The following is a 57,671-nucleotide window of genomic DNA, read 5'->3' as shown; positions in this document are numbered from 1 at the left end:
AGTACGCCGCCTACTCCGACCCGTACATCGGCACCCAGACCTACGGCGGCGGCTACGACGCCTACGGGCAGTACGGCCAGCAGGGCTACGGCCAGGACCAGTACGCCACCGGCAGCTACGACGGCCAGACCCCCTCCGGCGGGGTGTGGGTCCCGCAGCAGCGCACCGACGAGGCCTACGGCGGCGAGCTCCCGCAGGAGCAGCCCTACCCCTACCAGGACAACGGCCAGGGGCAGGGGCAGGGGCAAGGACAGGCTCAGGGCAACGGATACGACGAGCAGTACCGTTTCTGACCGCGCAGTACCGTTTCTGAGGGTCCACTACCGCTTCTGAAGGCCCGGCCCCCTCCGGCCGGGGCGGTCACTGAGAGCCCCGGAACTCCGGCCCCTCCACGATCAGACCGGCCACCAGCGCCCCCGACATGCCGGCGTGCGGCAGCCCCCCGCCGGGGTGCGACCAGCCTCCGGCGGTGAACAGGCCCGGTATCGCCGTGCTGTTGGACGGGTGCAGGGCGCCCTTCGCGGACGCCAGTGACGGCGGCGGTACGGCGCCGCCCTCGGCCCCCGTCTCCCGCTCGGTGTGCACGGGTGTGCGGACCTCGCGCCACAGCGTCCGCTCGCGCAGCCCCGGTACCGCACGCTCGGCGGCGGCGACCATCCGGTCCGCGAAGGCGTCGGCGGCCCCCGGCGCGGACCAGTCGTACCCCGTCCCGGACGGCACCGTCGCCGTCAGCACCACCGCCTCGTGCTCCTCCGTGGGGCGCAGGGCCGGGTCGTCCGGGCGGTCGATCCGCACGGTGGGCCGCTCGGGCGTTGTCCCGGGCCCGAACAAGGACAGCTCGTCCGCCGCATCCGGTGCGTGCACGACCGTGCGGTGCACGGCATCCGGCTCCCGCGCGCCGCGCAGCGCGAGGCATACCACCACCCGGCCCGGGTGCGGGCCTTCGGCGCGGGGCACGACGTCCTCAGCCCCGTAGAGCCTCCGGCCCGGTACGAGGGCGGCCAGCCGCCAGGGGCCACCACCGACGACCGTGTCCGCGTCCGCCACCGTGCCGTCGGACAGGTCCACGCCCGCCGCGCGACCGTCCTTCTCCAGGACCCCGGTGACCTCCGCGCCGAAGACGAACTCGACCTTCCGCGCCAGGCACCGCTCGTACACCGCCCGCGCCAACTCCCGTATGCCGCCCCGCACATACCAAGTACCGAAGGCATGCTCCATGTACGGCAACACGGCCGCGGCGGCCGGAGCGGTGCCGGGGGCGACGCCGTGTGCGAGGGCGTAGCCGTCCAGCAGCGCCGCGAGGCGCGGGTCGCGCAGTTCCCAGGCGCCGACCTCGGCGAGAGTGGTGGCGCGGCGGGTGCGCAGCAGCCGCTTGTGCGGGACCGCCGGGTAGGGATCGCGGTCGGCCAGCACCGGCCAGTTGGGCCACAGGGGCTCCTCCAGCAGCGGTCGGCGGGTTCGGTCCCAGGCCTCGCGGGCCCGCACCAGGAAGTCGCCCCAGCGGCCGCCCGCGCCCGCCCCGAGCGCCTCGTCCAGAGCGGCGACCACCCCCGCGCGCGAGGCGTTCGGCAGCGCGACCGTGGTGCCGTCCGCGAAGACGTGCCGCGAGGACGGGTCGACCTGGACCAGTTCGACGCACTCCTCCAGCGGCTCCTTGCCGGTCTTGATGAACAGATCGCGCCAGACCGCAGGCAGGGTCAGCAGCCCGGGGCCGGTGTCGAAGCCGAACCCGTCCCGCTCGAAGCGGCGCACCGCTCCGCCGTACGTCTCCGCACGCTCGTACACCGTCACCCGGTGGCCCGCGACGGCCAGCCGGGCGGCAGCCGCCATCGCGCCCATCCCGGCGCCGATCACCGCAATCCGTCCCATGCCTGCGACTTTATCGACCGCCACTGACAGTCACGGCACGGGCGGCCCGCCGGGCGAAGCCGCAGACCGGCGGCCGCAGGGGAGTACGGATGCGGAGGCGCAGGTAACCAGTCGGCAACGGGGCGCTCTGCGCATGAGTGCGCAGGTCTGAGTATCCGTACCTAGTCAGTGAGATGAGTACGCGCGCGGATGGGGGCCGACCTGCGCGAACGAGAGAGTGGAGACACGGAAAGGGGCACGGCTCCGGCACCGGCGACACGGGGCGCCGGAACGGAGCCGCCCCGGATCCGCTCCTTCCGCCGGCCGAGGTCGGCGGGAGCGAGACACGGGGGAGCCCGGGGGAACGACCGGAACGGGGGCCCAACGGGGAAAACCCGGGGGAGCACAACGGGGGAGCACGAGAGAGCGCCGGTTCGAGGTGGCCCGCGGGGGACGCGGCCACAGCGGACCGGCGCTTTCGTGTGCGACCAGCTACCTGCGGCCGCTGACGCGCCCCTGGAGCAGCCGGGACAGCGCCGCGTGGACGTCGTCCAGGGAGCGCTCCGGCTGGAACGACTGCCAGTCCAGCGCGGCCACCAGGACCATGCCGACCAGCGCCGACGCGGTCAGCGGCACATCGATCTCGTCGCTGAACTCGCCGCCCGCCACGCCCGCGCGCAGGACGTCCTCGACGACCGTGACCGCCTGCTGCCTGACCACCATCAGGGTCGACTGCCAGGCCCGGTTGGTGCGCCACAGTTCAGCCACGTACAGCTGGGTGAAGGCCGGATAGCGCTCGATGAAGACGAGACCGGCGCGGATCATCGCGTCCAGGGCGTCCACCTTGGTGCCGCCGTCCCTGGCCGTACGCTCGGCCGCCTCCCGGAGGGACGCGGCGAGAAGGCCGACCCCGTGCCGCAGCAGCTCCTCGAAGAGGACCGACTTGCTCGCGAAGTTGTAGTAGACCGTGCCCTTCGCGACCCCGGCCCGCTCGGCGATCTCGTCCACCGTGGTGGCGGAGAAACCCTGCTCGGCGATGAGCGTGACGGCGGCCTCGTAGAGCTTCTGCCGGGTGGCCTCGCGGCGGCTGCTGCCGCCCGGCGTGGCGGTGCTGCTTTCCATGGGCCTGATTGTCACAGGAGCCGCGCCCCGGGATGTCACGTCCGCGCTCACAGGCTCAGCTCCGGGTGCAGCCGGTCCAGGGTCCACACCTGCCGGCGGCGGGCCGACACCGCGGTCAGCGCCAGGGCGCCGGCGGTGAAGGCGACGAGCACCACGCACGCGTGCCACACCGGTCCCAGACCGCCGCCCGTGATGAGCCTCCTGAGGGACTCCACGATGTAGCTCATCGGCAGGAAGGGGTGGATCGCGTTGAAGAAGCCGGGGCTGGTCTGCACCGGATACGTGCCGCCCGCGGAGGTCAGCTGGAGCATCAGCAGGGCGAGGACGAGGATCCGGCCCGCCGCTCCGAAGCGGGCGTTCAGCCACTGCACGATCGCCCCGAAGCACGCCGTCACCAGGAACAGGAAGCCGATCGTGCCGGCCGCCCGGGTCATCTGCAGGCCGATCGCCCAGTGCAGGACCGCCATCAGGGACACCGTCTGCAGGACGCCGATCGCCACCACCGGAAGCCAGCCGGCCAGCGCGATGCGCCACGCGGGGGCGCCCGTGGCGAGCGCGCGCCGGTTCATCGGCGGGATCAGCATGTACGCCACCATCGCGCCCACCCACAGGGACAGCGGGATGAAGTACGGGGCGAACCCGGTGCCGTAGTTGGGCGCCTTGTGCAGGTCCCTGGAGACCAGCTTGACCGGGTCGGACATCACCTCGGTGCGCTGGTCGCGATCCTTCTTGTCGTAGTCGGGGATCTTCCCGGCGCCGTCGTGCAGTCCGCCCGCCAGCTTTCCGGAGCCGTCGACCAGCTTGAACATGCCGCCGTTGAGGGTCTCGGCGCCGGTCTTCAGCTGCCCGACACCCTCGTCGAGGTCTCCCGCGCCGCTTTTCGCCGTGCCGAGCCCCTGGTGCAGCTTCTGCGCGCCGGCGGCGACCTTCCCGGCCCCCGCGTTCAGCTTGTTGATCTTGGCGACGGCGTCGGAGAGGTCCTCGGACAGGTGCGGTGCCCGGTCGGCGAGGGCCTGGGCCTGCGTCTGGAGCGTGGCCAGGTTGCCGTCGAGCTTCTTCAGGTCGCCGTGCTGGTCACCGATCAGTGTGTTCAGGTCGTCGGCGATCTTCGCCACGTCGGCGGCCGCGTCCTTCGCCTTCTTCAGGTCGGAGCAGGCCGGATCCGGCAGTACGGCGTCCTCGCAGCGTGCCCGGTAGACGTCGTTCAGCGCGTCGGAGGCCGTGTGGGCGCCCCTGGCGGCGGCGGGGGCCGTCTTCACCAGGGTGTCGAGGTTGTCGCGGATCGCCTTCGAGGAGTCGGCGACGAGCCGAGCCGTGTCCCCGATGGTCTTCTCGTTGCCCTTGAGGAACGGGCCCACCTTCTTGTCGATCCCGTTGACCTTGTCGGCGAGCGTCTGCGTGCCCGCCGCGACCTGCTTCGAACCGTCCGCCAGGTCGCCCGCGCCCGTGTGGAGCTTCGTCAGGCCCTGGGACAGGCGGCCGCTGCCGTCCTTGGCGTCCTTCAGGCCACCGGCGAGTTCCTTGGAGCCCTTCTCCGCCTTCCCGATGCCGCCGTTGAGCTGGTCGGCGCCGTTCGCGGCCTTCACCGTCGCGCCGTGGATGTCGGAGAACGAGATGAAGATCTTGTCCAGGAAGGACCGCGAGGCCTTCATGGACGCGGCCTGGCGCACCTCGCTGAACACCGTCCGGGAGATCTGCCCGACGATGTAGTTGTTCGCGTCGTTCGTACGCACCTGGAGCGCGCCCGTCTCCGGGGAGGCGCCCGCACTCGACGCGATCCGCTTGCTGAAGTCGGCCGGCATGGTCAGCGACAGGTAGTACGTGCCGTCCTCCACGCCCGCGCGTGCGTCGGCGGCACTCACCTCGTGCCAGTCGAAGGTGTCGCTGTCGCGCAGCCCCTCGGTGATGGCGTCGCCCGCGGCGATCTTCTTCCCGTCGGCCGTGGCCCCCTTGTCGTCGTTGACGAGCGCCACGGGGATGCGGTCCAGACGGCCGTACGGGTCCCAGAACGACCACAGGTACAGGGCGCCGTACAGCAGCGGCAGCACCAGCAGCGCCACCAGGGCGGCACGCGGCAGCCTGCCCCGGCGGAAGCGCCTGAGCTCAAGAGCGGCCAGTTTCGGCGAGCGCATCGGCCTTCTCCTTCTCCGTGGTGGCCTTCTGAGTGGTCGCTACGACGACGGTGTCCTGGGGGGCTTCGCTGCACACCGCCACGACGGTCGTCCCGGCCGCGGCGATCGACCTCAACAGCGCCCAGACCTCGGCCCGTTCGGCGTGCGAGAGCTTCAGGTCGGTGTCGTCGACGCCGAGCAGCCGCGGGCGTCCGAGCAGCGCGAGCGCGATGGACAGCCGCAGCGCCTCCAGCCGCTCCAGATCGCGTACGGCCGTCCGGGAGCCCTTGGGCAGGGCCTCCCGGTCCAGGCCGGCGGCGGCCAGCGCGACGTCGATCCGCTGCCTGGCCTCGGCCGTGCGCTCCTTGCGCGGCCGCAGCAGCCCGCGCAGCGAGTCGCCGAAACGCCGTTGCAGCAGCGCCCGTTCGAGCAGATGCTCGCCCACGGTCAGGGCCGGCTCGAGGTCGGTGACCCCGGCGACATGCGCGAGCCCGCTGACCCGGCGCACCGCCGCCATCTGCTTGGGCAGCTTCCACTCGCCCACCTCGGCCGCTCCCGCGGTGGGCTTCATCCGTCCCGCGAGCGCGAGCAGCAGGCAGGTGCGGCCGGACCCGGACGGTCCCTCGATCGCGATCAGCGAGCCGGGCTCCGCGTCGAACGTGACGTCGCGGAACGCCCAGCCGCGAGGGCCCCTGACTCCGAGGCCGCGGGCCGTGACACCGATTCCGGGCACGGTTCCCCCCATCCCCTGAAATTTGAACTGACTGGTCAGTGCAAAAACTACTCCGAACTCTCGATCGAAGCAAAAGCGCAGGTCAGAACGGATTGTCAGTGGCATACCGCACGATGGGCACATACGGCATCCCGTATCAGGGCATGCCGTCACGCAGACGACAGGAGGTTCGTCATGGCCAGCTATCACGCAGCAGCCGCCCGCCGGCGCCGCGCCACCGGCCCTGCCCCCTCACTGACCGGACCGGCGAGCGACGTCCACCCGGTGCTCCGCCGGACCACGGCCCCGCCCGCCGCCCTCGACCTGCTCGCCCAGGCCCGCGCCGGACTGGACGAGGCAGCCGTCCTCGAAACGCCCAACGAGCGCTATGCCACCGCGCACCTCGCCGCCCTGCGCACGGCCGCCGCCGTGCTCGCCGCGCGTGGCCGACCCGAGCCCACCTCCCGACGCCGCGCCCGCATCAGGAGCGCCTGGGAAGTGCTCCCCGAGATCGCGCCCGAACTGACCGAGTGGAGCGCGCTGTTCGCCTCCGGGGCCCGGCGCCGCGCCCGGGCCGAGGCGGGCATCCAGGGCGCGGCCAGCCGCCGGGACGCCGACGACCTGATACGCGACGTGGCGATGTTCCTGCGCCTCGTCGAGCGGATGCTCGTCCTCCAGCCGGTCCTGCCGCAGCCCCGGCAGGACGCCGACCATCCGCAGGCGGACGCGGACGGCGACCGGGACTTCCCGGACACGGGCTGAGCGAGTCCGCCGTACGAGACGATCGGCGGGCAGGCCCGCACGGTGACCAGGTGGGGCGGTGGAGGCAATAGGGTGGAAGGCGCCTGAAGCCTTCCCTCCGCGCCCGGCCGGGGAGGCAGCCCGTTCGCTCCGCCGTGCCATGGGCGGTGCCGCGCCGAGGAGTCAACTGCCGTGTCGGACCCGAGCCGCCCCCGCGCCTCCCTCCGTACCGCCGTGGTCTGGGAGGTCCTCCAGGACGCCCTCGAACGCCGGGTGAAGGCCACCGGGCGGGAGTCCCTCGACGTCCTCGACACCGGGGGCGGCAGCGGCAAGTTCGCGGTGCCCGTCGCCCGCCTCGGCCACCGGGTCACCGTGGTCGACCCCAGCCCCAACGCGCTGTTCGCGCTGGAGCGCCGCACCGCCGAGGCCGGCGTCGCCGACCGTGTGCAGGGCGTCCAGGGCGACGCCCACGGCCTCTTCGACGTCGTCGAGCGCGGCGGCTACGACGTGGTGCTGTGCCACGGCGTCCTGGAGTACGTCGACGATCCGGCCGAGGGCGTGCGCAACGCCGTGGCCGCCCTGCGCTCCGAGGGCGTACTCAGCCTGCTCGCCGCCGGCCTCGGCGGCGCCGTGCTCGCTCGCGCCCTCGCCGGCCACTTCAAGGAGGCGAGGCAGGCCCTCGCGGATCCCAACGGCCGCTGGGGCGCGGGCGACCCCGTGCCGCGCCGCTTCACCGCCGAGCAGCTCACCGAGCTGGTCGAGGGCGCGGGCCTCAGGGTCGGTGCCGTGCACGGCGTACGGGTCTTCGCCGACCTCGTCCCCGGCGTCCTCGTGGACACCGAGCCCGGCGCCCTGGAGGCGCTGTTCAAGCTGGAGGAGGCGGCGGCCGAACTCCCCGCCTTCCACTCCGTGGCGACCCAGCTCCATGTGCTCGGCGAGACGCGGGGGGCCACCGAGTCCTGAGCGCCTCCTGCGGTGCGGCGCTGATCAGGGACTTGGCCGCACATGGAGTACGCCACAGGCCCCCCGATCGGGCGTTCAGCGCCGTATGATCGAGGGAGACCGCCCGGCATGACGGGTCGGCCGCTGGGGAATGCAAGATTCAGCGAGCCGGTACGTCCATGGCGGATTCCGGTTGGCCAATTGGCGCAGAGGGGCGGGTTTCACGGGGGCGATTCCCTGCCTATCCTGAAGGGACCCCCCGGGTCGCCCCGGCGACTGCACGATGAGGAGGACTCCGTGCCGCTCTCGGAGCACGAGCAGCGCATGCTCGAGCAGATGGAGCGAGCGCTGTACGCCGAAGATCCCAAGTTCGCGTCGGCGCTCGAGGGAAGCGGGCTGCGTACGTACACCCGGCGGCGGGTCTACCAGGCGGTCGCGGGCTTCCTCGTGGGTATCGCGCTCCTCATGGCTGGAATGGTGGCCAAGCAGGTCTGGCTCAGCGTGGTGGGCTTCCTGGTCATGCTGGGGTGTGCCGTGCTCGCCGTGACCGGCTGGCGCAAGGCCCCCAAGCCGGGCGAACAGCCCGCGGCCGGTGCCCCGCACGCGCGCCGTCAGGGACGGCAGAAGCGCTCCGTGATGGACCGTATCGAGCAGCGCTGGCAGCGCCGCCGCGACGAGCAGGGCCACTAGCTCCTCTTGCGCCGTCCCTCCCGGACGGTTCTCGCAGACACAGGTGAGGGGGTGACCACCCCGGCGGGTGGTCACCCCCTCACGTATGCCCGGAAGAGCGGGTGCGGTGCGGCCCGGCCGCACCGCACCTGCGTCGTCAGCCGCTCTGCTGCTCGGAGGGCCGCCGCACCAGCGTCGACCAGCGCTCGGCACAGCGAGCCTTGAACGCCGTCCAGCGGTCCGTGAGGTCCCACAGCGCACGGACGGCCGACCGGGGCGCCATGACCGCCCGCACCCGGGTGGTCCAGCTCGCCCGGGACCGCAGCGCCGCCCGCAGTGTGCGGACATGGTCCGCCAGCCCCGGCACGTCCCGCGGCTGAGGTGCGAACAGCACCTGCTCCACCGCACTCGCCACCCGGTGCACCGACTCGGCGGTCGCCGCGTCCAGCTGCCCGAGGCGCACGATGCGTGCAACCGCCTTGCGCGGGGTCAGCGCGTCGTCCGGCAGGATGCCGTAGTCCCAGGCCGTGTCGGTGAGTTCGCGCCAGACGGCCAGGACATGGCCCGCGGCCACCTCCGCGGCGAACCGCGCGTCCGCCTCCACCGGCAGGGCCGTCACATCGACATCGTCCCGGCCCCCCGCGTCCGCGCCCCGCGCCTTGCGGCCCTCCCGGGCCGGCGCCGGGGCGGAGACGGAGTGCTGGGCCGAGGCCAGCCGCACCGAGCGCCGCCGCAGCCGCCACAGCATGGGCAGCAGCGGCACGGCGACCGCCAGGAGCCCCAGCAGGGACCATCCGGCGATCTTGTACCAGGGCAGACCGTCACCGCCCGGCTTGGCCGTCTCCAGCGGGAGAGCGGCGGAGCAGTCCTCCAGCCTCTGCTGCCGCGCCGAGCAGCTGGTGCTCGCAGAGGGCGCCGCCGAGGCGGACGAACCCGCCGACTGCGAGGGCCGCGATGCCGGCGGGAGATTGTTCTCCGGCGTGTCCGACTGCGTGTACGAGGGGGTCACGCCCCGGCTCGGGGTCGGCTCGAAACGGGTCCAGCCCACCCCCTCGAAGTACAGCTCGGGCCAGGCGTGCGCGTCCTTCAGCCCCACCGACACCGAGCCGTCCGCCTGGGGCGTGCCCGGGGCGAAGCCCACCGCGACCCGGGCGGGTATGCCCAGGCTGCGGGCCATCGCCGCCATCGCGAAGGAGAAGTGGACGCAGAAGCCCTGCTTGTCCTTGAGGAACTTGGCGATCGCGTCGGGACCGCTGCCCACCTGCACCTGGGTGCTGTACTCGAAGCCGCCGCTGAACGAGAAGTAGTCCTGGAGCTTGACCGCCTGCTCGTAGTGGCTGGTCGCGCCGTCGGTGACCTTGCGGGCGGTCCTGGCCACCACCGCGGGCAGGGAGTCCGGCAGTCTGGTGTAGTCGCGCTTCAGGGACGCCGGCGGCTCCGGAGCGTCGGCGAGCTGCTCCGCCGTCGGCTGCACATCGAGACTCTTGACCAGGTAGGTCTTCCCGCGGGTGGTCTCGCCGTGGTCGCCGACCAGCGTCATGCCCACCGGTTCGTAACGCCATTTGCCGTTGACGTCCACGCCGCTGGGCGGGTACGGCATCGGCAGCCAGTCCTGGGCGTACCAGTCGGCGGCCGAGATCCGGGTCTGTATCTCCGCCCGCTTCACGTCCCCGCCGAGGCCGGCCGGGATCGGGAAGCTGCCCGGTACGCCGGTGACGTGCCGCTTGGACGGTTTCCAGGTGCTGCCGTCGAAGTCGTCCAGGGACACGATCCGCAGGTACAGGTCCGAGATGTCGTTGCTGTTCGTCTTCAGGGACATGACCTCGCGGTCCTGGTCCACGTTCAGACTGTCGCGCAGGGACACCAGCGGGTTCACCGCGGAGATCGTGCCGCCGCTGCCGTTGCCGCCGCCCACGCCCGTCCCGGCCGCGTCCAGCAGGCCGCCGTTCATCGCGGGCAGGGCGATCGGCACCATCAGGGCGACACCCAGCGCGACCACTCCGATACGGCGCCCGGTGCGCACCGGCGCCAACGCGCCGGGCTCCCCGCCCGGGCCGTGCGCCGCCCCGCCGAAGACCCGGCCCCACTGCGAGAGCCGCTCGCGCCCCTCGGCCAGCAGCAGCATCAGATAGCCGCCCGCCGCGACCAGGAACCACAGCCAGTCGGCGCCGCCGTGGGACAGCCCTCCGGCGACGGAATACAGCGCCAGCAGCGGCAGACCGGCCGGGGCTGCGCTGCGGAAGGTCACCGCGAGGGTGTCCACCGCGAGGCCGATCACCAGCACCCCGCCGAGGACCATCAGCCTGATGCCGTCGGACTCCAGGGGCGCCGGGATCGCATACCGCGCGATGTCGTCGCTGCCCTGCTGCAGCAGGTCCGCGAAGTGACGGAACGCCGCGGGTCCGGGGACGATGCCTATGAGGGCCTGCTGCCGGGCGAAGGCCAGGGTCAGCATCATCAGCGTGACCAACGCCTGCGCCGCCACCGTCAGCGGCCGTGCCAGCGGCACCCGCCGGGTCGCCGCGCCCACCCCCGTCTGCACCGCGAGCATGACCGCCACCTGGAGGATCCAGGAGGCCGGCGAGACCAGTGGCAGCAGGGCGCAGGACGCCATCAGCGTGGCCGCCCAGGCGCACAGCGCCAGTCGTGCCCGCCCGCTCATGAGCCCGTCCCCCCGCTGCTCGTCCCGCTCGTCGCGGCGAGACCCGTGCGCTCGCGGTCCGCCAGACGCCACAACTCCGCGAGCGAAGCGGCCCGCGGCACCTTCAGGGCCGTCCAGCCCGCCTCCCGCAGCATCCGCAGCCGTTCCCCGCTCCTGTCCAACGGGCCGGGCACATCGCTCGGTTCCCGCACCCACGCGTCACTGTCCAGCAGGAAGGCGACCGCGCCCCCGCTGCGCTGGCGCATCTTGGCGACGACCGCGGCCTGCTCCTCGTCGAGGTCGCCGAAGAAGGCCACCAGCAGCCCCTCGTTCCCGCCGCGCAGCACGTCGTACGCCCGCGACAGGCCCGCCCCGTCGGAGTGGTCGACCACCGCGAGGGTGTCCATCATCAGCCCGGCCGCGTCCGCCGTCTCCTGGCTGGCGCCCGCGAACCCGTCGGCGCCCTCGCCGGGCACCGAGTTGCCGGTGTCGGTCAGCAGCCGGACGGAAAAGCCCCGTTCGAGCATGTGCACCAGGACGGACGCCGCGCCCGAGACCGCCCACTCGAAGGCCGAGTCGGGGCCCGCGCCCTGGAAGGCGAGGCCCCGGGTGTCGAGCAGCACCGTGCAGCGGGCGCGCTGGGGCTGCTCCTCGCGGCGCACCATCAGCTCGCCGTAGCGGGCGGTGGAGCGCCAGTGGACGCGGCGCAGATCGTCGCCGTAGCGGTAGCCGCGCGGGATCACGTCGTCCTCGCCGGCCAGCGCGAGCGAGCGCTGCCGCCCGTCGCCGTACCCCTTCGACTCGCCGCTCAGGCGCACCGGTGGCAGCGCCTCCACACGCGGGATCACCGTCAGGGTGTCGTACGAGGAGAAGGACCGGGTCAGCTCGCACATCCCGAACGGGTCGGTCAGGCGCAGTTGCAGCGGGCCCAGCGGATAGCGGCCGCGCAGGTCGGAGCGGACCCGGTAGGACACCTCGCGGCGGCCGCCCGGCTCCACCCGGTCCAGGACGAAGCGGGGGCGCGGGCCGAGCACGTAGGGCACCCGGTCCTGGAGCATCAGCAGGCCCGTGGGCAGCCGCGAGACGTTGTCCATCCGCAGATGGACCCGGGCCTCACTGCCGGCGGGCACGCGCGCGGGGGCCAGACGGCGGCTGCCGGCGACCCGGTAGCGCGTGCGGTAGAGGAACAGCGCGCAGATCAGGGGCAGTGCGGCGAGCAGCAGACCGACCCGCAGCAGATCGCTCTGCCCCAGCACGTAGGCGCAGATGGCGGCCGCGATCCCGGCGGCCAGGAAGGAGCGTCCGCGGGTGGTCAGGCCCGCCAGGGCGGTTCGGACGCCGCCCTTCTCGCTCTGGCCGCTGTCCGGGTGGCCCGTCCCCCCGGCGGTCATCACAGCCTCCGCGGCGGCTGCTGGGGGTACGCGGGCGCACCGCGGCCGAGGCCGCCGAAGCCGGGCTGCTGCTGGGGCGCGGCAGGCACCGCGGTGCGCTGCAGGATCTCCTGCACGACCTGCTCGGAGGTACGGCGGTTGAGCTGGGCCTGGGCGGTGGGCAGCAGCCGGTGGGCCAGGACGGCGACGGCGAGCGCCTGCACGTCGTCCGGCAGCGCGTACTCCCGGCCGCTCAGGGCTGCGGAGGCCTTCGCCGCGCGCAGCAGGTGCAGCGTCGCGCGCGGGGAGGCGCCGAGTCTGAGGTCGGGGTGGGTGCGGGTGGCGGCGACCAGCTCCACCGCGTACCGCCGGACCGTTTCGGCGACGTGCACGCCGCGCACGGCCTCGATCAGCTTCACGATGTCGTGCGCGTGCGCCACCGGCTGCAGGTCCTCCAGGGGGGACACACCGCCGTGCACGTCGAGCATCTGCAGCTCGGCCTCCACGCTGGGGTAGCCCACGGAGACCCGGGCCATGAAGCGGTCGCGCTGGGCCTCGGGCAGCGGATAGGTGCCCTCCATCTCGACCGGGTTCTGGGTGGCCACCACCATGAAGGGGCTGGGCAGCTCATAGGTCTGCCCGTCGATGGTGACCTGGCGCTCCTCCATCGACTCCAGGAGCGCGGACTGCGTCTTGGGCGAGGCGCGGTTGATCTCGTCGCCGATCACGATCTGCGCGAAGATCGCGCCCGGCTTGAACTCGAAGTCCCGGCGCTGCTGGTCCCAGATGGACACACCCGTGATGTCCGAGGGCAGCAGGTCGGGGGTGAACTGGATGCGCCGCACCGAACAGTCGATGGACTTGGCCAGCGCCTTGGCCAGCATGGTCTTGCCCACGCCGGGGACATCCTCGATCAGAAGATGTCCCTCGGCGAGCAGTACGGTCAGCGAAAGCCGTACGACCTCGGGCTTGCCCTCGATCACTCCTTCCACCGAACTGCGGACCCGCTCCACAGTGGCAGTCAGATCTGTAAGGCTCGCTCGATCGTCATAGGTCGTCACCCGGCCCTCCTCGGCCCGTTCTTTCTCCGGGCCGACGCTTGCTGTGCGGACCGGCCCACCCCGAAACACGGACACCACGCGTGAATAGTTCCGCGTGACGCCACACCCCGCATTCTTGCTGCCGTTACCGTTTCGTGTCACTCGACTGTGGACAACTGGCTGCGGTATGTCGGGTTTTACGACGCTTGGGCTCCAGCATGCGCGGGATTTGCGAAAAACGAGAAGGGCCGAGCGCCGTCACGCGGGGTCGATCTCGCGCAGCAGACCCGTCTTCACGTCGAAGACGAAGCCGCGTACGTCGTCGGTGTGCTGCAGGAACGGCGAGGTGCGCACCCGCTGCATGGACTGCCGTACGTCCTGGTCGACGTCCCGGAAGGACTCCACCGCCCAGGCCGGGCGCTGGCCGACCTCCATCTCCAGCTCGGTGCGGAAGTCCTCCGTGATGGCCTCCAGGCCGCAGCCCGTGTGGTGGATGAGGACGATGCTGCGGGTGCCCAGCTTGCGCTGGCTGATGGTGAGCGAGCGGATCACGTCGTCGGTGACGACGCCGCCCGCGTTGCGGATGGTGTGGCAGTCGCCGAGCTCCAGGCCGAGCGCGGCGTGCAGGTCGATACGGGCGTCCATGCAGGCCACGACCGCCACGTGCAGAACCGGGCGGGCGTCCATCCCGGGGTCGGTGAATGCCTCGGCGTACCGTCCGTTGGCCTCGACCAGGCGGTCGGTGACGGTGCCGCCGCGTATGGCGCCTTCGGACTCGGTGGGAACAGATGCAGAAGTCGTCATAGCTATGACGGTACTGGTCACAAGCGATTCAGTCGCGGTGTGAGAGCGGGAGAAGAGCGTCATCACAGCCTTCTTGTGAGGTAACCCACACGAGTGGCGGAGGTGAAGCCGTACGGGTGATTTTCGCGGATTTGCGGCTTCACAATCACGCCGGGGCGCGACGCGCAGGCCAGTTGATTGACCGCGAGACACCGTGGACTAAAGTGACGCGAAGCGGGAGGCGAGGCTCTCCCTGCTGGACTGAAATCCCCGGAGGCCCCGGCTCACGCACGGACGGTCTCCCCACGTGCGCGGCGCGTACGTACGGCTCGGCCTCCTCCCGCTCCCGGTCGGCTGACGCTCCTGGCGCCGGCGGACCTCCCCTTCACGAGCGGGCGGGGACCCGGCGGTGCGTATGGCCCGCGGCCGGATCTGAGAGGGCCCAGGATCAAATGGGGCGCGAAGCGCATTCGAACAAGGGCGGTGGTGGGCGACGGGAGGGACAGAGTCGACATGTCCCGGTGATGCTCCAGCGGTGCCTGGACCTGTTGGCCCCCGCCCTGCAGCGGCCGGGAGCGGTGGTCGTCGACTGCACCCTCGGCCTCGGCGGCCACAGCGAGGCCCTGCTGACACAGTTCCCCGAGGCCCGGCTGGTCGCCCTGGACCGCGACAAGGAGGCGCTGCGCCTGTCCGGCGAGAGGCTCAAGCCCTTCGGCGAGCGGGCCACCCTGGTGCACGCCGTCTACGACGAGCTGCCGGACGTACTGGAAAGACTCGGCATCGCGCGCGTGCAGGGCGTCCTGTTCGACCTCGGCGTCTCCTCCATGCAGCTCGACGAGGCCGACCGCGGCTTCGCCTACGCCCAGGACGCCCCCCTCGACATGCGCATGGACCAGACGACCGGCATGAGCGCCGCCGAGGTCCTCAACACCTACCCCGCCGGCGAACTCGTCCGGATCCTGCGGGCGTACGGCGAGGAGAAGCAGGCCAAGCGGATCGTGGCCGCCATCGTGCGCGAGCGCGCGAAGGAGCCGTTCAGCAACAGCGCGCGGCTCGTCGAGCTGATCCGGGACGCGCTGCCGCAGGCCGCCAAGCGCACCGGCGGCAACCCGGCCAAGCGCACCTTCCAGGCCCTGCGTATCGAGGTCAACGGCGAGCTCTCCGTCCTGGAGCGGGCGATCCCGGCCGCCGTGCAGGCACTCGACGTGGGCGGACGGATCGCCGTCCTGTCGTACCACTCGCTCGAGGACCGCCTGGTCAAACAGGTGTTCGCGGCCGGAGCGGCCACCACCGCGCCCCCCGGACTGCCGGTCGTGCCCGAGCAGTACCAGCCCCGGCTCAAGCTGCTCACCCGCGGTGCCGAACTTCCCACCGAGGAAGAGGTCGCCGAGAACCGGCGGGCGGCGCCGGCGCGACTGCGCGGAGCCCAGCGCATCAGGGAGTCCATCGAATGAGGGGCGTGAACGAGTTGGCGAGCGAGTCGGCCCGGCAACCGGACTCACTGGAGGCCGTGTGAGCAGGAAACCCGAACTGCGGGGGCGGGCCGCTCGTCTCGCACGCCTCTTCCCCGGACCGGGAAGCCGTGCACAGGCGGCCCGTACCCCCTTCGTCCTTCTCGTCGTGCTCCTCCTGGGCGGCGGGCTGATCGCGCTCCTGGTGCTGAACTCCGCGCTCAGCGAAGGCTCGTTCAAGCTCGACGACCTCCAGAAGGACACCAAGAGCCTCACCGACGAGGAACAGGGGCTCCAGCGGGACATCGACTCCTACTCCGCCCCGGAGGCCCTCCAGCAGCGGGCCCGCGAACTGGGCATGATCCCCGGCGGAGATCCCGCGTTCCTGAGTCCCGACGGCACCGTCAGGGGCGTCCCCTCGGTCGCCGGCCAGCAGGCCGTCAGCCGGACCGTCGAGCAGTCCGCGGTGCAGATGCCGCTCGTCCTGCTCCCGCCTCAGCCCGCCGCGGCCCCGCCGGCCGCCGGTGCGCCCCCCACCCCACAGGCCGATCCCGCCCAGACGACCACGACCCCCGGCAGGTGACGGAAGTGCCAGACACTTCTGGAGAAAGGCAACCGCCGCGCCGACGCGTGCCCGGCCCCGCGCGGCCCGACCGCCCCGCCGCCGGCGCCCGGCGCCCGGGCCCCGGCGCCCGCCCCGCCCGCCGCCCGGCACCGGGCCGCCCCGCGGCCTCGGGCGCCCTGCGGCTGGGCAGCCCCCGCCCCCGGCTGCGCATGGTCAGCCTGGCGCTCACCCTGGTGCTGGCCGCCTTCGTCGTACGGCTGCTGCAGGTGCAGGCCGTCGACGCGAGCGCGTACGCCGCCAAGGCCGACCAGAACCGCTACGTGGGCCATGTCCTGACCGCCGAGCGCGGCGGCATCCTCGACCGCAACGGCGTGGCCCTCGCGACCAGCGTGGATGCCTACGACCTCACGGCCGACCCCACGATGTTCACCCGCGAACAGCTGAAGGTCGGCAACGGCCCGGAGCAGGCGGCCGCGCTCCTCGCGCCGATCCTCGGCATGGAGCAGGACACGCTCGTCCACAAGCTCCGCCCCAAGAACAAGAAGCTGCGCTACGTCCTGCTCGCCCGCCGCCAGACCCCGCAGGTCTGGAAGCAGATCAAGGACCTGAAGACCGCCCTCACCGCGAAGGGGGAGAAGGACAAGTCCACGGTCAACGTCCTCGCCGGTGTCTTCGCCGACCCCAGCAGCAAGCGGATCTATCCCAACGGGGACCTGGCCGCCGGGATACTGGGCTGGGTCAACGACCAGGGCAAGGGCGGCGGAGGCATCGAGCAGGAGCTCAACAAGGAGCTGGCCGGCAAGGACGGCAAGATCCGCTACGCCCAGTCCGGCGGCCGCCTGGTGCCCACCGCGGGCTCCACCGAGACGCCCGCCGTGCCCGGCAGCGACGTCGAGCTCACCCTCGACCGCGACATCCAGTGGGCCGCGCAGAACGCGATCAGCCAGCAGGTGAGGAAGTCCGGCGCCGACCGCGGGTACGTGATAGTGCAGGACACCCGCACCGGCGAGATCCTGGCGATGGCCAACGCGCCCGGCTTCGACCCCAACGACCTCTCCAAGGCGAACCCGAACGCGCTGCACAACTGGGCCGTCGAGGACGCCTACGAGCCCGGCTCCACCGCCAAGATCATGTCGATGGCCGCCGTGCTCCAGGAGAACGTCGCCACCCCGCTGACACATGTCGTCGTGCCGAACCGGCTGCACCGCGGCGACCGGCTCTTCAAGGACGACGTCGACCACGACACCTGGAACCTCACGCTCAACGGCGTGCTCGCCAAGTCCAGCAACATCGGCACCATCCTGGCCACCGGCCAGCTGGGCAGGACACAGGCGCAGGCCAACAAGGTCCTCTACTCGTACCTGCGCAAGTTCGGCATCGGCGGCTACACCGGACTGGGCCTGCCCGGCGAGACCAAGGGCATCCTCGCGCCGCCGGAGAAGTGGTCGACGTCGCAGCAGTACACGATTCCTTTCGGCCAGGGTGTGTCCGTCAGCGCGCTGCAGGCGGCGTCCGTGTACTCGACCATCGCCAACGGCGGCGTCCGCATCCAGCCCACGCTGGTGCGCGGCACCAAGGGACCCGACGGGCGCTTCACCGCGGCCGCGAAGCCCGAGAGGACAAGGGTCGTCAGCGCGAAGACGGCGAGGGCCCTCGCCCAGATGCTGGAGTCGGTCGTCGACGACCGGGAGGGAACCGGCAACAAGGCGCGCATCCCCGGCTACCGGGTCGCGGGCAAGACGGGTACGGCCAACCGCGTGGATCCGGCCACCGGCCAGTACCGCGGCTACACCTCCTCGTTCGCCGGATTCGCACCTGCGGACAACCCCCGCATCACCGTGTACTGCGCCATCCAGAACGCCACCAGCGGGAGTTACTTCGGCGGCCAGATCTGCGGACCCATCTACAAGGAGGTGATGGAGTTCGCACTGAAGACCCTTCAGGTCCCGCCCACGGGTGCGCGGGCCGCGAACCTGCCCGTCACCTTCTGATCAGCGCAACCAGCCAGGAACGCTCCGTGACCATGATCACTCCCGACTCCGGCAACCCGGGCGCCCCCGCCCCCTCGCCCGCCCGTCTTCCACCGCCACCCTTGCCGGACCGCGCTGCGCGCGGGCCCCTCTTTGGCTCGCAGGCGGGTGCGCCCGGTACGCTCACCGCCGTGCCACACGCTGATCAGTCCCAAACCACCCAGAAGGGCGCATCCGTGACATACCCGGGGCCGCCCAGGCCGGTGCAGGTCTCCGCCACACCCCTCGCGGAACTCGCCGATCAGCTGGGTGCCACCGCGTCGGAGAGCGCCGCCGAGGTCACGGGCATCACCCATGACTCGCGCGCCGTCCGCCCCGGCGACCTGTACGCCGCCCTGCCGGGCGCCCGTCTGCACGGTGCCGACTTCGTCACCCAGGCCGCCGGCCTCGGCGCGGTCGCCGTGCTGACCGACCCGACCGGCGCCGAGCGCGCCGCCGCGACCGGTCTGCCGGTCCTGGTGGTGGAGGACCCGCGCGGGCGGATGGGCGAGCTGGCGGCCACGATCTATGGCCACCCGGGCCGCGATCTGCTCCAGATCGGCATCACCGGCACCTCCGGCAAGACCACCACCGCCTACCTCGTCGAGGGCGGCCTGAAGACCAAGAGCAACACCGGTCTGATCGGCACGGTCGAGATGCGCATCGGCGACGAGCGCATCAAGTCCGAGCGCACCACCCCCGAAGCCACCGACCTGCAGGCCCTGTTCGCGGTCATGCGCGAACGCGGCGTCGAGGCGGTCGCCATGGAGGTCTCCAGCCACGCCCTGGTCCTCGGCCGGGTCGACGGCTGCGTCTTCGACATCGGCGTCTTCACCAACCTCAGCCCGGAACACATGGAGTTCCACTCCGACATGGAGGACTACTTCCGGGCCAAGGCACAGCTGTTCACCCCGGAACGCAGCAAACTGGGCGTCGTCAACCTCGACGACGAGTACGGCCGCAGGCTGGTCGAGGAGGCCGGCGTCCCGGTCGTGACCTTCTCGGCCGAGGGCCACCCCGACGCCGACTGGCGCGCCGAGGACGTCCAAGTCGGCCCGATGGACTCGACGTTCACCGTGATCGGCCCCGAGGGCGAGCGGATCGAGGCGAAGGCGCCGCTGCCGGGCGGCTTCAACGTGGCCAACACCCTCGCCGCCGTCGTCGCCCTCGCCGCCGCGGGCCTCGACCCGCAGACCGCCGCCGACGGCATCGCCGCCGTCCCGGGCGTGCCGGGCCGCCTGGAGCGCGTGGACGCCGGGCAGCCGTATCTCGCGGTCGTCGACTACGCCCACAAGACCGACGCCGTCGAATCGGTCCTGCGCGCCCTGGGCAAGGTCACCGAGGGCAGGCTGCACGTCGTGCTCGGCTGCGGCGGCGACCGGGACAGGACCAAGCGGGCGCCGATGGGCGCCGCCGCGGCCCGCCTCGCCGACACCGCCGTACTGACCTCCGACAACCCCCGCTCCGAGGACCCCCTCGCGATCCTTGCAACCATGCTCGAGGGCGCGGCGTCCGTACCAGCACACGAACGCGGCGAGGTCCAGGTCTTCGAGGACCGGGCCGCCGCGATCGCCGCAGCCGTCGCCCGAGCACGGCCCGGGGACACCGTGCTCGTCGCGGGCAAGGGCCACGAGCAGGGCCAGGACATCGCCGGGGTGGTCCGTCCCTTCGACGACCGCCAGGTGCTTCGAGAAGCCATCCAGAAGACCCAGGGATGAACTTGTGATCGCCCTCTCTCTCGCCGAGATCGCAGAAGTCGTCGGCGGGCAGACGCACGACATACCGGATCCGTCCGTCCAGGTCACGGCTTCGGTCGTCCGGGACTCCCGCGAGGTGCGGCCCGGCAGCCTCTTCGTCGCCTTCGTCGGCGAACGGGTCGACGGCCACGACTTCGCAGCCCAGGTCGTCGAGGCGGGCGCGGTGGCCGTACTGGCATCGCGCCCCGTCGGCGTGCCCGCGATCGTCGTCGAGGACGTCCAGAGCGCCCTCGGAGCCCTCGCCCGCCATGTCGTACGACGACTCGGCGCGACCCTCGTGGCCCTCACCGGCTCCGCGGGCAAGACCAGCACCAAGGACCTGATCGCCCAGGTCCTGCAGCGCAAGGCACCGACGGTGTTCACGCCCGGCTCGCTCAACAACGAGATCGGGCTGCCCCTCACCGCCCTGTCCGCCACCGAGGAGACCAGGTTCCTCGTCCTGGAGATGGGCGCCCGCGGCATCGGCCACATCCGCTACCTCACCGACCTGACGCCCCCGAAGATCGGCCTCGTTCTCAACGTCGGCACCGCCCACATCGGCGAGTTCGGCGGCCGCGAGCAGATCGCGCAGGCCAAGGGCGAACTGGTGGAGTCCCTTCCGGAGGACGGTGCCGCGATCCTCAACGCGGACGACCCCCTCGTACGGGCCATGGCGTCCCGTACGAAGGCGAAGGTCCTCCTCTTCGGAGAGGCCGACGAAGCGGACGTACGCGCCGAGAACGTGCGACTCACGGACAGCGGACAGCCCGCCTTCACCCTCCACACACCCTCCGGTGCAAGCGATGTGACCATGCGCCTGTACGGTGAGCACCACGTGTCGAACGCGCTCGCCGCGGCCGCCGTCGCCCATGAGCTGGGCATGTCCGCAGCTGAGATCGCCACCGCGCTCTCCGAGGCGGGCTCCCTCTCCCGCTGGCGCATGGAGGTCACCGAGCGACCGGACGGCGTGACCATCGTCAACGACGCCTACAACGCGAACCCCGAGTCCATGCGAGCCGCCCTGCGCGCGCTCGCGGCCATGGGCAAGGGGCGGCGGACCTGGGCGGTGCTCGGCAAGATGGCCGAGCTCGGGGACGAGGCGCTCGCCGAGCACGACGCGGTCGGACGGCTCGCCGTCCGGCTCAATGTCGGCAAGCTCGTCGCGGTCGGGGGCAGGGAAGCGTCCTGGCTGCAACTGGGCGCATATAACGAGGGTTCGTGGGGTGAGGAGTCGGTGCACGTGTCCGACGCACAGGCGGCGGTCGACCTGTTGCGCAGCGAGTTGCGCCCGGGGGACGTCGTGCTCGTGAAGGCGTCCCGGTCGGTGGGGCTCGAAAGCGTGGCGCAGGCGCTGCTCGAGACCGGTGCCGAGGGTGGGGCTGATGCCCGATGATGAAGCAGATCCTGTTCTCGGGCGTCATCGGTCTCTTTCTGACGCTGGTCGGCACCCCGCTGCTGATCAAGCTGCTGGCCCGCAAGGGCTACGGCCAGTACATCCGTGACGACGGCCCGCGCGAGCACGCCAGCAAGCGCGGTACGCCGACCATGGGCGGCATCGCCTTCATCCTCGCGACGGTGGCCGCGTACTTCCTCTCCAAGGTCATCACCGGCTACGCCCCGAGCTACTCGGGTCTGCTGGTGCTCGGCCTGATGTGCGGCATGGGCCTGGTCGGCTTCCTCGACGACTACATCAAGATCGTCAAGAGGCGTTCGCTGGGCCTCAGGGCCAAGGCGAAGATGGCCGGCCAGCTGATCGTCGGCATCAGCTTCGCGGTGCTCGCCCTCCAGTTCCAGGACGCCCGCGGCAACGCCCCGGCCTCCACGAAGCTGTCGTTCATCACGGACTTCGGCTGGTCGATCGGCCCGGTGCTGTTCGTGGTCTGGGCGCTGTTCATGATCCTCGCGATGTCGAACGGCGTGAACCTGACGGACGGTCTGGACGGCCTGGCGACCGGCGCCTCCGTCCTCGTCTTCGGCGCCTACACCTTCATCGGCGTCTGGCAGTTCCAGGAGTCCTGCGCCAACGACCAGACCCTCACCAACCCTGCCGCCTGCTACGAGGTGCGCGACCCGCTCGACCTCGCGGTCATCGCCTCCGCGCTGATGGGCGCCTGCCTCGGCTTCCTGTGGTGGAACACCTCGCCGGCCAAGATCTTCATGGGTGACACCGGTTCGCTCGCGCTCGGCGGTGTCCTCACGGGCCTGGCCATCCTCTCCCGCACGGAGCTGCTGGTGGCCATCATGGGCGGCCTGTTCGTCCTCATCACGATGTCGGTGGTCATCCAGGTCGGCTCCTTCCGCCTGACCGGCAGGCGCGTCTTCCGGATGGCGCCACTCCAGCACCACTTCGAACTCAAGGGCTGGTCCGAAGTCCTTGTGGTGGTCCGCTTCTGGATCATCCAGGGCATCTGTGTGATCGTCGGACTGGGCCTCTTCTACGCGGGATGGGCAGCGGACAAGTGACCGACTGGCAGGGCAAGCACGTCACCGTCGCCGGGCTCGGCGTCTCCGGTATCCCGGCGGCCAAGGTGCTGCACGCGCGCGGGGCGATCGTCACGGTCGTCAACGACGGCGACGACGCACGCGCGCGTGAGCAGGCCGCCGAGCTGGAGGCACTGGGGATCACCGTGCGGCTGGGTGATGGGGCGACCCTGCCGGAGGGCACCGAGCTGATCGTCACCACCCCCGGCTGGAAGCCGGACAAGCCGCTGTTCGTCGCGGCCCGCGAGGCAGGCGTCGACATCTGGGGCGACGTCGAACTCGCCTGGCGGCTGCGGGGCCCCGACGCGGCCCCCTGGCTGGCCGTCACCGGCACCAACGGCAAGACCACCACCGTCCAGATGCTGGCGTCCATCCTGAGGGCCGCGGGCCTGCGCACGGCCGCCGTCGGCAACATCGGCGTCTCGCTCCTCGACGTGGTGCTCGGCGAGGAACAGTACGACGTCCTCGCCGTGGAGCTGTCCAGCTACCAGTTGCACTGGGCGCCCTCCCTGCGTGCGCATTCCGCCGCCGTCCTGAACCTGGCCCCCGACCACCTCGACTGGCACGGCTCCATGGAGGCCTACGCCGCCGACAAGGGCCGTATCTACGAGGGCAATCGCGTCGCCTGCGTCTACAACGCCGCCGACAAGGCCACCGAGGACCTGGTGCGCGAGGCCGATGTCGAGGAGGGCTGCCGGGCCATCGGCTTCACCCTCGGCACCCCCGGTCCCTCCCAACTCGGCGTCGTGGACGGCATCCTGGTAGACCGGGCCTTCGTGGAGAACCGGCAGAAGAACGCGCAGGAGCTCGCCGAGGTCTCCGACGTCAATCCGCCGGCCCCGCACAACATCGCCAACGCCCTTGCGGCGGCGGCCCTCGCGCGCGCCTTCGGGGTGCCCGCCGCGGCCGTACGCGACGGCCTCAGGAACTTCACCCCGGACGCGCACCGCATCGCGCATGTGGCCGACGTGGGCGGCGTCGCGTACATCGACGACTCCAAGGCCACCAACACGCATGCGGCCGAGGCCTCGTTGGCGGCCTACGAGTCCATCGTGTGGATCGCGGGCGGGCTCGCCAAGGGCGCGACCTTCGACGAACTGGTCGCCAAGTCGGCAAAGCGACTTCGCGGAGTCGTCCTCATCGGCAAGGACCGCGCCCTCATCCGTGAAGCCCTGGCGCGACACGCGCCCGAAGTACCCGTCGTCGACCTCGACCGGACCGACACTGGGGCGATGCTCGCGGCTGTCCAGGAGGCCCAGCGGCTCGCGGCCCCCGGCGACACGGTGCTGCTGGCCCCGGCCTGCGCCTCGATGGACATGTTCGCCAACTACAACAAGCGCGGTGACGCGTTCGCAGAAGCGGTCCGCGAACTCGGCGCCTGACCCGGCCGCCTGCCGCCGGGCGACCTTGGGAGGGACGCGTGGGATCGTCGAGGGCCAGGTCCTTTCGTTTGGACCAGGGCGGCTGCAGGGAACTGCGCTGTGCAGCCGCCCCCAGCCGGGGCACGGGGAGCGTGCGGCTCCCGGGCGGCGGAGCCGTGTCGATAAGCCGCGGCCGCGGCGGGCGGCGCGGATCGCCACAGACCGAGTTCGGCACCGGGCCGGTCCATCGCACAGGGCCTACGAAAATCGGAGGCCCCGATGCCCGGTAGCCGGACCGGACGTCCGCCCGTGCAGGGGGCCGTCAGGCGGCCCGCAGCGTCCGGGCCGGTCCGCGAGAACCCGCTGCGCCGCTTCTACCTCAATGCCAAGCGCGCCTGGGACCGGCCGCTGACCGCCTACTACCTGATCATGGGCGGAAGCCTGCTGATCACCGTGCTCGGTCTGGTGATGGTCTACTCGGCCTCCCAGATCACGGCGCTGCAGATGTCCCTGCCGGGCTCGTACTTCTTCCGCAAGCAACTCCTCGCCGCCGTCATCGGCGGTGTCCTGCTGCTGATCGCGTCGCTGATGCCGGTGAAGCTGCACCGGGCGCTGGCCTACCCGATCCTCGCGGGTGCGGTGTTCCTGATGGCACTGGTGCAGGTGCCGGGGATAGGGATGTCGGTCAACGGCAACCAGAACTGGATCTCGCTCGGCGGCTCCTTCCAGATCCAGCCCAGCGAGTTCGGCAAGCTGGCGCTGGTGCTGTGGGGCGCGGACCTGCTGGCCCGCAAGCAGGACAAGAAGCTCCTCAACCAGTGGAAGCACATGCTGGTGCCACTCGTTCCGGTCGCCTTCATGCTGCTCGGGCTGATCATGCTCGGCGGCGACATGGGCACGGCGATCATCCTGACGGCCATCCTCTTCGGCCTGCTGTGGCTGGCCGGGGCGCCCACCCGGCTGTTCGTCGGTGTGCTGTCGGTCGCGGCCGCGATCGGTGTGATCCTCATCAAGACGAGCCCCAACCGCATGGCCCGGCTCGCCTGCATCGGCGCCACCGAGCCGAAGTCCGGGGTCGCCGACTGCTGGCAGGCCGTGCACGGCATCTACGCCCTCGCATCAGGCGGAATCTTCGGATCCGGGCTCGGTGCGAGTGTGGAAAAATGGGGGCAACTCCCGGAAGCCCACACGGACTTCATCTTCGCCGTCACCGGTGAGGAACTGGGCCTGGCGGGGACGCTGTCGGTGCTCGCCCTCTTCGCGGCTCTAGGCTATGCGGGTATCCGCGTGGCCGGACGTACGGAGGACCCCTTCGTCAGGTATGCCGCGGGAGGCGTGACCACCTGGATCACGGCGCAGGCCGTGATCAACATCGGTGCGGTGCTCGGCCTGCTGCCGATCGCCGGAGTCCCCCTCCCGCTGTTCTCCTACGGAGGATCCGCCCTGCTGCCGACCATGTTCGCCATCGGGCTGATGATCGCGTTCGCGCGTGACGAGCCCGCTGCGCGGGCGGCGCTTTCCATGCGGCAACCCCGCTTTGGTAGAAAGCGGGCGGGAGGCGCCGTGCGGGATCGGTGGCCTCGGAGATGGAACACGATGCGACGGCGTGCCTCGGCGGCGCGCTCGTCCGGAGAGCGGTGAATTTCGGTGCATGTCGTACTCGCCGGTGGGGGGACCGCCGGCCACATCGAGCCCGCGCTCGCCCTCGCGGACGCCCTGCGCAGGCAGGACCCGACCGTGGGGATCACGGCCCTGGGCACGGAGCGGGGCCTTGAGACCACGCTCGTCCCACAGCGGGGCTACGAGCTCGCGCTGATCCCGGCGGTACCGCTGCCACGCAAGCCGACCCCCGAGCTGATCACCGTCCCGGGCCGGCTGCGCGGCACGATCAAGGCGACCGAGCAGATCCTGGAGCGCACCAAGGCGGACGCCGTCGTCGGCTTCGGCGGCTATGTCGCGCTGCCCGGCTACCTCGCCGCCAAGCGCCTCGGCGTGCCGATCGTCATCCACGAGGCCAACGCCCGCCCCGGCCTCGCCAACAAGATCGGCTCGCGCTACGCCGCCAGGGTCGCCGTCTCCACCCCGGACAGCAAGCTGCGCGACGCCCGCTACATCGGCATCCCGCTGCGCCGCACCATCGCCACCCTCGACCGGGCCGCCGCCCGCCCCGAGGCCCGCGCGGCCTTCGGCCTCGACCCCAACCTGCCGACGCTGCTGGTCTCCGGCGGCTCGCAGGGCGCCCGCCGCCTCAACGAGGTCGTCCAGCAGGTCGCGCCCTGGCTGCAGCAGGCCGGTATCCAGATCCTGCACGCGGTCGGCCCGAAGAACGAACTGCCGCAGGTACAGCAGATGCCGGGAATGCCCCCCTATATCCCGGTAAGTTACCTGGACCGGATGGACCTCGCGTACGCCGCGGCCGACATGATGCTCTGCCGTGCGGGCGCGATGACCGTCGCCGAACTCTCCGCCGTCGGACTCCCGGCCGCCTATGTCCCGCTGCCCATCGGCAACGGCGAACAGCGGCTGAACGCCCAGCCGGTGGTCAAGGCCGGCGGCGGGCTGCTGGTCGACGACGCGGAACTGACGCCCGACTGGGTACGAGGCAATGTCCTGCCCGTGCTCGCCGACCCGCACCGGCTGTACGAGATGTCCCGCGCCGCCGCCGAGTTCGGCCGCCGGGACGCCGACGACCTGCTCGTCGGCATGGTGTACGAGGCGATCGCCGCCAACCGTGCACACCACTAGGACCGTGTGAACGAAGGGCAGGAAGCGTGGCCGGACCGACCACCGCCGAGCGCGGTGAACGCCAGCAGGAGTCGTCCGGCCCGCCTCCGGCGCGGAGGTTGAGGCTGCGCCGCCTTCGTACGATCATCATCCTTGCCGTGCTGCTCGTCCTGCTCGGGGTGGGCACGGTCTGGCTGTTGTACGGCTCGCAGTGGGTGCGCGTGGAGCGCGTATCGATCTCCGGAACCAGGGTGTTGACGCCCGCGCAGGTACGCGAGGCCGCCCGGGTTCCGGTCGGGTCGCCGATGATTTCCGTCGACACCGATGCGATTGAGGCGCGACTGCGCCGGAAACTGCCCCGAATTGACACGGTTGACGTGGTCCGTTCCTGGCCCCACGGAATCGGACTGAAAGTGAGCGAGCGTACTCCGGTTCTCATTGTGCAAAAGGGTGGAAAGTTCGTCGAAGTGGACCGCAAGGGTGTCCGTTTCGCCACGGTTTCCGAAGCCCCGAAAGGCATTCCCGCACTGGAATTGAGCACCTCCTCCTCGGAGTCCTCCGCCGCGAGCCTGCGGCGCTTCGGGGAGGACCGGTTGGTGGCGGAGGCGGCGCTCATCGCCCGTGCCATTCCGGCCGCCGTCGCGCGCGCCACCGAGGCCGTCAAGGTCCGTTCGTACGACGACATCTCACTGGAGTTGAGCGACGGCCGGAACGTCCTGTGGGGGAGCAGCGAGAAGGGGGCCGCGAAGGCCCGTACGCTCACCGCACTCATGAAAGCGGCGCCGGACGCGCGGCACTTCGACGTCTCGGTCCCCACCGCCCCTGCGTCATCGGGGAGTTGACGCACATCCGCGCAGGCCAGCACCCTGGCTGGGCAGCGCTATGGCTGATCACATAGGGTGAAAAGAAAAACGGGAGGTTCGGCGTGTTCGTTGAACGTGCGCCACTTGTCGACTTAGTGTCCTGTTCGGAAGACTCCAGCGAACAGTCACACTGGTAACCCTAAACTTCAACGTTAGGGTTCGGGTCGGCGTAACGGACCGTCCCATTCGGCATCAGTCGCCGGATCGCATCCACTGCGAAGCGGCGACACGTAACTCGAGGCGAGAGGCCTTCGACGTGGCAGCACCGCAGAACTACCTCGCAGTCATCAAAGTCATCGGTGTCGGCGGCGGTGGTGTCAATGCCATCAACCGGATGATCGAGGTCGGTCTCAAGGGCGTCGAGTTCATCGCCATCAACACCGACGCGCAGGCGCTGTTGATGAGCGACGCCGACGTCAAGCTCGACGTCGGCCGCGAACTCACCCGCGGACTCGGCGCCGGAGCCAACCCGGCCGTCGGCCGCAAGGCCGCCGAGGATCACCGCGAGGAGATCGAGGAGGTCCTCAAGGGGGCCGACATGGTCTTCGTGACGGCCGGTGAAGGCGGCGGCACCGGCACCGGCGGCGCACCCGTCGTGGCCAACATCGCCCGTTCCCTGGGCGCCCTCACCATCGGTGTGGTCACGCGCCCGTTCACCTTCGAGGGACGGCGCCGCGCCAACCAGGCCGAGGACGGCATCGCCGAGCTCCGCGAAGAGGTCGACACCCTCATCGTCATCCCGAACGACCGGTTGCTGTCCATCTCGGACCGCCAGGTCTCGGTGCTCGACGCCTTCAAGTCGGCCGACCAGGTCCTGCTCTCCGGTGTACAGGGCATCACCGACCTGATCACCACCCCCGGTCTGATCAACCTCGACTTCGCCGACGTCAAGTCCGTGATGTCCGAGGCCGGTTCGGCGCTCATGGGCATCGGCTCGGCCCGCGGCGACGACCGCGCGGTGGCCGCGGCCGAGATGGCGATCTCCTCGCCGCTGCTGGAAGCCTCCATCGACGGCGCCCGGGGCGTGCTGCTCTCCATCTCCGGCGGCTCCGACCTCGGTCTGTTCGAGATCAACGAGGCCGCCCAGCTGGTCAGCGAGGCCGCCCACCCCGAGGCCAACATCATCTTCGGCGCGGTCATCGACGACGCCCTCGGTGACGAGGTCCGGGTCACGGTGATCGCGGCCGGCTTCGACGGGGGCCAGCCTCCCGCCCGCCGGGAGACCGTCATGGGCTCGTCCTCGTCCTCGGCACGCCGCGACGAGCCCACTCCGGTACGGCAGCCCGAGAGCCGCCCGTCCTTCGGCTCGCTCGGCAGCGTCACGCCGAAGGAGGACCCGGAGCCCGCGCCGGAGCCGGCAAGCGACCTCCCGGCCGCCCCGCCGGTCCCGCCGTCGCGGACCTACGCGGACAGCGCGGCCGAGGAACTGGACGTGCCGGACTTCCTGAAGTGATAGGACAGCGCTCCGGAACGAGCACAGTGAACGGCGCGCACTTCGCCTTCACCGACCGGTGGGGCGGGGTGAGCGCCGTTCCGTACGAGGAGCTCAACCTCGGCGGAGCCGTCGGCGACGACCCGGGTGCCGTACGGACCAACCGCGAACTGGCGGCCAAGTCCCTCGGCCTGGAACCGGCCCGGGTGGTCTGGATGAACCAGGTGCACGGCGCGGAGGTGGCGGTGGTCGACACTCCGTGGGGTGATCGTCCGGTGCCCGAGGTCGACGCCGTCGTCACGATGCGGCGTGGTCTCGCCCTCGCCGTCCTCACCGCCGACTGCACGCCCGTTCTGCTCGCCGACCCGGTCGCCGGCATCGTCGCCGCGGCGCACGCGGGGCGGCCCGGGATGGTCGCCGGGGTCGTCCCGGCCGCCGTACGGGCCATGACGGAACTCGGCGCCGAGCCGGGCCGGATCGTCGCCCGCACCGGACCCGCCGTCTGCGGCCGCTGCTACGAGGTGCCGGACGCGATGCGCGCCGAGGTGGCCGCCGTCGAACCGGCGGCGTACTCCGAGACGAGTTGGGGCACGCCGGCGGTGGATGTGACCGCCGGAGTGCACGCGCAGCTCGAGCGGCTCGGGGTGCACGACCGGGAGCAGTCGCCGGTGTGCACGATCGAGTCGGGCGACCACTTCTCGTACCGCCGCGATCGAACCACGGGGCGACTCGCGGGATATGTCTGGCTGGACTGAGGGGCATGAGGGACCGTAAGGACGAACTCGCCGAAAACCTGGCGAAGGTGGAGCGTCGCATCGCCGCCGCCTGCACCGCCGCCGGGCGGAAGCGCGAGGAGGTGACCCTGATCGTGGTCACCAAGACGTATCCGGCGAGCGATGTGCGAATTCTGTCGGAGCTCGGCGTGCGGCACGTGGCCGAGAACCGTGACCAGGATGCGGCACCCAAGGCCGCGGCCTGTTCGGATCTGCCCTTGACTTGGCATTTTGTGGGTCAATTGCAGACCAACAAGGTGCGATCCGTAGTCGGTTATGCCGGATTGGTGCAGTCCGTCGACCGCGCCCGGCTTGTCACCGCGCTCTCGAAGGAGGCGGTGCGCCAGGAGCGCGAACTCGGCTGTCTGGTCCAGGTCGCGCTCGACGCGGAGGAGCCTGCGGCGGAAAGGGGCGGACGCGGGGAGCGCGGGGGCGTAGGGCCCGGCGGAATCGAAGAGTTGGGCGAGCTGATCGCCGGAGCGCCGGGTCTGCGGCTGGACGGTCTGATGACCGTCGCGCCGCTCACCGGCCCCTACGCAGGGCGCGAACTCGCGGCGTTCGAGCGGTTGATGGATTTGTCGACGGACCTGCGCCGAGCTCATCCGGCTGCGAACATGGTCTCGGCAGGAATGAGTGCGGACCTCGAACAGGCCGTGGCCGCCGGAGCGACACATGTACGCGTCGGCACTGCGGTACTCGGAGTCCGCCCCAGGCTCGGGTAACGTCGCCAAGAAGTCGGACCACAGCAGAAAATATGGTCAGTGCCACCGAAGGCGGGCGCAACGACCTCGTGGATCGCGGGCATTTGGCAGTCGTCAGCCGATCCACCACAGAGCGGAGGACTCAGAGCATGGCCGGCGCGATGCGCAAGATGGCGGTCTACCTCGGCCTCGTGGAGGACGATGGGTACGACGGCCGGGGATTCGACCCCGATGACGACTTCGAGCCCGAACTGGACCCGGAACCCGAACGGGACCACCGGAGGCACGAGCCGTCCCACCAGTCCCACGTAGCACATCAGTCCCAAAGGGATGAAGAGGTGCGAATCGTACAACCGCCCGCCGCGCGCGAGCCGGTCGCACGTTCCGCTTCGCTTCCCGCGGAATCGGGCCGTCCGGCGCGTATCGCGCCCGTGGCGTCCATCACACAAGAACGCGCAAGTCTGGAGAAGAACGCACCGGTGATCATGCCCAAGGTCGTGTCGGAACGAGAGCCTTACCGGATCACCACTCTTCACCCGCGGACCTACAACGAGGCCCGTACCATCGGGGAACACTTCCGTGAGGGCACCCCGGTGATCATGAATCTGACTGAGATGGATGACACAGATGCGAAGCGACTTGTCGACTTTGCGGCCGGTTTGGTGTTTGGTCTTCACGGCAGCATCGAGCGGGTGACCCAGAAGGTGTTCCTGTTGTCTCCTGCTAACGTCGATGTCACGGCGGAGGACAAGGCCCGCATCGCAGAAGGCGGGTTCTTCAACCAGAGCTGAGACGCACGACCGGAAACAGCAGTACAAAGTAGTACCCAGCAGCACGGAAACAGGGGAGAGGGAAGCACCAGCAATGAGCGTGGTCCTGGATGTCATCTACATCGCGCTGATGTGCTTCCTCATCGTGCTCATCTTCCGGTTGGTCATGGACTACGTCTTCCAGTTCGCCCGCTCATGGCAACCCGGCAAGGCGATGGTGGTCGTTCTGGAGGCCACCTACACTGTCACCGATCCACCGCTCAAGCTTCTGCGGCGGTTCATTCCGCCGCTGCGTCTCGGGGGCGTGGCGCTCGACCTGTCCTTCTTCGTACTGATGATCATCGTCTACATCCTGATCTCGATCGTGAGCCGGCTGTGATGAGCGATGTGACCTACCGTCTTGCCGATGCCGACGACTACGTTGAGGTGAAGAGATGCCGTTGACCCCCGAGGACGTGCGGAACAAGCAGTTCACGACCGTCCGCCTCCGAGAAGGCTATGACGAGGACGAGGTCGATGCCTTCCTCGATGAGGTCGAAGCCGAACTGACCCGCCTGCTCCGCGAGAACGAGGACCTGCGGGCCAAACTGGCCGCGGCCACGCGTGCTGCTGCTCAGAACCAGCAGAACATGCGCAAGCCCCCGGAGGGTCCCGGCGGTCCCGGTCCGCAGGATCAGCAGCAGGGCATGCCTCCGCAGGGGATGCGCGGTCCGGGTGCTCCCGTACCCGCCGGCATATCGGGCCCGCCGCAGCAGCAGATGGGTGGCCCCATGGGTGGTCCGCCCCAGCTGCCGAGCGGTGCCCCGCAGCTGCCCGCCGGTCCCGGCGGTCAGGGTGGTCCCCAGGGTCCCGGCCCGATGGGTCAGGGTCCGATGGGCCAGGGCCCCATGGGTCAGGGTCCGATGGGCGGCCAGCCTCCCATGCAGCAGCAGATGGGTGGTCCGATGGGCGGCCCCATGGGCGGTCCGATGGGCGGCCCCGGTCAGGGCCCTGGTGGCGACAGCGCCGCCCGTGTCCTCTCGCTGGCCCAGCAGACCGCCGACCAGGCGATCGCCGAGGCCCGCTCCGAAGCCAACAAGATCGTCGGCGAGGCCCGCAGCCGCGCCGAGGGCCTCGAGCGTGACGCCCGTGCCAAGGCCGACGCCCTGGAGCGGGACGCGCAGGAGAAGCACCGCGTCGCGATGGGCTCCCTGGAGTCCGCCCGCGCCACGCTGGAGCGCAAGGTCGAGGACCTGCGCGGCTTCGAGCGCGAGTACCGCACGCGCCTGAAGTCGTACCTCGAGTCCCAGCTGCGTCAGCTGGAGACCCAGTCCGACGACTCGCTGGCTCCGCCGCGCACCCCGGCGACCGCGTCGCTTCCGCCGTCCCCGGCGCCCTCCATGGCACCGGCCGGCGCGAGCGCCCCGTCGTACGGCGGCAACCCGACCATGGGTGGCGCCCCGGCTCCCGCTGCTCCGTCCTACGGCGGCCAGCAGCAGATGTCCCCGGCGATGACCCAGCCGATGGCACCGGTGCGGCCGCAGGGCCCGTCGCCGATGGGTCAGGCTCCCTCGCCGATGCGTGGGTTCCTGATCGACGAGGACGACAACTGACGGCCGCCACGGCCATTAGTACGCCGTAGGCGTCGGCAGCGTTCAACAGGGCGGGGCCCCGGATCTCGATCCGGGGCCCCGCCCTTTTATGCGCGTTGATCAATGTTCGAGCTCCGCTGCCGGACATGCCGCAGGGCCCGGCTTCCCCGTGTGGGGAAGCCGGGCCCTGGTGCGTCCGCCTACGCCTTGTGCAGGCGGAACGTGAGGGACAGGCCCTCGTCGGTGAACGGCTCGCCGTAGGAGTCGTCCGCCTCACCCTGCTCGAAGTCGGTCGACAGCACCTCGTCGGCGATCAGAGCACTGTGCTCGGTGAGGGCCGCGACGACCGCCGGGTCCGTGGACGTCCAGCGCAGGGCGATACGGTCGGCCACGTCGAGGCCGCTGTTCTTGCGGGCCTCCTGGATCAGACGGATCGCGTCACGGGCCAGGCCCGCCTGACGCAGCTCCTCGGTGATCTCCAGGTCGAGGGCGACCGTGGCACCCGAGTCGGAGGCCACCGACCACCCCTCGCGCGGGGTCTCCGTGATGATCACCTCGTCCGGGGCGAGGGTGATCGTCTCACCGTCGACCTGGACCGACGCCGTGCCCTCGCGCAGGGCCAGGGACAGCGCGGCCGCGTCCGCGTTCGCGACGGCCTTGGCCACCTCCTGGACGCGCTTGCCGAAGCGCTTGCCGAGGGCGCGGAAATTGGCCTTCGCGGTCGTGTCGACCAGGCTGCCGCCGACCTCGCTGAGCGAGGCCAGGGATGTGACGTTCAACTCCTCCGTGATCTGCGTGTGCAGCTCCCGGTCGAGGGCGTCGAAGCCCGCTGCGGCGATGAGGGCACGGGACAGCGGCTGGCGGGTCTTGACGCCCGACTCCGCGCGCGTGGCCCGGCCCAGCTCGACGAGCCGGCGCACCAGCACCATCTGCCTCGACAGCTCCGGGTCGATCACGGACAGGTCCGTCTCCGGCCAGGAGGCCAGGTGCACCGACTCCGGGGCGCCCGGGGTGACCGGCACGACCAGGTCCTGCCAGACCCGCTCGGTGATGAACGGGGTCAGCGGGGCCATCAGCTTGGTGACCGTCTCGACGACCTCGTGCAGGGTGCGCAGCGCCGCCTTGTCGCCCTGCCAGAAGCGGCGGCGCGAGCGGCGGACGTACCAGTTGGAGAGGTCGTCGACGAACGCCGACAGGAGCTTGCCGGCGCGCTGGGTGTCGTACGCCTCCAGGGCCTGGGTCACCTGGTCGGTGAGTGCGTGGAGTTCGGACAGCAGCCAGCGGTCCAGGACCGGGCGGTCGGCCGGCGCCGGATCCGCCTCACTGGGCGCCCAGTTGGAGGTGCGGGCGTACAGGGCCTGGAAGGCGACCGTGTTCCAGTAGGTGAGGAGCGTCTTGCGGACGACCTCCTGGATGGTGCCGTGACCCACGCGGCGTGCCGCCCACGGGGAGCCGCCGGCCGCCATGAACCAGCGCACCGCGTCCGCGCCGTGCTGGTCCATCAGCGGGATGGGCTGCAGGATGTTGCCCAGGTGCTTGGACATCTTGCGGCCGTCCTCGGCGAGGATGTGGCCGAGGCAGACCACGTTCTCGTACGACGACTTGTCGAAGACCAGGGTGCCGACCGCCATCAGCGTGTAGAACCAGCCTCGCGTCTGGTCGATGGCCTCGCTGATGAACTGCGCCGGGTAGCGGGACTCGAACAGCTCCTTGTTCTTGTACGGGTAGCCCCACTGCGCGAACGGCATCGAACCCGAGTCGTACCAGGCGTCGATGACCTCCGGCACGCGCGTGGCCGTCTTGGCGCACTGGGGGCAGGCGAAGGTGACGTCGTCGATGTACGGGCGGTGCGGGTCCAGTTCGGACTGGTCGGTGCCCGTCAGCTCGGTGAGCTCCGCGCGGGAGCCGACCACGGTGAGGTGGTCGTCCTCGCAGCGCCAGATCGGCAGCGGGGTGCCCCAGTAGCGGTTGCGGGACAGCGCCCAGTCGATGTTGTTGTTCAGCCAGTCGCCGTACCGGCCGTGCTTGACCGTGTCGGGGAACCAGTTGGTGTTCTCGTTCTCCTGCAGCAGGCGGTCCTTGACGGCCGTGGTGCGGATGTACCAGGACGGCTGCGCGTAGTAGAGGAGCGCGGTGTGGCAGCGCCAGCAGTGCGGGTAGCTGTGCTCGTACGGGATGTGCTTGAAGAGGAGGCCGCGCTGCTGGAGGTCCTCGGTGAGCTGTTCGTCCGCCTTCTTGAAGAAGACGCCGCCGACCAGGGGGACGTCCTCCTCGAAGGTGCCGTCCGGGCGGACCGGGTTGACCACGGGCAGGTCGTAGGCGCGGCAGACCTTGAGGTCGTCCTCACCGAAGGCGGGGGACTGGTGGACCAGGCCCGTACCGTCCTCGGTCGTGACGTACTCGGCGTTCACCACGTAGTGGGCGGGCGCCGGGAACTCCACGAGCTCGAACGGTCGTTGATAGGTCCAGCGCTCCATCTCGGCGCCGGTGAAGGTCTGGCCGGTGGTCTCCCAGCCCTCGCCGAGCGCCTTGCCGACGAGCGGTTCGGCGACGACGAGCTTCTCCTCGCCGTTGCTCGCGACGACGTAGGTGACCTCGGGGTGGGCGGCGACGGCCGTGTTGGACACCAGCGTCCAGGGGGTGGTCGTCCACACCAGGAGCGCGGCCTCGCCGGCGAGCGGACCGGAGGTGAGGGGGAAACGGACGTACACGGACGGGTCGACGACCGTCTCGTAGCCCTGCGCCAGCTCGTGGTCCGACAAACCGGTGCCGCAGCGGGGGCACCAGGGGGCGACGCGGTGGTCCTGGACCAGCAGGCCCTTGTTGAAGATCTCCTTCAGCGACCACCAGACCGACTCGATGTACTCCGGGTCCATCGTGCGGTAGGGGTCGTTGAGGTCGGTCCAGTAACCCATGCGGGTCGTCAGGGCCTCGAAGGCGTCGGTGTGGCGGGTCACGGACTCGCGGCACCTGGCGTTGAACTCGGCGATGCCGTACGCCTCGATGTCCTTCTTGCCGGAGAAGCCGAGCTCCTTCTCGACCGCCAGCTCCACCGGGAGGCCGTGGCAGTCCCAGCCGGCCTTGCGGGCCACGTGGTAGCCGCGCATGGTGCGGAAGCGGGGGAAGACGTCCTTGAAGACGCGCGCCTCGATGTGGTGGGCGCCCGGCATGCCGTTGGCGGTGGGCGGGCCCTCGTAGAAGACCCATTCGGGGCGGCCCTCGGACTGCTCCAGGGTCTTGGCGAAGATCTTCTGCTCGCGCCAGAAGTCGAGCACGGCGTGCTCGAGCGCGGGCAGGTCGACCTGGGCGGGCACCTGGCGGTACGTCGGCGATGTCATCAGCGAGCTTCCTCCGGCGGACTTGCTGCCTTCCGTCCGGAGGGACGAGAGTCACGGCTTTCCGTCTGCCGTCCACGCCGACCTCGGCGTGCTCCCGCGGTACCACCCTCCTTGGCTCCCGGGTGCGGGTTGCGCACCTGTGAGCCCCCTCATTGGGGTCGCGATGCCGGTTCTACCGGCCGCATCCTCTCGGCTGCGGCTTTCTTCCGGCGGCTCCGGGGTGATCTTCACGTCGCGCTCGCCCCCGGGCTTCCACCGTCCCCGGGTCGCTCTGGGCTGCGTACGCCGCTACTCGTCCCCATCCACGCTTTTCGCTCCGCCCAGTGTACGGCGCCGCGCGGACAGCGGCCGACCCGTTTTCGCGACCCCGGGGACGGGGGGCGCCGTACGGACGGAGCAGACCCGAATGGAGCGGTACGCGTGTTCGGATTCTGGGACGGGCGGTCCGGCGGATTACCCCGCGGGGAGCTGGGCACAACGCATGCAGGCTTGCGGAGCGACGTGCGTGAGCCGGGCGAATCGGGCGGTGTGCCCCGTTGCCGCGGGACTGAAGTCGATTTATCGTCCCAGCACGATTCGCGTGCAAGATCACAATATGTGAAGGGGCCGCGGCCATGGTGGCGAAGAAGACCGCCGTACAGCAGTCGGCGTCCGACGGGTCCCCCCAGGCCTCCGGCGGTGCGGCCAAGGATGTGAGCGGCAAGAAGAGCGCGCGGGGAGGGGCCACGGCGCGTGCCGGGAGGACGGCCAGGGCGGCCACCGGGACTGCGGCGGCCGCGGCGGAGAAGGCCGCGAAGCCGGTGAAGACGGTGCGGGGGGTTGCGGCCAAGCCGCCCCCTGGGAAGAAGCCCGACAAGGCGGTGACCGCCTCCGGAACGTCTCGTTCGAAGCAGCCCGTCGAGGAGGAAGCCCCCGAGAGACCTGCGGGCACCGCCAGGTCGGCCGCCGGAAAGAAGACGGCGGGCGGCAAGGGCGCGACAGCTGGAAAGGGCGCTGTCGAAAGGCGCGCGACGGAGACGAGCGCGGCGGGGAAGGCCACGGCGGAGAAGGGTACGGCGGGTAAGGGCGCGGCGGAGAAGAACACGGCGGGGAAAAGCACGGCGGGGAAAAGCACGGCGAAGAAGGCGGCGACGGAGAGGGCTGCGGCGAAGAAGGCCGTTGCGAAAAGGACCGCGGCGAAGAAAGCGGCGGCCAAGAAGGCCGGGGTTTCCGAGGGTACTGCCGAGAAGGGCGGTCCTGAGGGGGCGGGGGTCCCTGAGGCGGATGCGAAGAGGGCGGCTGGTGGAAAGGCGGCGCTCAGGAAGGCCGGCGTTCCTGAGGGGGCCGAGGAAGGTGTTTCCGAGGGGGCGGGAGCCGGTGGGGGAGTTGCGCGGAAGGCGGTTGGTGGCGGGGCGGGGAGCGAGAAGGCGCGCGTTCCTGAGGGTGTTGCCGAGGAGCGCGGTGCGGCGCCTGCGGGGAAGACGGTCGGGGGTAGGGCCGTAGCCGAGGAAAGCGCTGCTCGGGAAGGTGTGGAACGGGGTACTGGGCAGTCGGCAGTGAAGAAGGCGGGGGGCAAGGGCACGGCGGTGAAGGAGTCGGCTGTGAAAAGAGCGGCAGGCAGGAAAGACGCAGCCGGGAGAGCCGTCGGCCAGGACGCGACCGCCGAACCCGGCAGGGACGAGCAGGAAGGCGCCGGCAAGAAGACCGCGGCGAAGAAGAGCGCCAGCAGGAAGGCCGCGACCGGTACGAACGCGGCGGCCAAGAGCACGGCCACGAAACGTGGGAGCGCGGTCGGGGGTGCCGGAGCCCAGCAGGCGGGTAGGGACACCGCTGGCGCGAAGCGCGAGGGCAGGAAGAGCACGGCCAAGAAGGCGGGCGCGGCGAAGGCCGCGGAGCAGACGGGAGCCACGACGGTGGTTGCGAAGAAGACTCCTGGCACGGCCGCGGCGGCCAAGACCGCCGTACCCAAGGCACGGCTCGCCGCGGCGGAGCCGGGCGAGCTTGCGGTGCGCCCCGGTGAGGACCCCTGGACCCCGGAGGAGGTCGAGGAGGCGCGCGCCGAGTTGCTGTCCGAGGTGGAGCGGCTGCGTGAGGAGATCAGCTCGTCCGAGAGCGCCGTCGCCGGTCTGATGAGGGACTCGGGGGACGGCGCGGGCGACGACCAGGCGGACACCGGCACCAAGAACATCACGCGCGAGCACGAGCTGGCCCTCGCGGCCAATGCGCGCGAGATGCTCACGCAGACCGAGCGCGCCCTGGTGCGGCTGGACGCCGGCACCTACGGCCTGTGCGAGAACTGCGGCAATCCCATCGGCAAGGCCCGGATGCAGGCGTTCCCGCGGGCCACCCTGTGCGTGGAGTGCAAGCAGAAGCAGGAACGCCGGTACTGAGGCGGTACACGCGCGTGTCGTACCCTCGTCCTCAGTCAGGTACCTAGGTTGAAGGACTCACGTGGCAGAGGCGGAGCGCATCATCGGTACGCCGGACACCCCAGAGGCGGCGGGGACCGAGCCGGAGCAGGGCGAGACCGCACGCCCCAGGGGCAAGCGCCGTATCGCCGTGCTGTTCGCGGTCGCCGCCTTCGCGTACGCCCTCGACCTGGTCAGCAAGATGATCGTGGTCGCCAAGCTGGAGCACCACGCGCCGATCCGGATCATCGGCGACTGGCTGCAGTTCGAGGCGATCCGCAACGCGGGCGCGGCCTTCGGCTTCGGCGAGGCCTTCACCGTGATCTTCACGGTGATCGCGGCGGCCGTGATCGTGGTGATCGCCCGGCTCGCCCGCAAGCTGTACAGCCTGCCCTGGGCGATCGCGCTCGGCCTGCTGCTCGGCGGTGCGCTCGGCAACCTCACCGACCGGATCTTCCGCTCACCGGGCGTCTTCAAGGGCCGCGTCGTCGACTTCATCTCACCCAAGGACTTCGCCGTCTTCAACCTGGCGGACTCGGCGATCGTGTGCGGCGGCATCCTGATCGTGCTGCTGTCGTTCAAGGGTCTCGACCCGGACGGGACCGTCCACAAGGACTGAGTCCAGGTTTTCCACAGGCTCGTTCGGGGCGGTCGGTGCTGTCCGGCATACTCGACGGGTGAGCACGATTCCCGAGATCCGTACCCTGCCCGTGCCCGACGGCCTGGAGGGCGAGCGCGTCGACGCCGCCATCTCTCGCATGTTCGGCTTCTCCCGGACCAAGGCGGCCGAGCTCGCCGCCGCGGGGAAGGTCACGGTCGACGGGTCGGTGGTCGGCAAGTCCGAGCGGGTGAGCGGGGGCGCCTGGCTCGAGGTCGAGATGCCGCAGGCGCCCGCGCCCGTGCAGATCGTCGCGGAGCCGGTCGAGGGCATGGAGATCGTCCATGACGACGACGACGTGGTCGTGATCGTCAAGCCCGTCGGGGTCGCCGCCCACCCCAGCCCCGGCTGGACCGGGCCGACCGTCATCGGCGGCCTCGCCGCGGCCGGCTACCGCATCTCCACCTCCGGCGCCGCCGAGCGCCAGGGCATCGTGCACCGCCTCGACGTCGGTACCTCGGGCCTGATGGCGGTCGCCAAGTCGGAGCGCGCGTACACCTCGCTCAAGCGCCAGTTCAAGGAGCGCACGGTCGACAAGCGCTACCACACGCTCGTCCAGGGCCACCCGGACCCGACCAGCGGCACCATCGACGCACCCATCGGCCGTCACCCCAACCACGACTACAAGTGGGCGGTCACGGCCGACGGAAAGCCCTCGGTCACCCACTACGACCTCATCGAGGCATTCCGCGCGGCCTCGCTGCTCGACGTCAAGCTGGAGACGGGCCGCACCCACCAGATCCGCGTCCACATGGCCGCCCACCGCCACCCCTGCGTCGGCGACCTCACTTACGGCGCCGACCCGACGCTCGCCAAGCGGCTGCACCTGCCCCGCCAGTGGCTGCACGCCGTGCGGCTCGGCTTCGAGCACCCCGCGGACGGCCAGTGGGTGGAGTTCGCCAGCGACTACCCGGCCGATCTGCAGAAGGCCCTCGACCAGGTCCGCGAGGAGACGTACGGATGAGCACGCACGCGTACGTGGTGCGTGTCGCCGAGGACCCCGCCGACCGGGAGGCGTGCTTCGCGGTGCGCAAGGAGGTCTTCGTCCGCGAGCAGGGGGTCCCGGAGGACCTCGAGTACGACGCGTACGACGCCGTGGCCGTGCACGTGCTCGCCATGCGGGAGGACGGGATGCCGCTCGGCACCGGGCGTCTGCTGTACGGGGAGACGGCCGCGGCCAAGGTCGGCGGTGACCTCACGGTGGGGTCGCTCGGGCGGCTCGCCGTCGCCAAGGAGGCCCGCGGGCTCGGCGTAGGCATCGCCCTCGTGCGGGCCATCGAGGACGCGGCACGCGCGCGTGGGCTCGCGGCGGTGGACCTGCACGCGCAGACCCATGCCCTCGGGTTCTACGAGCGGCTCGGGTACGAGGCGTACGGCCCGGAGTACCCGGAGGCGGGCATCCCGCACCGGGCAATGCGGCGCGCGCTGTAGCAAAGCCCGAAAACGCTCGCGGGGACGGCGGCGTGGCAGGCTGGAAAGCCGCTGCCCGTACGTCGACCTTCCCGGAGTGCTGACCGTGGATCAGTTGGCCCTGCTGTTCGTGCTGTTGCTCGGGGCCCTGGTGAGCGTCCCGTTCGGGGACCGGCTCGGGCTGCCGGCGCCGGTGCTGATGACCCTCCTCGGGATCGTGCTCGCGGTGGCCGACTTCGTGCCGAACGTCGACGTCCCGCCGGATCTGATCCTGCCCCTGCTGCTCCCGCCGCTGCTGTACGCGGCGGCGCGGCGCACGTCCTGGCGGCAGTTCGCGGCGAACCGGCGGCCGATCTTCCTGCTCGCGGTGGCGCTGGTGTTCGTCACCACCGTGTCCGTGGCCGCCGTGGCGCACACGATCGTGCCGGGGCTGCCCGTCGCCGCCGCCGTGGCGCTCGGCGCGCTCGTCGCACCGCCCGACCCGGTCGCCGCGACCGCGGTCGCCGGACAGCTCGGCCTGCCGCGCCGGCTCGTGTCCATCCTGGAGGGCGAGGGCCTGTTCAACGACGTCACGGCGATCGTGCTGTACCACGTGGCGATCGCCGCCGCCGTCAGCGGCAGCTTCACACCGGGGCGGGCCGCGCTCGACCTGGTGCTCTCCGCCGTGGTGGCCGTGGCGGTGGGGCTCGCGCTCGGCTGGGGCGCCAACAAGCTGATGGATCTGCTGGGCGACGCGACCCTGCAGATCGGGATGACGCTGCTGGTGCCGTACGCCTCGTACGTCCTCGCGGAGGAGCTGCACGGCTCCGGTGTGCTCGCGGTGCTCACGACCGCGCTGTTCCTCGCCGAGTACGCCACCGACGCCGACGACGTGCTGACCCGGCTGACCGGGCATGCGTTCTGGGACATCGTCGACACGCTCGTCACGGGCGTCGCCTTCGGGCTGATCGGTCTCGAACTGCACAACGCGATCCGGACGGCGTCCGGGCGGTGGGGCGAGATGCTCGGCTGGGCGGGCGTGATCGTGGCCGTCGTGGTCGTCGTACGACTGGTGTACCTGCTGCCGGCGACCTGGCTCACCAAGCGGCTGCACGCCAAACGGGACCACGACGAGGACATCCCGATGAGTGTGCGGGAGACCGTCGTCATGTGGTGGTCGGGGATGCGGGGGGTGGCCTCGGTGGCGTTGGCACTGGCGATTCCGCTGAAGACCGACGACGGTTCGGCCTTCCCCGACCGGGACGAGATCGTCTTCATCGCCTTCGGGGTGATCATGGGGACGCTGGTGCTGCAGGGGCTGACCCTGCCGTGGCTGGTCAAGCGGCTGGGGGTGCAGGCCGACACGGAGCGGGAGAAGGAGTTCGAGAAGTCCCTCGCCGTCCGGGCGGCCAAGGCGGCCAAGCGGCGGCTGAGGGAGATCGAGCAGGTCGAGGAGCTGTCGGAGGAGCTGTCCGAGCAGATGCTGCGGCGGGCCTTCGACATCGGGGTGCGGATCAGCCCGGACATGGCGGACGAGGAGCGGCGGGAGGCGCATGAGCACCGGATGCGCCGGCTGAAGCGGGTGCGGCGGATCCACGGCGAGATGCTCAGCGCGGCACGGCACGAGGTGCTGGCGGCGCGCAGCGAGCCAGGGGCGGATCCGGAGATCGTCGACCGGGTGCTGCGGCACCTTGATGTGCGGAGTCTGCGGTGACGTCAGGGAAGTCGTTCGCGTTCGGCGACTGACCGTGCGTAGGGTCGAATCATGGCTCGTAATGTCGTAATCAGTGGTGGCGGTACGGGGATTGGACTTGCCGCGGCGCAGGTCTTCGCGGCGGACGGGGATCGCGTCCTGCTGCTCGGGCGGCGGGCGGAGGTGCTGGAGAAGGCCGCGGTGCCGGGCGCTTCGACCTACGCGGCGGACCTGAGCGATCCGGCTGCCGTGCGCGGGGTCGCCGACTTCGTGGAGCGGGAGTTCGGGGCCGTGGACGTACTGATCCACAGCGCCGGGGGCACCGGGCAGCTGGAACCCGCCGCCGAGAGCGACGACCCGCTCGACCGGGTCGCGCACAACTGGACCCTCAACTTCCGGATCAACACCCTCACCGCGGCCCTGCTCACGGAGGCCCTGAAGGACCGGCTGGCCACGCCGGGCGGACGGGTGCTGTTCGTCAGCTCCATCGCCGCCTACCGGGGATCCGGCAGCGGGGCGTACGGCGGCGCCAAGGCCGCCTTGCACCCGTACGCCCATGACCTGGCCCGGGAGCTGGGGCCGCGCGGGATCACCGCAAACGTGGTCGCGCCCGGATACATCGAGGACACCGAGTTCTTCGGCCCGCAGATCGACCCGGCGCGGCGGGCACGGCTCGTCGAGGACACCCTGGACAAGCGCGCCGGCACCCCCGGCGACGTGGCCGCGACCCTGCACTGGCTCGCCTCCCCGGGCGCCGGGCACGTCACCTCGCAGGTCATCCAGGTCAACGGGGGTGCGGAGCGCGGCCACTGAGGCTGTTCAGCCGCGGCCGGTCCTCTGCGCGGGTGTGCGGCGGGCCGCGCCGTCCGGGGAGCCGTCGAAGGAGCGCCGGCTCGACGGCAGGGGCGCGTCCGCGGTGTTGACGCGGGGCAGCGCGTATGGGTGCTGCTCGCACAGCCAGCGGACCATCTGCTCGCGGACGGTGACCCGGACCGTCCATATGTCGTCCGCGTCCTTGGCCGTCACCAGGGCCCGCACCTGCATGGTGTTCGGGGTGGTGTCCGTGACCGCAAGGCCGTAGTCGCGGCCGTCCCAGGCCGAGCACTCGCGCAGGATGTCGCGGAGCTTCTCGCGCATCAGCTCCACCGGTGCCGAGTGGTCGAGGTGCCAGTAGACGATGCCGGTCATCTGGCTGCTGCCGCGGGACCAGTTCTCGAAGGGCTTCGAGGTGAAGTACGAGACCGGCATGGTGATCCGGCGCTCGTCCCAGGTCCGCACGGTCAGGAACGTCAGCGTGATCTCCTCGACCGTGCCCCACTCGCCGTCCACCACGACCGTGTCGCCGAGCCGCACCATGTCGCCGAAGGCGATCTGCAGGCCCGCGAACAGGTTGCTGAGCGTCGACTGGGCGGCGACACCGGCGACGATGCCGAGGATGCCGGCCGAGGCCAGCAGCGAGGCGCCCGCGGCACGCATCGCCGGGAACGTCAGCAGCATCGCGGCCGCGGCCACCACGCCGACGATCGCCGCGACCACCCGCATGATCAGCGACACCTGGGTGCGTACGCGGCGCACCCGGGCCGGATCGCGGTGGAGGCGGGCGTAACGGGAGTAGGAGGTCTCCACGACGGCCGCCGCGATACGGATCACCAGCCAGGCCGTCGACCCGATCAGCACCAGCGTCAGCGTCCGGCCGACGCCGACCTGGTGCTCCTGCAGCAGCCGCGCCTCGTCGTAGGAGCCTCTGAGCAGGGCAGAGCACAGCACCAGCTGGTAGGGGATGCGGCCGCGGCGCAGCAGCCCCCACAGCGGGGTGTCGCCGTGCCGCTCGTCGGCCTTGCGCAGCAGTAGATCGGTGGCCCAGCCGATGAGCAGCGTGAGCACGACCGAGCCACCGATCACGATCAGTGGGCGGAGTACGTTCTCCATGCCTGCGAACCTAACCGGCTCCGGGGGGTCATGAACATGTGAGTTCGGGCTCGTACGGGGTACGGCCGCGAGACGGCGCTGTCAGTCCCGGCTGGCACGATGGCCTCATGAACATCATGCTCTTTCACTCGACCTACGGTCTGCGGCCCGCGGTGCGCGAGGCCGCGGACCGGCTGCGCGGCGCCGGGCACGAGGTGTGGACCCCGGACCTCTTCGACGGGCGTACGTTCGAGACGGTCGAGGAGGGCATGGCCTTCAAGGACGAGATCGGCAAGGACGAGCTGCTGAAGAGAGCCGTCCTGGCCGCCGCGCCCTACTCGGAGCGGGGCCTCGTCTATGCCGGTTTCTCGCTCGGCGCCTCCATCGCCCAGACCCTGGCGCTCGGCGACGAGAAGGCCCGCGGGCTGCTGCTGGTGCACGGCACGTCGGACATCGCGCCCAGTGCGTCCGTGGACGACCTGCCGGTCCAGCTGCATGTCGCCGAGCCGGACCCGTTCGAGACGGACGACTGGCTGAGCGCCTGGTATCTGCAGATGGGCAGGGCGGGCGCGGACGTCGAGGTCTACCGATACGCGGGGGCGGGCCACCTCTACACCGACCCCGGACTGCCGGACTACGACCAGGAGGCCGCCGAGGCCACCTGGCGGGTGGCGCTCGGCTTCCTCGAGACCCTTTAGAAGCTCTCCGGACCTCCAGCCCCCTATACGGGGTCGTACGTCCGCTCGACCTTCTGGGTGCCGGTGCGCGTGCGGTACGAACGTACCCAGGCCGAGGTCGCGTCGGCCTTCGTGCGGTCGGACAGGACGTAGTAGTCCATCTGCGCGCGCTCGGCGGTGATGTCCAGGACGCCGTAGCCATGGCGGTCGGTGTCGACCCAGTGGACGTGCCGGTTGGCGGCGCGGATGATCGGCGAGGCGATCGCGGAGACGCTGCCCTCGGGGACCTTGACGATGTCGTCGAGGTTGTCGGAGGTCACCGAGGTGACGACGAACTCCGTGGCGGCCGAGGCCGACAGCGGGTACGTACCGGCGTCCACCGGCACGTCGTTGGCCCACGCCATGTGGATGTCGCCGGTCAGGAAGACGGTGTTGCCGATCGCGTTCGAGCGCAGATGGGCCAGCAGCTCGCGCCGGTCGTCGGTGTAGCCGTCCCACTGGTCGGTGTTGGCGGCGATCCCCTCCTGCGGCAGCCCGAGCAGCTTGGCGAGCGGCTTGAGCAGGTCGGCGGAGAGCGAGCCGAAGGAGAACGGCGAGATCATCACCGAGTTGCCGACCAGCCGCCAGGTGGTGTCGGAGGCCTTCAACCCGGCCTTCAGCCAGTCGAGTTGGGCGCGCCCGGTGATCGTACGGTCCGGGTCGTCGACCGAACCGCTGGCCGTGGAGGCCTGCTGGGAGCGGAAGGAGCGCAGGTCGAGGAGGGAGAGGTCGGCCAGCTTGCCGAAGCGCAGCCGGCGGTAGGTGGTGCCCGCGATGGCCGGGCGGACCGGCATCCACTCGAAGTAGGCCTGCTTGGCGGCCGCCTTGCGGTCGGTCCAGGCGCCCTCGGCGCCTTCGGTGTGGTTGACCGCGCCGCCGGACCACGCGTTGTCGGCGAACTCGTGGTCGTCCCAGATCGCGACGACCGGCGCCTTGTGGTGCAGGGCCTGCAGATCCGGGTCGGTCTTGTACTTGCCGTGCCGGGTGCGGTAGTCGGCGAGCGTGAGGATCTCGTTGGTGGGCGCGTGCGGGCGGACGACGGTGCCGCGGGCCGCGTACTCGCCGGACTTGTACTCGTAGATGTAGTCCCCGAGATGCAGCCAGGCGTCCAGGTCGCCGCGGGCCGCGAGATGACGGTACGCCGAGAAGTAGCCGCCCTCCCAGTTGGCGCAGGAGACCACGCCGAAGCGCAGGCCCGGCACGGCCGCGTCGGCGGCAGGAGCCGTGCGGGTGCGGGCCACCGGTGAGTCGGTCGGGCCGGCGGAGAACCGGAACCAGTAGTCGGTGGCCGGCTTCAGGCCCCGGATGTCCGCCTTGACGGTGTGGTCGGAGGCGGCGCTCGCGGTGGTCGAGCCCTTGGCGACGATGTTCGTCAGCGCCTTGTCCTTGGCGACGACCCAGCTGACCTCGGTGTCCGGGCCGAGACCCGAGCCGGGTATGGCCTCGGCGGTGGGCGTCACACGGGTCCACAGCAGGATGCCGTCGGGCAGCGGGTCGCCGGAGGCGACACCGTGCAGGAAGGCGGGAACGTCCGCGGCCGCGCGGGCCGGAAGCGCGGCGGCGAGCGGTCCGGCCAGGACAGCGGTCGCCGCCGCGGCCTTGACGACCGTACGGCGGCGTGGGGAGAGCGAGTTGAGGGCCCGCGAGGCCTCGGATGATCTGTATCGACTGGTCACGACCGAACAGGTTACTGATCGGTACGCGCGAGAGCGGGCGAACCCGGAATGTTCGCCCGCTCTTCATGCGGAGGCCGGACTTCCCCTCGGCGTCGGCCCTTTGCGGCGTCAGCCCTTGAGGGCCGCGCCCACCACCCGGTCGAAGTCGGCCACCGTCAGCAGCGGCGTGCTCTTGCCGTCGGCGAAGAGCTGCTTGCCGTCGATCACGAAGCCCGGAGTGCCGGTCACCCCGTCCTTGTTGTCGTCGAAGGTCTTCGACATGGCCAGCGCCCAGGCGTCGTAGGTGCCCTTCTTGACCGCGTCCTGGAACTTCGTGTTGTCCTTCAGCGCGGGGACGGTCTGGGCGATCTTGATGAGGTAGGCGTCGTCCTTGAACTTGTCCTGCGTCTCGTCCGGGTGCCACTTCGCGGAGTACATCGCGGTCTTGTAGTCGAGGAAGGCCTGGTCGCTGACGTTCAGCGCGGCGCCCAGAGCGCTCAGCGCGTTCTTGGAGCCCTGGCCGTTGTCCTTCCTGTCGATGAAGGTGGCGCCGACGTACTGGAACTTGAACTTGCCGTCGTCGAGGTCCTTCTTGAAGGTCGGGCCCACGACCTGCTCGAACTGGGCGCACACGGGGCAGCGCGGGTCCTCGTAGACCTTGAGGGTCTTCTTGGCGGTGCTCTTGCCGATGATGACCGTGGTGCCCTTGGCTCCCGTGGTGTTGGCGGGAGCCGTGACCTTGGCGTCCTTCAGGCCCTCCCAGTAGCTGGGCTTGTTGGCCTGGACGACGGCGTAACCTATGCCGCCGGCCGCCGCCAGTACGGCCACGACCGAACCGGCCACGATGGCCTGCCGCTTGGCCTTGGCCCTCTTGGCCTGGCGCTCGCGCTCCTGCCGCAGCCGCTCTCGGGCCGCCGTCTTCGAGGCCTGGCTGTTCCGCTTGCTCATGTCGGTGTTCTCCATGTGGGACCCGCATACGTCGTACGCGGGATACGTGTGGGGGACTGGTCGTGCTCAGCGCTCTTCGGGAGCAACATGTGCTGTTCAGGCGAAGACGACCGAGCACGGCGGTCCACGCCGTCCCAGGGAGTGCACGAGGATCCGCTCGCGGGCGCCGGCCGCGGGGCGGCGGGTGTGCCGTACGCGCCGCACCGGCGCGGTCGGCCGGACGGTCACCACGGCGACCGCCAGCAGCAGCGGCCGGAAGGTGGTCGCTGCCACCGCGCTGACCAGCTGGGCCAGCGCCCGCTCGCCGCGGCGCAGCCAGGCCGCGGCCAGCAGACCGACGCCGACATGAGCGGCCAGCAGCAGCCAGGCGGTGGCCGGGTCGGCGTGGGCGAGCAGCGCGGCGAGCCGGTCGGTGCCGGTGCCGGCCACGCGGGCCAGCGGGGCGCTTGCTCCGGAGCCGAGGCCTGCGCCGTTGCCGCACAGTACGTCGAAGCCGACCGAGCGCAGGGGGCCGGCGACGGGGCCGCCCGCGCGGCCGTAGCAGACGTGCTGGCCGGTGGTGAAGACCGTGTCGGCGGCCAGCTCCAGCGGGATCAGCAGGGCGGCGATCCGCGCGAAACCGCGCTCGCGGCCTGCCAGGGCGTAGGCGACCGCGAACACGGCGGCGGCGACCACGGCCACCGTGTTGAGCGGCAGCGGGACCCGCGACAGCAGCACGTGCGACGCGGTGCTGAGCGTCACGACGAGTGCCGTGAACAGCGCCGCGCGAAGCGCTCTGATGCGGGTCCCGGATATGTCCATAGCGTGGAGAGTGTGTCACGAGGTCCTGTAAGGGACCCCTAAAAGTGCGCTGTGAGACAGCGGACCGACAGCAGACCGTCAGAGACCCGGGATCCGGCCGTTGCGGAACAGGTCCACGAAGATCTGGTGGTCGGCACGCGCGCGTGCGCCGTAGCCGTGCGCGAAGTCGGTCAGGACGCCCGCGAAACCGTCCTCGTCGGCGGCGATCGCCGCGTCGATGGCGCGCTCGGTGGAGAACGGCACCAGGGACTCGCCGGACTGGTCGTCGGCCGCCGCGTGCATGGTGGCCGTGGCCCGGCCCAGGTCGGCGACGACGGCCGCGATCTCCTCAGGGTCGTCGATGTCGCCCCAGTCCAGGTCGACGGCGTACGGCGACACCTCGGCGACCAGCTGGCCCGCGCCGTCCAGCTCGGTCCAGCCCAGCCACGGGTCGGCGTGCGCCTGCAGGGCGCGCTGCGAGATCACCGTGCGGTGGCCCTCGTGCTGGAAGTAGTCGCGGATCGCCGGGTCGGTGATGTGCCGGGAGACGGCCGGGGTCTGGGCCTGCTTGATGTAGATCACCACATCGTTCTCCAGGGCGTCGCTGTGGCCCTCCAGCAGGATGTTGTACGACGGCAGACCGGCCGATCCGATGCCGATGCCCCGGCGTCCCACCACGTCCTTCACCCGGTAGGAGTCCGGGCGGGCCAGGGAGGCGTCCGGCAGCGTCTCCAGATAGCCGTCGAAGGCGGCGAGGACCTTGTAGCGGGTGGCAGCGTCCAGCTCGATGGAGCCGCCGCCGGGCGCGAAGCGGCGCTCGAAGTCGCGGATCTCCGTCATCGAGTCCAGCAGCCCGAAGCGGGTCAGGGAGCGCGCGTCCCGCAGGGCGTCCAGCAGCGGCCCCTGCGCGGTGTCGAGCGTGAACGGAGGCACCTCGTCGCTCTTCGCGCCGGTCGCCAGGGCGTGGATGCGCTCGCGGTACGCGCCCGCGTACACCTCGACCAGCTCGGTGATCTGGTCGTCGGCGAGCGCCTTTGCGTACCCGATGAGGGCGATGGAGGCGGAGAAGCGCTTCAGGTCCCAGGTGAAGGGGCCGACGTACGCCTCGTCGAAGTCGTTGACGTTGAAGATCAGGCGGCCGTTCGCGTCCATGTACGTGCCGAAGTTCTCCGCGTGCAGGTCGCCGTGGATCCACACGCGCGAGGTGCGCTCGTCCAGGTACGGGCCGCCCCGCTTCTCGGCGTCCAGGTCGTGGTAGAAGAGGCACGCCGTGCCCCGGTAGAACGCGAAGGCCGAGGCGGCCATCTTGCGGAACTTCACGCGGAACGCGGCCGGGTCGGCGGCCAGGAGCCGGCCGAAGGCGGTGTCGAAGACGGCGAGGATCTCCTCGCCGCGCTGCTCGTCGTTGAGCTGGGGAACCGACATCGCGGGGTGCCTCCTGGTGCCTGGATGTGTACGACGGCGTTTCTGTTTGTGCAACGGTCGAGGGTGCGCGGAAGTGCCCGCGATCCTCGCAGTGAAGGTACGCGGGGCAGCCCCCGGATTGTCAGTCCCGAGGCATAGACTTCGACGCTGACCCCAGGACTGTCCGCCCACCCATCACCGAGCGTTTCCCTTGGAGGCCCGACCGTGTCAAAGCCGCCGTTCACGCACCTGCACGTCCACACCCAGTACTCGCTGCTGGACGGTGCCGCGCGGCTCAAGGACATGTTCAACGCGTGCAACGAGATGGGCATGACCCATATCGCCATGTCCGACCACGGCAACCTGCACGGGGCGTACGACTTCTTCCATTCCGCGAAGAAGGCCGGGGTCACCCCGATCATCGGCATCGAGGCGTATGTCGCCCCGGAGTCGCGGCGCAACAAGCGCAAGATCCAGTGGGGCCAGCCGCACCAGAAGCGCGACGACGTCTCCGGTTCCGGTGGTTACACCCACAAGACGATCTGGGCGGCGAACTCGACGGGTCTGCACAACCTCTTCCGCCTCTCCTCGGACGCGTACGCCGAGGGCTGGCTGCAGAAGTGGCCCCGTATGGACAAGGAGACCATCTCCCAGTGGTCCGAGGGCCTCATCGCCTCCACCGGCTGCCCCTCCGGCGAGCTCCAGACCCGGCTGCGGCTCGGCCAGTACGACGAGGCGCTGAAGTCGGCCGCCGAGTACCAGGACATCTTCGGCAAGGACCGCTACTTCCTGGAGCTGATGGACCACGGCATCGAGATCGAGCGCCGGGTCCGCGACGGCCTCCTGGACATCGGCAAGAAGCTCGGCATCCCGCCGCTGGTCACCAACGACTCGCACTACACGTACGCGCACGAGGCGACCGCCCACGACGCCCTGCTGTGCATCCAGACCGGCAAGAACCTCTCCGACCCGGACCGCTTCAAGTTCGACGGCACCGGCTACTACCTGAAGTCCACGGACGAGATGTACGCCATCGACTCCTCGGACGCCTGGCAGGAGGGCTGCCGCAACACGCTCCTGGTGGCCGAACAGGTCGACACCGCCGGCATGTTCGAGGCGAAGAACCTCATGCCGAAGTTCGACATCCCCGAGGGCTACACCGAGGTCACCTGGTTCAAGGAGGAGGTCCGCCGCGGCATGGAGCGCCGCTTCCCCGACGGCATCCCCGAGGACCGCCAGAAGCAGGTCGAGTACGAGATGGACGTCATCATCCAGATGGGGTTCCCGGGCTACTTCCTCGTCGTCGCCGACTTCATCATGTGGGCCAAGAACAACGGCATCGCGGTCGGCCCCGGCCGAGGCTCCGCGGCCGGCTCGATCGTGGCCTACGCCATGGGCATCACCGACCTCGACCCGATCCCGCACGGCCTGATCTTCGAGCGGTTCCTCAACCCCGAGCGCGTCTCCATGCCCGATGTCGACATCGACTTCGACGAGCGCCGGCGCGTCGAGGTGATCCGGTACGTGACCGAGAAGTACGGCGCCGACAAGGTCGCCATGATCGGTACGTACGGCAAGATCAAGGCCAAGAACGCGATCAAGGACTCCGCGCGCGTGCTGGGCTACCCGTACGCCATGGGCGACCGCATCACCAAGGCCATGCCCGCCGACGTCCTCGGCAAGGGCATCGACCTCAACGGCATCACCGATCCCTCGCACCCCCGCTACTCGGAGGCGGGCGAGGTCCGCGGGATGTACGAGAACGAGCCGGACGTGAAGAAGGTCATCGACACCGCCAAGGGCGTCGAGGGCCTGGTCCGGCAGATGGGTGTGCACGCCGCCGGCGTGATCATGTCCAGCGAGACCATCACCGAGCATGTGCCCGTGTGGGTGCGCCACACCGACGGCGTGACCATCACGCAGTGGGACTACCCGAGCTGCGAGTCGCTCGGCCTGCTGAAGATGGACTTCCTCGGCCTGCGCAACCTGACGATCATGGACGACGCCGTCAAGATGGTGAAGTCCAACAAGGGCATCGACCTGGAGCTGCTGAGCCTCCCGCTGGACGACCCCAAGACCTTCGAACTGCTCCAGCGCGGCGAGACCCTCGGCGTCTTCCAGTTCGACGGCGGACCCATGCGTTCGCTGCTGCGTCTGATGAAGCCCGACAACTTCGAAGACATCTCCGCCGTCTCCGCGCTCTACCGTCCCGGCCCGATGGGCATGGACTCGCACACCAACTACGCGCTGCGCAAGAACAAGCTCCAGGAGATCACCCCGATCCACCCGGAGCTGGAGGAGCCCCTCAAGGAGGTCCTGGACGTCACCTACGGCCTGATCGTCTACCAGGAGCAGGTGCAGAAGGCCGCCCAGATCATCGCCGGCTACTCGCTCGGCGAGGCCGACATCCTGCGCCGCGTGATGGGCAAGAAGAAGCCCGACGAACTGGCGAAGAACTTCACCATCTTCCAGGCCGGCGCCCAGAAGAACGGCTACAGCGACGAGGCCATCCAGGCCCTGTGGGACGTGCTGGTCCCCTTCGCCGGCTACGCCTTCAACAAGGCGCACTCGGCCGCGTACGGACTGGTCTCCTACTGGACGGCGTACCTCAAGGCCAACCACCCGGCCGAGTACATGGCCGCGCTGCTGACCTCCGTCAAGGACGACAAGGACAAGTCGGCGGTCTACCTCAACGAGTGCCGCCGCATGGGCATCAAGGTGCTCCCGCCGAACGTCAACGAGTCGGTGCACAACTTCGCCGCCCAGGGCGACGACGTGATCCTCTTCGGCCTCGAGGCCGTCCGTAACGTCGGCACCAACGTGGTCGAGTCGATCATCAAGAGCCGCAACGCCAAGGGCAAGTACGCCTCCTTCCCCGACTACCTCGACAAGGTCGACGCGACCGCCTGCAACAAGCGCACCACGGAGTCGCTGATCAAGGCGGGCGCCTTCGACACCCTGGGGCACACCCGCAAGGGACTCACCGCGCACTTCGAGCCGATGATCGACAACGTGGTCGCGGTCAAGCGCAAGGAGGCCGAGGGCCAGTTCGACCTCTTCGGCGGCATGGGCGAGGAGGAGAGCAACGAGCCCGGCTTCGGACTCGACGTGGAGTTCACCACCGAGGAGTGGGACAAGACCTATCTGCTCGCCCAGGAGCGGGAGATGCTCGGTCTCTACGTCTCCGACCACCCGCTCTTCGGCCTGGAGCACGTGCTGTCCGACAAGGCCGACGCAGGCATCTCCCAGCTCACCGGCGGTGAGCACGCGGACGGCGCGGTCGTCACCATCGGTGGCATCATCTCGGGCCTGCAGCGCAAGATGACCAAGCAGGGCAACGCCTGGGCGATCGCCACCGTCGAGGACCTCGCGGGCTCCATCGAGTGCATGTTCTTCCCGGCGACCTACCAGCTGGTCTCCACCCAACTCGTCGAGGACGCCGTGGTGTTCGTCAAGGGCCGCCTCGACAAGCGGGAGGACGTGCCGCGGCTGGTGGCGATGGAACTCCAGGTCCCGGACCTGTCCAACGCCGGCACCAACGCCCCCGTGATCCTCACCATCCCGGCGACGAGGGTCACCCCGCCGATGGTCAGCCGCCTCGGCGAGATCCTCAGCCATCACAAGGGCGACAGCGAGGTCCGCATCAAGCTCCAGGGCCCGACCAAGACGACGGTCCTGCGTCTGGACCGGCACCGCGTGAAGCCTGACCCGGCGCTCTTCGGCGATCTGAAGGTGCTGCTCGGGCCGTCCTGCCTGGCCGGCTGAGCACCTGAGCGAGCGCGAGGGGCGCACCTTGAACGGGGTGCGCCCCTCGGCTGTGCCTGGGTTTCAACAACCCGTTATGCAAATGTCAGTTGTGACCGAAGCTCTTCTGCCGGCCCTTGCGGGGCATGTCGCCCGGCGTGAGGTGGGGGGAGTGCTGCTCGGCCGGCGCTTCGATCGAGGACCGCTGGGTCTGCTGCGGACTGCGCTCGGACTGCGGCTGTTTGCGGTTCTGCTTCTTGTTCTTGGCCATGGTGATCTGCCTCCTGTGGGGGATCTAGGGGCCAGGGCCGCGACCAGATTCACATAGGCTGACAAGGAGCGCATTTCGGATAATTACCGTCGGTGACATGGATTGTCGGAGCGCGAGGACCTGAAACGCCACGCCGAAGATCGAGTTCGGGCCGTTAACCCCCGCGCAGTCGGGCAGACTCGAAGGAAGCCCGAAGCAAACCTCCCGGAAAGAGGGTGGATCGCGTGGACCGCTGCATCGTCCTGGTGGACGCCGGGTATCTGCTGGGGGCCGCCGCCAGTCTCCTTGCCGGGGAGCCCTCCCGCTCCCGCATCACCGTCGATCACGCCGCCCTCATCCAGGCCCTGCGCGAACGCGCCGAGTCCGACACGGAACGGCCGCTGCTGCGCATCTACTGGTTCGACGGCGCCCCCGACCGCGTCCCGCAGCCCGAGCACCGCAGGCTGCGCGTGATGCCCCGGGTCACCGTCCGGCTCGGGGCCCTGACCCGCAGCGACGGACGCTGGGCGCAGAAGGGCGTCGACGCCGCCATGCACGCCGAGCTCACCGAGCTGGCCCGCAACCGTGCCTGCTCGGACATCGTCCTCGTCACCGGCGACGGCGATCTGCTGCCGGGCATGATGGCCGCCAAGGAGCACGGCGTCGCCGTACACCTGTGGGCCGTGCAGGCCGCCGACGGGGACTACAACCAGTCCGAGGACCTGGTCGCCGAGGCCGACGAGCGGCGCGTGCTCGACCGTACATGGATCACCAAGGCGGTACGGGCCAAGGAACTCGGCGGGATCTGCGCACCGCCGCCCGTGCCGCGGCCCGAGATCGCCGCGATCCTCTCCGCGCCGCTGCCGGAGTCCGCGCTCGCCGCGGCCGAGCGGAGCGCCGAGGACGCCGAGCACGCGCCCGCGGCGGCCCGCTCGGAGAACGGGACGCAGGAGCGGGTGCCCGCGCCCAAGGGCGTGCCCACCCCGAAGGACCTGGCCGCGCTGCGCGCCCCCGGGGTGCAGCCCGCCCAGCCTCCCGCGAACGCGACCCTGCGCTGGTCCTCCGACAAGGGCTGGGTCGACCGGCCCCCGACGGAGGCCCCCGAGGCCGCCTCGATGCCGACACTGGCCCAGCTGACCACCGCGGAGCAGCGGTGGGCCGACCGTGAGGAGGACATCACCACGGTCGGCGGCGACCCGTACGAGGTCGGGCAGGTGTTCGCACGGCGGTGGATGGAGCGCCTGGGCGACCAGAGCCATCTGCAGAAGCTGTCCGGGATGTACCCGCGCGTCCCGCACCGCATCGACGGCGAGCTGCTGCGCTACGCCGCCCGGTTCGGTCTGCTCGCCCACAAGGACGACCAGATCGACGAGCACGACCGGTATGCGATCCGGGCCGGGTTCTGGCGGGAGATCGACGTACGGACGGCGGCCGAGCACGCTCCCGCGGGTGAGTAGTCCCTCACCGGTGTTCTGACCGTGTTCCTCACAGGGTTCTTTACTGGCGGTTGTGCCGCTTTGGACCAACCCGAGAGCGGACGGGGCCCGCGGACCCCGTACCCTCGTCCTTTGTGAGTACGCGCGCGGCACAGGCACTTCGGCACGGTGGGGACGTCGTGTGCGCGGTGCGCGGACTGACCAAGACCTATCCGGCCGTGCGGGGGCGGCGGGGTGCGCCGGGGACGCCCGCGGTGCGGGCCGTCGACGATGTGCACCTCGACATCCGGCGCGGCGAGATCTTCGGGCTCCTCGGACCGAACGGTGCGGGCAAGTCCACCCTCGTACGGCAGCTGACCGGGCTGATGCGGCCCGACTCCGGGCGGGTCGAGATCCTCGGACACGACATCGTGCGCCACCCCGAGCGGGCCGCACGGATCCTCGCCTACCTGGGGCAGGAGTCCAGCGCCCTCGACGAACTGACCGTGTCCCTCGCCGCCGAGACGACCGGGCGGCTGCGCGGTCTTGAGGCCCGTCAGGCGCGCGCCGAGCGGGATGCCGTACTGGAGGAACTGGGGCTCACGCCCCTTGCCGGGCGGCCGCTGAAGAAGCTGTCCGGCGGGCAGCGCCGGCTGGCGTGTCTTGCCGCCGCGCTGGTCGGGGAGCGGCCGCTGCTGGTGCTCGACGAGCCCACCACCGGGATGGATCCGGTGGCCCGGCGGGCCGTGTGGGCGGCCGTGGACCGTCGGCGGGCCGAGCGCGGGACGACGGTTCTGCTGGTCACCCACAACGTCATCGAGGCGGAAACGGTTCTCGACCGGGTCGCGGTCCTCGACCAGGGGCGGGTGATCGCCTGCGACACCCCCGCCGGACTCAAGGAGCAGGTCGCCGGGGAGGTCCGGGTCGAGCTGGTGTGGCGCGAGAGCGCACCGCTGCATGTGCCCGAGGTCGCCGCGCTGCGTGAGCGGGCCGCCGAGTCCGGGCGCCGCTGGACGCTCAGGCTCGCCCCCGAGGAGGCCCGCGCGATCGTCGCCACCGTCACCGGTGGCAGTGCCTTCGCCGCGCTCGACGACTTCACGCTGGCCACGCCCAGCCTGGAGGACGTGTACCTGGCGCTGGGGGGCGCCGCGCAGCAGGGGCTGGTGAAGGCATGAGCGTCGTCGTCGGTGTGAGTGCACGGGCCGCCGCGGCCGTATGGTCCCTACGAGCGATCGGCTCGGTGGGCCCAGTGGGCCCGAGCGAGAAGGGGAGCAGCGCGTCGTGAGTGTCGTACCCGCCGGTGTCCTGCCGGGCGGTGCCCTGGCCGTGGAGGAGGACGGCCGTGACGCGGCCGAACTCGGGCCGCGGGCGCGGATGTGGCCGGCCCTCGCCGCCGTGTACCGGGCGCAGCTCTCGCGTGCGCGAGTGGCCCGGATCCCGCTGCTGTTCGTGGCGACCTTCCAGTCGATCGGGATCATGATCCTGATGCGGGGGGTCGTGGACGGCGGCGGCGAGGCCGAGTCGGTGGTCGCCGGGGCATCGGTGCTCGTGGTGGCGTTCGTCGCGCTGAATCTGCTCGCGCAGTACTTCGGGCAGCTGCGGGCGAGCGGCGGGCTCGACCATTACGCGACGCTGCCGGTGCCGCCGGCGGCCGTCGTACTGGGGGCGGCCGGGGCGTACGCCTCCTTCACCGTGCCGGGGACCGTGGTCACGGCGGTGTTCGGGTGCGTGCTGTTCGGGCTGCCGCTGGCGCATCTGTGGGTGCTCGTCGCGGTGATTCCGCTGGCGGGGGCGGCCCTGGCCGGACTGGGCGCGGCGCTGGGGCTGCTCGCGCCGCGGCCGGAACTGGCCACTCTGCTCGGTCAGTTGGGCATGTCCGCGGCGCTGTTGCTCGGCGTGCTGCCGGCGGACCGGATGCCCGGGGTCGTGCGGTTCGCGCGGGATCTGCTGCCGTCGACGTACGGCGTCGAGGCCTTCGCGAGGACCTTCGGGGCGCATCCCGACTGGGCCTTCGTGGCCGGGGACCTCGCCGTGTGCGCCGGGGTGGGCGTGGTGTCGCTGGCCGTCGCCACCTGGGCGTACCGTCGGGCGGCCGTCCGGTGACGCGCCGCGCAGGCGGGCCTGGCACGATGGCAGGGTGACCGCACCGTTGACTCCGCCTCCGCCGCCGCATGAACAGTCCTCGCAGAATGCGTGGCAGCCCCCGGCTGCCGGGTACGTGGCCCCTGTGGCGCTTGATGCCGCATGGGACGGCACGTACGGACAGGACGGGCCCGGAATGAAGACCGAAGTGCGGGAGGCCGCCGTGGTCACGGTGGCGGTGACGGTCGTGGGCGCGTTGCTCGGCGTGCTGTGGTGGTGGCTGGCGCCGCATGTGCCGCTCGTCGGTGACGTGGTCGACAAGAGCTGGGTCGTCTATCTCGCCGACAGCGAGGGTGAGCAGGCGATCGGGGTGGACGGAACGTTCACGCTGCTCGCGGTCGCCTTCGGTGCCGTGAGTGCGCTCGGGGTCTTCTTCTGGCGGCGGCGTGGGGGTGTGCCGTTGGCGGTGGCGCTGGGGGTCGGAGGGCTGCTTGCGTCGTTCCTGGCCTGGAAGCTGGGGGTGTGGCTGGGGCCGGCGCAGGATGTGATCGCCCATGCGAAGGCCGTGGGCAAGGGGGTCACGTTCTCTGCGCCGCTGAAGCTGGGGGCGAAGGGTGCCTTGTTGGCGTGGTCGTTGGCTGCGCTGGTGGTGCATCTGGGGTTGACGGCGTTGTTCGGGCCCCGGGATCCGGAGCCGCCGTATCTGGAGCCGGGGGCTGTTCCCAAGGATCCTTATGGGGCGCCGATGGCGTAGGGGCAGCGCCGTTGTTGGGGGCGCAGGATTTCTATCGCCCCCGCCGCCCCTACCCGTCCCGTACCGGGGGGGGGGGGGGGGGGCGGCCCCCCCCCCCCCCCCGGGCCCCCCCCCCCCCCGGCCCCCCCCCCGCC

47 protein-coding genes (1 of these 47 running past the window's edge) are annotated in these 57,671 nt (G+C 70.7%); 32 read left to right on the top strand and 15 right to left on the bottom strand.

What is annotated here, in order from left to right; all coding sequences use genetic code 11:
* A protein-coding gene (locus tag ACWC1K_RS36825; RefSeq protein WP_450837255.1) for an SCO2102 family sporulation regulator crosses the window boundary here: on the top strand, positions 1–293 show its final stretch. It extends 673 nt beyond the left edge of the window; the window shows 293 of its 966 coding nt (coding positions 674–966); the start codon falls outside the window, past its left edge; it ends in the stop codon at positions 291–293.
* Between the two features lie 67 nt (positions 294–360).
* Here the strand turns inward: ACWC1K_RS36825 and ACWC1K_RS36820 are convergent, their stop codons facing one another.
* From ACWC1K_RS36820 to ACWC1K_RS36805, 4 genes are all read right to left on the bottom strand, one after another.
* The gene (locus ACWC1K_RS36820) at positions 361–1,869 is read right to left on the bottom strand and encodes a phytoene desaturase family protein (RefSeq protein ID WP_450837254.1); all 1,509 of its coding nucleotides are present in this window, start codon (positions 1,867–1,869) and stop codon (positions 361–363) included.
* Positions 1,870–2,340: 471 nt separating this feature from the next.
* A complete protein-coding gene (locus tag ACWC1K_RS36815; RefSeq protein ID WP_450837253.1) occupies positions 2,341–2,970 on the bottom strand; it encodes a TetR/AcrR family transcriptional regulator in 630 nt (209 codons plus the stop codon).
* Positions 2,971–3,017: 47 nt separating this feature from the next.
* On the bottom strand, positions 3,018–5,102 hold the full coding sequence (locus ACWC1K_RS36810) for a YhgE/Pip family protein (protein ID WP_450837252.1): 2,085 nt from the start codon (positions 5,100–5,102) through the stop codon (positions 3,018–3,020).
* Entirely contained in the window at positions 5,074–5,826 is a 753-nt protein-coding gene (locus ACWC1K_RS36805) for an ATP-binding cassette domain-containing protein (protein ID WP_450837251.1), read from the bottom strand. The genes ACWC1K_RS36810 and ACWC1K_RS36805 overlap by 29 nt, the downstream gene beginning before the upstream one ends.
* A gap of 162 nt (positions 5,827–5,988) precedes the next feature.
* Here ACWC1K_RS36805 and ACWC1K_RS36800 point away from each other — a divergent pair, with 162 nt between their 5' ends.
* The 3 genes from ACWC1K_RS36800 (at position 5,989) to ACWC1K_RS36790 (ending at position 8,166) form a co-directional block, all read left to right on the top strand.
* The gene (locus ACWC1K_RS36800; RefSeq protein ID WP_450837250.1) at positions 5,989–6,555 is read left to right on the top strand and encodes an SAV_6107 family HEPN domain-containing protein; all 567 of its coding nucleotides are present in this window, start codon (positions 5,989–5,991) and stop codon (positions 6,553–6,555) included.
* A gap of 171 nt (positions 6,556–6,726) precedes the next feature.
* Positions 6,727–7,497 (top strand): methyltransferase, encoded by a 771-nt coding sequence (locus ACWC1K_RS36795; RefSeq protein ID WP_450837249.1) that lies wholly within the window; start codon positions 6,727–6,729, stop codon positions 7,495–7,497.
* A 276-nt stretch (positions 7,498–7,773) separates the two neighbouring features.
* On the top strand, positions 7,774–8,166 hold the full coding sequence (locus ACWC1K_RS36790) for a DUF3040 domain-containing protein (RefSeq protein WP_115908659.1): 393 nt from the start codon (positions 7,774–7,776) through the stop codon (positions 8,164–8,166).
* A 136-nt stretch (positions 8,167–8,302) separates the two neighbouring features.
* On the opposite strand, the gene ACWC1K_RS36785 is transcribed toward ACWC1K_RS36790, so the two are convergent.
* From ACWC1K_RS36785 to ACWC1K_RS36770, 4 genes are all read right to left on the bottom strand, one after another.
* Entirely contained in the window at positions 8,303–10,807 is a 2,505-nt protein-coding gene (locus ACWC1K_RS36785) for a transglutaminase TgpA family protein (RefSeq protein WP_450837248.1), read from the bottom strand.
* Positions 10,804–12,177, bottom strand: a complete 1,374-nt coding sequence (locus tag ACWC1K_RS36780; protein WP_450837247.1) for a DUF58 domain-containing protein — start codon at positions 12,175–12,177, stop codon at positions 10,804–10,806. The genes ACWC1K_RS36785 and ACWC1K_RS36780 overlap by 4 nt, the downstream gene beginning before the upstream one ends.
* Positions 12,177–13,217 carry an AAA family ATPase gene (locus ACWC1K_RS36775; RefSeq protein WP_450837246.1) on the bottom strand — a complete coding sequence of 347 codons (1,041 nt, stop codon included), beginning with the start codon at positions 13,215–13,217 and terminating at the stop codon, positions 12,177–12,179. The genes ACWC1K_RS36780 and ACWC1K_RS36775 overlap by 1 nt, the downstream gene beginning before the upstream one ends.
* Before the next feature lie 237 nt (positions 13,218–13,454).
* Positions 13,455–14,063, bottom strand: coding sequence for a beta-class carbonic anhydrase (locus ACWC1K_RS36770; protein ID WP_450837245.1), 609 nt, complete (start codon positions 14,061–14,063; stop codon positions 13,455–13,457).
* A 368-nt stretch (positions 14,064–14,431) separates the two neighbouring features.
* Between ACWC1K_RS36770 and rsmH the strand changes: the two genes are divergently transcribed.
* The 16 genes from rsmH (at position 14,432) to ACWC1K_RS36690 (ending at position 32,437) form a co-directional block, all read left to right on the top strand.
* Entirely contained in the window at positions 14,432–15,433 is a 1,002-nt protein-coding gene (rsmH, locus tag ACWC1K_RS36765) for a 16S rRNA (cytosine(1402)-N(4))-methyltransferase RsmH (protein ID WP_450837244.1), read from the top strand.
* A 58-nt stretch (positions 15,434–15,491) separates the two neighbouring features.
* Positions 15,492–16,013, top strand: a complete 522-nt coding sequence (locus ACWC1K_RS36760; RefSeq protein ID WP_450837243.1) for a septum formation initiator family protein — start codon at positions 15,492–15,494, stop codon at positions 16,011–16,013.
* Between the two features lie 5 nt (positions 16,014–16,018).
* Positions 16,019–17,986 carry a penicillin-binding transpeptidase domain-containing protein gene (locus ACWC1K_RS36755; RefSeq protein ID WP_450837242.1) on the top strand — a complete coding sequence of 656 codons (1,968 nt, stop codon included), beginning with the start codon at positions 16,019–16,021 and terminating at the stop codon, positions 17,984–17,986.
* Positions 17,987–18,201: 215 nt separating this feature from the next.
* On the top strand, positions 18,202–19,722 hold the full coding sequence (locus ACWC1K_RS36750) for a UDP-N-acetylmuramoyl-L-alanyl-D-glutamate--2,6-diaminopimelate ligase (protein ID WP_450837294.1): 1,521 nt from the start codon (positions 18,202–18,204) through the stop codon (positions 19,720–19,722).
* A 4-nt stretch (positions 19,723–19,726) separates the two neighbouring features.
* Positions 19,727–21,133, top strand: coding sequence for a UDP-N-acetylmuramoyl-tripeptide--D-alanyl-D-alanine ligase (locus ACWC1K_RS36745; RefSeq protein WP_450837241.1), 1,407 nt, complete (start codon positions 19,727–19,729; stop codon positions 21,131–21,133).
* Complete coding sequence (gene mraY, locus ACWC1K_RS36740) at positions 21,130–22,203, top strand: phospho-N-acetylmuramoyl-pentapeptide-transferase (protein ID WP_450759852.1); 1,074 nt, start codon at positions 21,130–21,132, stop codon at positions 22,201–22,203. Before ACWC1K_RS36745 ends, mraY begins: the two co-directional genes overlap by 4 nt.
* A complete protein-coding gene (gene murD / locus ACWC1K_RS36735; protein ID WP_450837240.1) occupies positions 22,185–23,603 on the top strand; it encodes a UDP-N-acetylmuramoyl-L-alanine--D-glutamate ligase in 1,419 nt (472 codons plus the stop codon). The genes mraY and murD overlap by 19 nt, the downstream gene beginning before the upstream one ends.
* A 258-nt stretch (positions 23,604–23,861) precedes the next feature.
* Positions 23,862–25,223 (top strand): putative lipid II flippase FtsW, encoded by a 1,362-nt coding sequence (ftsW, locus tag ACWC1K_RS36730; RefSeq protein ID WP_450837239.1) that lies wholly within the window; start codon positions 23,862–23,864, stop codon positions 25,221–25,223.
* Between the two features lie 6 nt (positions 25,224–25,229).
* Positions 25,230–26,327 carry an undecaprenyldiphospho-muramoylpentapeptide beta-N-acetylglucosaminyltransferase gene (murG, locus tag ACWC1K_RS36725; protein WP_351469803.1) on the top strand — a complete coding sequence of 366 codons (1,098 nt, stop codon included), beginning with the start codon at positions 25,230–25,232 and terminating at the stop codon, positions 26,325–26,327.
* 26 nt (positions 26,328–26,353) lie between these two features.
* Positions 26,354–27,148 (top strand): cell division protein FtsQ/DivIB, encoded by a 795-nt coding sequence (locus ACWC1K_RS36720; RefSeq protein WP_450837238.1) that lies wholly within the window; start codon positions 26,354–26,356, stop codon positions 27,146–27,148.
* A gap of 277 nt (positions 27,149–27,425) precedes the next feature.
* Positions 27,426–28,622, top strand: a complete 1,197-nt coding sequence (gene ftsZ / locus ACWC1K_RS36715) for a cell division protein FtsZ (RefSeq protein ID WP_099928168.1) — start codon at positions 27,426–27,428, stop codon at positions 28,620–28,622.
* The gene (pgeF, locus tag ACWC1K_RS36710) at positions 28,619–29,356 is read left to right on the top strand and encodes a peptidoglycan editing factor PgeF (protein WP_450837237.1); all 738 of its coding nucleotides are present in this window, start codon (positions 28,619–28,621) and stop codon (positions 29,354–29,356) included. Before ftsZ ends, pgeF begins: the two co-directional genes overlap by 4 nt.
* A 5-nt stretch (positions 29,357–29,361) precedes the next feature.
* A complete protein-coding gene (locus ACWC1K_RS36705; protein ID WP_450837236.1) occupies positions 29,362–30,096 on the top strand; it encodes a YggS family pyridoxal phosphate-dependent enzyme in 735 nt (244 codons plus the stop codon).
* Between the two features lie 128 nt (positions 30,097–30,224).
* Positions 30,225–30,866 carry a cell division protein SepF gene (locus ACWC1K_RS36700; protein WP_115908675.1) on the top strand — a complete coding sequence of 214 codons (642 nt, stop codon included), beginning with the start codon at positions 30,225–30,227 and terminating at the stop codon, positions 30,864–30,866.
* Positions 30,867–30,939: 73 nt separating this feature from the next.
* A complete protein-coding gene (locus ACWC1K_RS36695) occupies positions 30,940–31,224 on the top strand; it encodes a YggT family protein (protein WP_016435858.1) in 285 nt (94 codons plus the stop codon).
* A gap of 55 nt (positions 31,225–31,279) precedes the next feature.
* The gene (locus ACWC1K_RS36690; protein ID WP_351469786.1) at positions 31,280–32,437 is read left to right on the top strand and encodes a DivIVA domain-containing protein; all 1,158 of its coding nucleotides are present in this window, start codon (positions 31,280–31,282) and stop codon (positions 32,435–32,437) included.
* 179 nt (positions 32,438–32,616) lie between these two features.
* Here ACWC1K_RS36690 and ileS read toward each other — a convergent pair whose 3' ends face one another.
* Complete coding sequence (gene ileS / locus ACWC1K_RS36685; RefSeq protein WP_450837235.1) at positions 32,617–35,754, bottom strand: isoleucine--tRNA ligase; 3,138 nt, start codon at positions 35,752–35,754, stop codon at positions 32,617–32,619.
* Between the two features lie 692 nt (positions 35,755–36,446).
* On the opposite strand from ileS, the gene ACWC1K_RS36680 reads away from it, so the two are divergent.
* The 6 genes from ACWC1K_RS36680 to ACWC1K_RS36655 all read left to right on the top strand — a co-directional run bounded on the left by ACWC1K_RS36680 (position 36,447) and on the right by ACWC1K_RS36655 (position 42,694).
* A complete protein-coding gene (locus ACWC1K_RS36680; RefSeq protein ID WP_450837234.1) occupies positions 36,447–38,123 on the top strand; it encodes a TraR/DksA C4-type zinc finger protein in 1,677 nt (558 codons plus the stop codon).
* 61 nt (positions 38,124–38,184) lie between these two features.
* The gene (lspA, locus tag ACWC1K_RS36675; protein WP_450837233.1) at positions 38,185–38,760 is read left to right on the top strand and encodes a signal peptidase II; all 576 of its coding nucleotides are present in this window, start codon (positions 38,185–38,187) and stop codon (positions 38,758–38,760) included.
* A 58-nt stretch (positions 38,761–38,818) separates the two neighbouring features.
* Positions 38,819–39,763 carry an RluA family pseudouridine synthase gene (locus ACWC1K_RS36670; protein WP_450837232.1) on the top strand — a complete coding sequence of 315 codons (945 nt, stop codon included), beginning with the start codon at positions 38,819–38,821 and terminating at the stop codon, positions 39,761–39,763.
* Positions 39,760–40,230, top strand: a complete 471-nt coding sequence (locus ACWC1K_RS36665; protein WP_450837231.1) for a GNAT family N-acetyltransferase — start codon at positions 39,760–39,762, stop codon at positions 40,228–40,230. Before ACWC1K_RS36670 ends, ACWC1K_RS36665 begins: the two co-directional genes overlap by 4 nt.
* A gap of 85 nt (positions 40,231–40,315) precedes the next feature.
* Entirely contained in the window at positions 40,316–41,902 is a 1,587-nt protein-coding gene (locus tag ACWC1K_RS36660; protein WP_450837293.1) for a Na+/H+ antiporter, read from the top strand.
* A 51-nt stretch (positions 41,903–41,953) separates the two neighbouring features.
* Positions 41,954–42,694, top strand: coding sequence for an SDR family NAD(P)-dependent oxidoreductase (locus ACWC1K_RS36655; protein ID WP_450837230.1), 741 nt, complete (start codon positions 41,954–41,956; stop codon positions 42,692–42,694).
* Between the two features lie 6 nt (positions 42,695–42,700).
* Here the strand turns inward: ACWC1K_RS36655 and ACWC1K_RS36650 are convergent, their stop codons facing one another.
* Entirely contained in the window at positions 42,701–43,810 is a 1,110-nt protein-coding gene (locus ACWC1K_RS36650) for a mechanosensitive ion channel family protein (protein ID WP_450837229.1), read from the bottom strand.
* A 107-nt stretch (positions 43,811–43,917) separates the two neighbouring features.
* Between ACWC1K_RS36650 and ACWC1K_RS36645 the strand changes: the two genes are divergently transcribed.
* Positions 43,918–44,487: a dienelactone hydrolase family protein gene (locus ACWC1K_RS36645; RefSeq protein WP_450837228.1), complete on the top strand. Its 570-nt coding sequence runs from the start codon at positions 43,918–43,920 to the stop codon at positions 44,485–44,487.
* A gap of 23 nt (positions 44,488–44,510) precedes the next feature.
* Here the strand turns inward: ACWC1K_RS36645 and ACWC1K_RS36640 are convergent, their stop codons facing one another.
* The 4 genes from ACWC1K_RS36640 to ACWC1K_RS36625 form a co-directional block, all read right to left on the bottom strand.
* Entirely contained in the window at positions 44,511–46,181 is a 1,671-nt protein-coding gene (locus tag ACWC1K_RS36640) for an alkaline phosphatase D family protein (protein WP_450837227.1), read from the bottom strand.
* Between the two features lie 108 nt (positions 46,182–46,289).
* Positions 46,290–47,108 (bottom strand): thioredoxin domain-containing protein, encoded by an 819-nt coding sequence (locus tag ACWC1K_RS36635; protein ID WP_450837226.1) that lies wholly within the window; start codon positions 47,106–47,108, stop codon positions 46,290–46,292.
* A 96-nt stretch (positions 47,109–47,204) separates the two neighbouring features.
* On the bottom strand, positions 47,205–47,909 hold the full coding sequence (locus ACWC1K_RS36630) for a hypothetical protein (protein ID WP_450837225.1): 705 nt from the start codon (positions 47,907–47,909) through the stop codon (positions 47,205–47,207).
* A 78-nt stretch (positions 47,910–47,987) separates the two neighbouring features.
* On the bottom strand, positions 47,988–49,313 hold the full coding sequence (locus ACWC1K_RS36625) for a DUF2252 domain-containing protein (protein ID WP_099928151.1): 1,326 nt from the start codon (positions 49,311–49,313) through the stop codon (positions 47,988–47,990).
* A gap of 204 nt (positions 49,314–49,517) precedes the next feature.
* Between ACWC1K_RS36625 and dnaE the strand changes: the two genes are divergently transcribed.
* Positions 49,518–53,057, top strand: coding sequence for a DNA polymerase III subunit alpha (gene dnaE, locus ACWC1K_RS36620; RefSeq protein WP_450837224.1), 3,540 nt, complete (start codon positions 49,518–49,520; stop codon positions 53,055–53,057).
* Positions 53,058–53,142: 85 nt separating this feature from the next.
* Here the strand turns inward: dnaE and ACWC1K_RS36615 are convergent, their stop codons facing one another.
* Positions 53,143–53,307, bottom strand: coding sequence for a hypothetical protein (locus ACWC1K_RS36615; protein WP_450837223.1), 165 nt, complete (start codon positions 53,305–53,307; stop codon positions 53,143–53,145).
* A 224-nt stretch (positions 53,308–53,531) separates the two neighbouring features.
* On the opposite strand from ACWC1K_RS36615, the gene ACWC1K_RS36610 reads away from it, so the two are divergent.
* The 4 genes from ACWC1K_RS36610 (at position 53,532) to ACWC1K_RS36595 (ending at position 57,537) form a co-directional block, all read left to right on the top strand.
* The gene (locus tag ACWC1K_RS36610) at positions 53,532–54,743 is read left to right on the top strand and encodes an NYN domain-containing protein (protein ID WP_450837222.1); all 1,212 of its coding nucleotides are present in this window, start codon (positions 53,532–53,534) and stop codon (positions 54,741–54,743) included.
* A gap of 158 nt (positions 54,744–54,901) precedes the next feature.
* Positions 54,902–55,876, top strand: a complete 975-nt coding sequence (locus ACWC1K_RS36605) for an ABC transporter ATP-binding protein (RefSeq protein ID WP_450837292.1) — start codon at positions 54,902–54,904, stop codon at positions 55,874–55,876.
* A gap of 106 nt (positions 55,877–55,982) precedes the next feature.
* A complete protein-coding gene (locus tag ACWC1K_RS36600; RefSeq protein ID WP_450837221.1) occupies positions 55,983–56,804 on the top strand; it encodes an ABC transporter permease in 822 nt (273 codons plus the stop codon).
* Positions 56,805–56,838: 34 nt separating this feature from the next.
* A complete protein-coding gene (locus tag ACWC1K_RS36595) occupies positions 56,839–57,537 on the top strand; it encodes an AAA family ATPase (RefSeq protein ID WP_450837220.1) in 699 nt (232 codons plus the stop codon).
* The last annotated feature ends 134 nt before the right edge of the window (positions 57,538–57,671 follow it).

It is taken from the genome of Streptomyces sp. NPDC001492 (genome assembly GCF_053597275.1).
The sequence above is the reverse complement of the archived record's forward strand: the minus strand, read 5'-3'. Positions and strand labels throughout refer to the sequence as shown.

Bases quoted from the DNA above. Each gene is read 5' to 3' on its own strand.
- murD (WP_450837240.1), top strand. From the start codon at position 22,185: ATGGGCAGCGGACAAGTGACCGACTGGCAGGGCAAGCACGTCACCGTC.
- ACWC1K_RS36625 (WP_099928151.1), bottom strand. From the start codon at position 49,313: ATGTCGGTTCCCCAGCTCAACGACGAGCAGCGCGGCGAGGAGATCCTC.
- ACWC1K_RS36630 (WP_450837225.1), bottom strand. From the start codon at position 47,909: ATGGACATATCCGGGACCCGCATCAGAGCGCTTCGCGCGGCGCTGTTC.
- ACWC1K_RS36665 (WP_450837231.1), top strand. From the start codon at position 39,760: ATGAGCACGCACGCGTACGTGGTGCGTGTCGCCGAGGACCCCGCCGAC.
- ACWC1K_RS36635 (WP_450837226.1), bottom strand. From the start codon at position 47,108: ATGAGCAAGCGGAACAGCCAGGCCTCGAAGACGGCGGCCCGAGAGCGG.
- ACWC1K_RS36690 (WP_351469786.1), top strand. From the start codon at position 31,280: ATGCCGTTGACCCCCGAGGACGTGCGGAACAAGCAGTTCACGACCGTC.
- ACWC1K_RS36650 (WP_450837229.1), bottom strand. From the start codon at position 43,810: ATGGAGAACGTACTCCGCCCACTGATCGTGATCGGTGGCTCGGTCGTG.
- ACWC1K_RS36815 (WP_450837253.1), bottom strand. From the start codon at position 2,970: ATGGAAAGCAGCACCGCCACGCCGGGCGGCAGCAGCCGCCGCGAGGCC.
- mraY (WP_450759852.1), top strand. From the start codon at position 21,130: ATGATGAAGCAGATCCTGTTCTCGGGCGTCATCGGTCTCTTTCTGACG.
- ACWC1K_RS36800 (WP_450837250.1), top strand. From the start codon at position 5,989: ATGGCCAGCTATCACGCAGCAGCCGCCCGCCGGCGCCGCGCCACCGGC.
- ileS (WP_450837235.1), bottom strand. From the start codon at position 35,754: ATGACATCGCCGACGTACCGCCAGGTGCCCGCCCAGGTCGACCTGCCC.
- ACWC1K_RS36805 (WP_450837251.1), bottom strand. From the start codon at position 5,826: ATGGGGGGAACCGTGCCCGGAATCGGTGTCACGGCCCGCGGCCTCGGA.
- ACWC1K_RS36615 (WP_450837223.1), bottom strand. From the start codon at position 53,307: ATGGCCAAGAACAAGAAGCAGAACCGCAAACAGCCGCAGTCCGAGCGC.
- ACWC1K_RS36820 (WP_450837254.1), bottom strand. From the start codon at position 1,869: ATGGGACGGATTGCGGTGATCGGCGCCGGGATGGGCGCGATGGCGGCT.
- ftsW (WP_450837239.1), top strand. From the start codon at position 23,862: ATGCCCGGTAGCCGGACCGGACGTCCGCCCGTGCAGGGGGCCGTCAGG.
- ACWC1K_RS36770 (WP_450837245.1), bottom strand. From the start codon at position 14,063: ATGACGCTCTTCTCCCGCTCTCACACCGCGACTGAATCGCTTGTGACC.
- ACWC1K_RS36655 (WP_450837230.1), top strand. From the start codon at position 41,954: ATGGCTCGTAATGTCGTAATCAGTGGTGGCGGTACGGGGATTGGACTT.
- ACWC1K_RS36645 (WP_450837228.1), top strand. From the start codon at position 43,918: ATGAACATCATGCTCTTTCACTCGACCTACGGTCTGCGGCCCGCGGTG.
- ACWC1K_RS36700 (WP_115908675.1), top strand. From the start codon at position 30,225: ATGGCCGGCGCGATGCGCAAGATGGCGGTCTACCTCGGCCTCGTGGAG.
- rsmH (WP_450837244.1), top strand. From the start codon at position 14,432: ATGGGGCGCGAAGCGCATTCGAACAAGGGCGGTGGTGGGCGACGGGAG.
- ACWC1K_RS36810 (WP_450837252.1), bottom strand. From the start codon at position 5,102: ATGCGCTCGCCGAAACTGGCCGCTCTTGAGCTCAGGCGCTTCCGCCGG.
- ACWC1K_RS36705 (WP_450837236.1), top strand. From the start codon at position 29,362: ATGAGGGACCGTAAGGACGAACTCGCCGAAAACCTGGCGAAGGTGGAG.
- ACWC1K_RS36695 (WP_016435858.1), top strand. From the start codon at position 30,940: ATGAGCGTGGTCCTGGATGTCATCTACATCGCGCTGATGTGCTTCCTC.
- ACWC1K_RS36785 (WP_450837248.1), bottom strand. From the start codon at position 10,807: ATGAGCGGGCGGGCACGACTGGCGCTGTGCGCCTGGGCGGCCACGCTG.
- ACWC1K_RS36780 (WP_450837247.1), bottom strand. From the start codon at position 12,177: ATGACCGCCGGGGGGACGGGCCACCCGGACAGCGGCCAGAGCGAGAAG.